Source organism: Pantoea sp. SJZ147 (assembly GCF_007828605.1).
In the GTDB taxonomy this organism is placed as follows: Bacteria; Pseudomonadota; Gammaproteobacteria; order Enterobacterales; family Enterobacteriaceae; genus Pantoea; species Pantoea allii.
The window spans coordinates 230,686-280,324 of record NZ_VIVB01000006.1 but is presented as its reverse complement, the minus strand read 5'-3'; the positions used below and the strand labels follow the sequence as shown (position 1 = coordinate 280,324).

The window sequence follows — 49,639 nt, the reverse complement described above, 5'->3', positions numbered from 1 at the left end:
TCAGAGTTTGCAGCACGGTGGCGGAATGGAAAATGTGAAGGTAAACAAACCGACATTACTAACTGATGGTTGTATCTAATACTGGGGGCAGGTCAGGCTGGCTTCAATGCGTATAGGACAACACCTGCGAAGCTCTTACCGCGTTTGATCTTCTGCATACCCTTCATCGGGTTTGCTCCATATGTCTGCATTGATTAGTTTCTGGCGAAGCTCTTTCAACTCCCGCTTAACTGCGAACAGTTCTGTCTTGGTCAGAGAGCTGCATGATTGCTTAGCATTCAAGTGATTAACAATCTCGTTTAGCCTATGGTTTATTTCGCCGAACGTTTTCCATGCTGCTCTGTTGATCTCAGGAACAACAACAGGTTGGTTTTTCATGAAGCACATGCGAAGCCATTCGCCTTTGGCGTGTTGCTTACGTTCATGTTCTAAAGTATTTAGCTCTGAGTTATTAAGTCTGACGCTGACGCAATGAATACGTAGATTCTCTGCGAGGGGAGGGGGATATATATTATTCATAGAAGCTCCTTTCCTGAATATAAGCATATTCCTTATGCCTAACTCATTTATATCCGATAGATGAATTATGTCAACGGCTTGGGGGTTGATTTACCTTTTGCAATCGAAGAGCAGAAAAAGCAAGGCTACTCAGCTTCGCTGAGTTAGCCCTTGCTCGAACAAAAAAACCTTCTATTGACATGTTGTGTCAAATTTGCTATGAGTTTATAATAAAAAATAAAAGGAGATTGGATGAGGAAGTGTATTTATTTAATGATCTTAAAAGTGTATATATTGATGAGTTTGTTTTCAGGTTATATATTTATCTATAGTTCTAACCCGATTATGTACAAAGCCTCAATAATATTTTTAGCATTAGGGGTGACGTTATCACCTGCGATTATTTGGCTTATATTCTCCATTAATTATGGTGTGAGTAGAAATTCATTTAAAAATTAGTAAAAATAAGGTCGCAACTACGATAAATAATTTATTTACCTCAGAATCTTTATTTTTTTGTTCAGCTTCTATCTTTTTTTTAGTTGACTCTTGCAAAAGTTTTGTAAACTCCTCATGTCGTGATTCAACGGCATCACAGTAAGAAATGCAACACTTCACTAAGGTAGTTATAGCCAAGCTATATGTGATGATGAATATTAACAGAGGATCAATTTCTATTTTCGATTGAATCTCATTTAAGTAACCATCCTTTATAACAATATAGCTCACAGCAGTAAGAGAAGCTGAAAAATAAAGTATAAAATCGACAGCGGACTTGATGGTTTTTTTGTATTTGGGATAAGCACAACGAGTAAAAGTTATTGCAATTAAAACTGGAAGAAAAAGCAATACTGATTTTGTTCCTAATTTAAATTTAACAGCGATTATCGTAAGAAAAAAGCAAAAAAAAGCAACTATAAGAAAAATTTTCTTTAAGTTATAAATCTTAGATTTTTTTTCATCTTCTTCACCTTGGATGTAAAAAACTATACGCAGTTCAAATTAAAATGGGGGTAAGTGCTTCCGTTCAGCATATATGCTTTTAAATTAATAGATTCGAGCGAGCTTAACGGGGGCTCTTTATTAAGTGAGACACGAGAATGATATTCTTGTGTCTCAGGTTTCAGCGCATTTAGCGGCCTTAGAGTGCAAGCCACAAAAATAGTATCACATGATATAGTACATTGGTTCTTTAAAAACGATTTTATTTTCACTTTCCATTTTTTGAATTATGGAAGTGATGATGCCTTTTAAAGTACCACTTGTAGCCTTGAAGCCCATAGCCCTTGATACAGAATTGACCAGCTCGTCTTGGGTAGCACCGAAGCTTTTATTGATAACATCGATAATCCCTACCTCCATTTCCTTATTAGATATGTTTTCCGACTTTCTCAATCCTGCTGATTTAATATTCGTTCTGTCTCTCAATGTAATGGAAAGACTATTGTTGTATATAAAGTCATCTTCCAGGGAAAATGAAGAATTTGAGGTTGTGATCTTTATTGCATCTTTAACAATGGCTTCAATACGAGCCCCTGCACGTTGCAGACCCCATGCTGACCTCACACGTGTAATCACTTCATTCACATGTATTGGGGCTTCCACAAGAACAATTTGCTCAACTATCTTGGCGAGCACGCCAACTGGGGTTTCATGAATCTGGAATCTTGTGTCAACGTCAGGAACCGCCTCAACATATGCCACAGCTTCATTAAAACTGCCTTCAATTGTCTCAAGACCAATCTCTGTTACAGTCTCTCTTTCTACTGTCACTATCTCGACAGGTACAGCTCTTGATCGAGACAGAGAAGTTTCAGAACGATTTTCGAGCTCTTTCTTAGCCGCCTGAATAGCAGAGAGAGTTTTCTGTAGTTGCTCTTCGGGGCGCTGGAACCAATCTGTGCTCCAAATCCTGTGAATGATCCAACCATGGTCCTCAAGCACTGCCTGACGTAGGCGATCTCTTTCTCTTGAAGAACGGGAAGAGTGATAGGTCATACCATCGCATTCAATCCCGATAAGGTATCGGCCCGGCATATCAGGGTCGGCAATGGCTAAATCAATAAAGAAGCCTGCTATACCAACTTGAGGGTGGACCTGGAAGCCTTCATTTTGGAGAGCATTTGCAACCTGTTCTTCGAACATACTGTCCATCGAACGGCCACTTTGTTCTGCAACCGACAAGCGTCCTGTTCTTGCATATTGCAGGAAAAGTTTAAAAGCGAACACACCTCTACCTTTTGCCCTTTCAAGATCGATATCTTCGTCACTGATTGAGGCATAAACTTCGCAACGCCTTTTGGCTCGGCTGATGAGAACGTTCAGGCGTCTCTCACCACCCTCTGCTCCAAGAGGACCAAATCTCATTGCCATGTAATTTTGTGGATTTCGGGCATACCCAACAGAAATGATAATGACGTCGCGTTCGTCACCCTGAATGTTTTCAAGGTTTTTTACAAAAAACGGTTCGCTTGGGTGCGCATAGAAAAAATCCTCGAACTCAGGGTTCAGCCTGCGAAGCACTTCAAGCTCGTCCTGAATACGCTTTCTCTGGGTAACGGAAAAGGTAGCCACACCTAAAGATAAATGAGGGTGGCTTCTTGCATGTTCGAGAATTGCTGTTGCTACGCGTTTTGCTTCATTTGCATTGCTTCCAGATTCGAATACGCCATCTTCAACTTTATGGAAACGTAGGCCCATACCTGCTTCTTGTGTATAGGGGCTGGGAACTATAAAAAGCTTGTTTTCATAAAACTGACTATTCGAAACAGCAATCAATGACTGGTGACGACTTCTGTAATGCCAGCGAAGCATTTTTTGAGGCAACCCTCTGGCAACAAAAAGTCCCAGTATGCTCTCAATGTCTGCGACTTGTGCTGAGTCTTCATCATCCTGATCATCTGCGGAACCTGTCATTTTGGCGAAGAAAGAAGTTGGAGGTAACTGACGTTCGTCTCCGACAACAACTATCTGCTTACTACGTGCAATAGCTCCTAATGCATCTACCGGTTGGATCTGACTGGCTTCATCCATTACCAGTAAATCAAACGACTGCTTACCCGGCACTAAAAACTGGGCAACTGACAGAGGACTCATCATCATAACTGGCTTTAATGCCTGAATAGCTGCACCAGCTTTTGTCATGAGTTGTCGAATCGCCATATGACCGCGTTTGCGTGCCATCTCACCCCGCAGTACACCCACAGGGCCTACGCCAATTTTAGAGGGAATTGCTCTGTGGTGAGCTCTTACGACTTCAAAACTCGAAGCTTTAATTCTTCGCAGATCCATCTCAGCGAAGCTTGCTACTCTTCTTGAATGCAAATCACCATCAAAACGAGCCAGTTCTGGCTCATCTTCGACCATTAAAGACAGAATTGAGTCGAAATAAGTTCTGTCAAAAGTACCTAGTAAACGTTCGGAGGAAAGAACTCCACTACTCAAATCGGAGATTAATGGATAAATACCAAATGTTTTCGCCAGCTCTACACGGTTTTGCCAGGCAACCCATTTTGAAAGTTGTTCAGAATTATCTATCCAAAGAGTAATCTTGTCATAGACTAGATTAAAGGGTACTTCATGAACATTTTCATTTTTGAAAATTGATCCATAGGAAGATTTAAGAGAAGTAATCACTGATGTGAGTTTGGCAAACTGCGCTTGAATAGACTCACTCAAACTTCTTGATTTATGAACTAAACCCTGTTTGTCATCTATTTTAGACGCTAATATCCTTAAGTCATTATTTGATTCAATCCAAGAATGAGATTGAAGTAACAGATCCCAGTCACTGTTTTCTTTCAACCATAATGGAGACATGGTTGACTGAGCTAAATTATCGAAATTATGAATGATATTCATTTTTTGCTGGGCGCTTGATAACAAACTCAACAATTCAATACGATCAGAAACAGAGGATTCATTTTTGACGAAAATATCTTTATACGCGGAGTCCATAGTGCTTAGCACATCAGACTTTACAAGGAGTGATTCCAGTGGAATGCTTTTAACGGAATAATAGTTATCAAAATACTCTTCTGGCGTGGCTCCCAATGAATCCCAAAAAATACGGCTTTCATCTAAAACTTCATGGGTGAGTTTTTTAAGCTGACTCACTTGATATGCTAATGCGTCTTTGTTGGAGAGGCGACTTGCAATTATTCGGGCTTCAGAGTTGATACCACGTAAGGTACGTATCCATTCGACAAGTGATTTCAGCAATTCACTATCGCTATTCTCACCTCGCCAGTCTGAACCAAATGCAGACTGTCCGAATTCATTCAAATCAATGATGGATTTTCTCAATTTCTGTGCTTTTATCAACAGATCGAGGTACTCAACCTGCTGAGGGATCGTCAAACCTTTATCATTTATCAATGAAAGGGTAAGCTTTTTCGACTTTCGCCATTCGCTATTAAGGAATTTAAAAGCGCCAGTGTTGTTTTCAAGGCTGTTTCGTGTGCTTTCTACATCTGTTTCCCACGCCTTATCAACAAAGATGAGATTGATTTTTTCTTTATAAATACTAAGTTGTTTAATATCTGCAACCAGACTTGCCGCTTTTTCAATACCACCTTCCCAGACAGTGGCAATGAATGCTTCTGGACTCACATTTGGAGCTTGAGTAATACTTTCACCCAACTCGATAAGACTTTCAATCTCACTTAAATTCGAGAATCCGATTTTAGAACCCAACTCCTGCTGCAATCTTGAAGACTCTTTTAAGATTCTAGGTGTAAGTGTCTTCAGTCTATGGGCAGTAGTAAAAGCATTAATATTAATATCTACAGGTAATTTACGATAATCTTCTGAAAGGCTGTCGACCTCAGTGTTGAATTTATCTGCATGTAATTCTTTTTCAAGCTTGCTGTAGAGCTCTTTGAATGAGAATCCAGTTTCAATTAACGTCTTTGTCTCATCTTTAGAAGTGGCCCATAATGGCGAACTTAATGATTCAGGTGATAAATTAGGCGCTGAGTTAATTAATTCAGCTATTAGAATGAATTCCTGTAACTCTTTTAATGAGCCGATATGATAGGCTTCATTGGTAAGTTTAGAAAGATTGATAGACTCTTCAATAGAATCTGAAAGTTCAGACTTCAGGTTCGTTAATGAGGCAGTGAGTCTTTCAACTTCACTAGGAAGTATCTCAGTTCTATCGATACCATTCCATGGGTGCGAATCAGGAATGCCAATATCACTTATCCTCTCAATTAATTCATCAATAAGTGCATGTCTTTTGGAGAAATCGTCGCTACTCCATGATTCATACCCGCTAAGCTTATAATCGTTAGGGTCAAAACCTGATTGTCTGAGACGTACCAGTTGCGCCATAACCTTATATGGCGTTAAGCCTGATGGCATGTACGTTTTATGAATCCTTGCGGGGTGATTGTTGAGGATATCTCGGCTTTCTGTGAGATTATTGACTAATGTATCTGGGAATTCTCCTCGAGGTGAACCAAGTTCCCAGACTCGCTTCAGTTCTTCAAGGAATGCTCTTTTGTTGGTTTTATTGCTATGTAGCTCTAAACAAGCATCTCCAACACCCGCCTGATCAAGTCTGCGCTTAACTACTTCAAGGGCCGCCATCTTTTCAGCTACAAACAATACTTTTTTACCGTCTGCGACTGCTGAAGCTATGATGTTAGCGATTGTTTGAGATTTACCAGTCCCTGGGGGACCCTGAATAACCAAGCTTTTACCATTACGTACTTCGTGAATGGCAAGAGTCTGTGAGCTATCACTGTCCAAAATATGAAGCATTTCTCGGGGGGGAATGACTGAGTCAATTACAATGTCGTCAGAGATTAACTCTCCACCAGAGAAGCCTGTTTCTAAAAGACATTTTATTGATTCCTGATCTGTAATTTTTGAATCCGAAGGCCAGTTATCAGGATCTAAATCTGTATACATCATAAATTTAGCATAGGAAAACAGACCTAGATTGACTTCATTTTCTAATACTTCCCAACCTTCTTTCAATGATATAGCTTGTTTTATATCTGCGAAATAATTCGTTAAAGAAAAATCCTCATCGATACTCAGGGGAGGTAGGGTTATTTGGTGAACACGGCTGAGGAATGTCTCCAGCGACAGGTTGCTAATGATGTCCTCATCCCTGACTTTAATTTTAAAGCGTTCTCCTGCTTTTGCTCGCATTAATTCAACTGGTAACAATAAAATAGGGGCATGGCGTATGTTTGCTTTATTATTAGGATCTATCCATTTAAGCGATCCTAGAGACAGAAACAGGATATTTACGCCTTGTTCTTCTTCAAGGGTTTTTGAGTCATAATATAAATCTAATAGCTTTTTTTGTAATGTCTTTGGCGTGAGCTTTGTCTGGAGTTTTGTATCATTGTGGTTGGTTTCGGAGTCATCTAAGAAAATAATGTCTTCGGACTCTGTGTCTGTCTCACTGTTCTCATTGCTTTCATTTGTTTTTTTATCTTCTCGACCATGAAGAAAAGTGAACGGCTTGCCTTCTTCAAAAAGCATCTTGAACAAAATGTCAGATCTTTCATTAACTACTTCCAAAAATTTTGTAGTCTTTGATTTTGGTATGTTAAGTAAACGATTTCTAGCTGTCAGATCGAGTAACTCTGCTCGCGACTTTTCAAGTTTTTGGCTGAGTGACAGATTGGAGTTTTTGTAAAGCGAGCCTTCAATTTCGTCCATTACGCATAACCTTGAATTGAAAATATATCAGTTAATCAGTGAGTTATGCTAATAGCTTTAAATCACTGCAATTTTTCTGTACATATTAGAATGTTTCAGCGAGAAAATTAAGAATTTTCTAATTAATCTTAATGTTATTTTATTTATCTATGTAATTCAGTTAGTTGCATGAAGGCGTAGATTTTTCTTTCTAATTTTCAAGATTAACTATAAGTTAACATGATATTTTTGTATAAAAAATAGACTATTTTGGTTTGGTGCGCCCTCAATTATTCTTTCCGTATGAAGTTGTCCGATAGTTTACGGTCGCGTGCAGTTGCGTTACTGAGATTTTGAAAAAATTGGCATGAGGAAACGAATTGAAGCTTTTTGATTATCTGATGATGACATTCCCAGATCTAACACCTGAATCTACGAAAGTCCATTTGGCACAAGTGAATGACTATAATGAGGATCCACTGATTAAATTTCGAGAAGAGACATTCGATGATTGGCAGTGCTGGCAGAAGAGACTTGAGTTCAATCGTAAATATGTTGTTTCACTAATCAGGATTGTAGGGTCTGAAACTTGGTTGTTTGCGGGCGCATTTCAACAAGTGGGCAATGCGGGAAAAAATGCCTATGCTAATCGTGAGGATATGTACTATCAGTACTATCTTAAAAAAATAGTTGAGACTGAAGAATATGCGGGACGTATGTATGTCACGTTTAAAAATCCTGCGAGAAGTTTTATCCGGGTTGGTGAAAGTATTCAAAACCAACTGTATGTAACTGCTATAACTCCAACGCGACTGAGTTTTGGAGAGTTTCCAGGTTACCGTAATATTATACTTAATTATAGCAGTATAGGTGCAATTCTTAGGCTTAATTTAAAATCTTGGCGAACCGCATTATCAATAGTTAAAGGGATTTATGTTTTAACTGATCAATTTGAAGGGAAGCTTTATGTTGGAAAGGCTGACGGCAGTGAAGGAATATGGGGACGATGGGAACATTATTTTGGTTCCGGGCATGGCGGCAATTTGGGGCTTAAGGAAGCTTTTGGTACATGCGACGAAAGCCGTTTGCAACATATAACTTTTGCGATACTTGAAGTGATTGACAATAATGCCGAGGTGAATGAAATTAACCGCCGTGAAAAGCACTGGAAAACTATACTTCTCTCTAGAAAGTTTGGGTATAACAGAAATTAATCAATTGTTAAAGTTTAAAGATATCGTTAGGGTATAATTAAGATGGCAGGTTCTGGTTTTAAAATTATTTAACAATAATTTTTTCTGAAAACTTTTTAAAAGTTAGACTGCTTAAGATTGTGAGTGTCATTTTTAATAAAAATAAGTATATTTGAAGGTTTTTTTGATCTATCTGAAAATTGCAGTAAGACCGCTATAGAAAATGCTTTAAGCGGTCTTTATTGATTATTTAAGGAGGTTGTTATTTCTCTAACCCCTTAATATTATGAATTAAACTGGCGACATCCCCATGTTTAGTATTTGCTGGTAGATTATCTTTGAGTAGTTTCCTGTTCACGGCTGTTTCTCTGTAGCCATGTTTACTGAGTAGGTCGTTGAGTTCGTATTCTTGAGAGGTATTAACATAGTCCCAATCTGACTTAGGCATTACTCTATCTCCATTTTTTTTTGTCTGCAAATGCACAGTAACTCTTGGCTAAAAAACAAACAAGAAGTGTTTTGTGTTTTGATTAATTTTTTTGATTCCGATCAAAAATTTTAAGATAAGCATCGGTTCAATATAAAAATATTTTTAAGGTTTTTAGCAAGATAAGTGGCGAGTTACAGTTTAACGGTGAAAATCTAAAATGTTGGACTCATATGCAGAATAATCGTTTTTTTTAGTTTATTATGATTTCTACGAATAGATAGATATATGAAGTACCGGGGAAGAAACTTGAATGATTTCATAAAGTATACTAAATCTTTGGATTTAGCTAAGTATTATGTTTATGCCTTTTATGACATAGATGATGGTTCAAAAAAGCCCTTTTACATTGGGAAAGGGAGGTCTGGTCGTTGTCTTGATCACATAAAACGTCCTGATAGCTCTCAAAAATCTGAACGCATTAAAGAGCTACTTGCAAAAAATAAATTGGGTATTGATATTCTTCGTCATGGCATGGATGAGCCAACAGCGAAACTTGTAGAGGCAACTTGTATTGATCTCTTAGGTGTTGGAGAGTTAACAAACAAAGTACGTGGTAGCAGTTCAATGATGGGGCGTATTACTCTTAATGAGCTTCAACATTTGCTCTTAAATGAAGAGACTGAGGTTTTACCTGAGCATGCGGGACTCGCTTTTCTTCTCAACAGTACATATAAATCTGGTATGACTTCACTGGAACTATATGAGGCTACACGTGGCATATGGGCTAACATTCCTAAAGATAAACAACTTAGATTTGCCTACGCAACATATGGCGGACTTATTATGGAAGTATACGAAATAGATTGTTGGGTCAAAGCTGGTTCGCAACAGTATTTTACTCGTGATCTGAATATTGCTGATAATTCCAATCGTTTCGAATTCGTTGGACGTATTGCTTCTAAAGAAGTAAGGGGTTTATATGTTGGGAAGTTAATAAAAAAGCCGAGAAGCCATGGAAGTCCATTTGTTAGAGTTGGGGTAATATGATTTTTTTCTGGGCTCTAACGATATTCGTGAATGATGCGACGAGTGTAAAATTAAAAAATATGAGTCAATAATTTATGCTATGTGCTTTTTTATTTCATTTAAAAGTTTTTTTTATACAATTTCCATTTGAAGATGTTTTTGTCAATGCTATCGGTGGCTTTTTAGGTTGGGCTGGGCTTTTCTGGTTGGCAATAAGTAAACGTGGAGTCAGATTATTAAGACAAAAGTTCAATCGTCCAAGCTTAAGGATTGAACTGCGAAAAACTCCAGAAAATATTTTTTCGGGAATAGAATTGGGTGCACCAGCACGATGGATTGAACAACAACTAGGGGCACCTACTAAGATAGGAAAAAAATGGTGGGGATATAGATTTTCTGACTCCATGGTATCGTTATGTTTTGATTCTAATGATTCAGTAGTTACTATCAGCGTAGCATTAATAGATAATAAAACAAATTTCAAATTTCCTGCTGAGCATTTTGATTGTCCTAATCTTGGTAAGTTAAGACTAAGCAATCTCTTAACCGTTCATGAGCTCTCCCTTGAGTATAAGAGTTCCTATCGACACAGTGAACTACTAATAACTGGAAGGGAAGGGCCAAAAGGAGCCTGGCACTACATTGCTTTTGGTGCCTTATCGCCTCAAATCCCTGGTCCTCTTTTAGAGGTGGAATTTACTTGGGATAGTGATCAAGATGTTCTCACCAGCCAACCTGTTAATACGAAAATTAATTGGGCTGCAATATCAAATACGTCTGAAATCGATACATTCCCTTGGGATTTCGGAATAATATCTAAGTCATAGATTGTGAAATTTTTGAGGATCTATTCAATCAATGCATTGTAAGCGATAGTGCAATGCCAAAAAAGCCAGTCACTATTGACTGGCTTTTAAAAAATGAAATTTATTGGCCTAAATCACGGAGCTTCTTACCAGACATCAGATTCTTTTCAATGTGCTCAAGAGTGACTCCTTTGGTTTAAGGGATCAGAAAAAAAGTTATCACGATAAAGATCAGGTTGAAGCCGGTATACAGCCAGAACGTTCCTGCAGGCCCAATACTACCCAGAAGTGACAGGAAGGTTGCTCCGATAATCATGTTGGCAACCCAGTTAGTCGTCGTTGAGCAGGTAATCCCGAAGTCCCGGCATTTCAGAGGTTGTATCTCAGAACACAGTATCCAGACCACCGGAGCGGCACTCATTGCATAGCCGCCTATACACAACATTGTCATACCCACTGACACCCATGACAGGCCGGTACTGATATCTCCCTCACCCGCTTTCATGAGGCAGTAGCCCAGAACCATATTACAGATGGTCACTTCACTTGTTTCCTAAATGATAGTCTTTATCTTGGATATGCTTCTAGATACTCTCCTACTATTAAATTTTAATTGAGGCTTAAAGATATAATAATTCATTATTCAGACCGATGTTTTTTTTAGGAGAACTCTTTTTTTCGCTGTTTTGCCAGTGCTAGAATGTTTTTTAAGTATTCAAAATGATTGATGATATTTTTCATTACAATGGCTCCAAGGGAAATGCCAAGAAGAAAAAACAAACCTAATATCGAAATTATATTGGCAACGTCAGTGTCGAATAATCCTTTAAATAAAATATTGCCTATTTTTTCAAGCCCCCCTAGAGCTTGTACAGCAGAGTATGATAATCCTAAAATAGATATAATGGCAGTTTTAGTACCAAAGAAATCTGATATACGTGCTTTAAATCGTTCAATTTTAAGATTTAACCAATATGTTGCATATTCCAACTCGGGAATAGAATAGTGATCGAGTTGTTCAACATTCTTCTCATCGTGATTGATTTCTATTTGAAAGTCGTTTAATACTTCCTTTCGCATATTAAAGAAGAATTTCATATCAGCGACTATAGGTGTTGATAAGCATATAATTCCAAAGATATGATTCATTATAAGTAGCAATAAAGCGTAAATTTCTACGCTCTTTTTATCAATATTAAAAGTTAAGCATAGAATAATTAGTGCCCCCAAGAGCAGAAGACATAGAAGGCATCCAAGCAAAGAGTAGTTTTGTATTTTTATTGAGGTTTTTTTCTTGGATTTAATCAACGCAAATGGAGTGTGTGATTCCATTTTACTAAGAATGCTAACTATTTGATTAACTCTATTCATTTTGTTCTCGCACGTCTAAATTTAAATGTTATTGTTCTAGTCAGTCTATCTTCGTGATTTAAATCAGAACACAATACATAATTAACAGTAACGATTTTTTAATGTTTGAAGATTTAAAATCATTTAAATTCTTCTATTATTTTTTGATTATAGTCTTCTAAGTATTTTTGTAATTCATTTCTGTCAATCAAGCGTACTTTTGCTGATTCAGCAAGTTCTTTCGCCGAATTAGTGAAATATGAATTTGTAATAACCATTGCTTCGTCACATGAGTAAAATGTTTTAGCGGAGATAGCTTGTTGTACAGCTGAATTACCAACTGAGCCAGAATAGTTTTTTGCCTGGATAACAATTTTTTTATCGAAACGAGTGACAAATAGATCTGCACCTTGATCCTGGGTTCTCTTTGTTTCTTTAACATCATACCCAAGAGTCTGGAAAATTTTGACTAAAAAGTCTTCAAATTCAAAACCATTCATTGAATCCACTGAGTACATATTAACATATTTATCGGGATTGAAGTGCTCAAGGCGTGTAGCCAATCTTTCGACTAAAATGTCAAAGTATATAGTTTCACAGATTGATATATATTTTCTAACATTATCAATCGATATTAATGGTGTGCCTGGAATGTTTTGAGCATTCTCATTGAAATCTAATGCAGGGAAGGTTATTTTATTGTTCCAGACAAAATATAGAAATAAAGATAGATCCGCTCTAAAGGTTGTTCCTGCTTCTTCAATCCATGATTTTAAAGATTCCGTTAATGTAGGTTTGATATGTCTTTTGATCTCTTTCGCAAACCCGTTATATACAGCGTTGAAAGATGTAGTAAGTAAAAGCTTGTCCAAAAGCATTGGCAGCTCTTCTAATTCATTAAAGCCCTTTCGAACAAGGACCTCACGGAATAATACAAAATCAGAATAAGTGCTTTTGTCTTCCGATAAATCACTTTCTGACCGCTTATCATGTGAAAATTTTGTCGTGTAGATGAAATTGGTGAAGTAAGGATCCTTAAATGTTGCATATTTATCTAGGACATTTTGCAGGAGACTATTGAGTTGGGATTGCTCTTTCTTTTTTCCGAATAAGTCTTTTATGATTCCTTTTGACTGATATTGAAACTCTGGATAAAAAGAGGGATTTAGAGGAATCATTTGTTCTGAGGTTACAGGGGGAGGCGTTTTTGTGCCCCATGAATTCGTTGCAGTTGGTACTCCGCCAGAACACCAGGGACAAATAATTTCGAAAGATGTCTTGCTGCATGAGTAACACTGATAAATCATTAGGCTATTTCCTTTTGAAATTATTAGGCTTAGTCACGGTCTTTGGATCTTAAGGTTTAGTTGCTACTCTTTTAGTTGAGTATAAAAGTAGATGCAAATACTTTTCATACTTTCACGTCATGGTAATGATTTACTGAATCATTTTCCAATCCTGATGAAAAGCTATAGTTGCCACTTGCTGATTGTTCAACATGCCTACCCCACCAAGCCATCATATCTCTTCGTTGTTCGAGATACTGAGAACGGTTATAAGCTCTCCTGACCTCATTGGTATCAATGTGAGCCAGTGCTGCTTCAATAACGTCAGGTTGAAATCCCTTCTCGTTGAGAACAGTTGAGGCTATGGATCTCATACCATGCGCAACAAGGATATCTTTGAAGCCCATACGTTTCAGCGCCATGTTTGCCGTCTGACTGTTCATTGGTTCCAGGGGATTACGGTAACCGGGAAAAACGTGTGGTCTATGCTGGCTGATTGGCTTCATAACTTCTAGCACAGCAAGTGCCTGTTCAGACAGCGGTACAATATGCATACGTTTCATTTTCATGCGACCAGCAGGAATGTGCCATTCCTTTTTCTCGAAGTTGATTTCATCCCAGCGTGTCATCGCCGCTTCTGCCGGTCGTGTCATTGTAAGGAGCTGCCATTCGATAAGACAGCGCGTCTGTCTGCCAATACTCGCAAATGCGAGATTCTTCATAAGCAGAGGTAGCTGTTCAGGTAAGAGGGCGGGGCGGTGTTTTACTTTTGGCTTATGGAACGTCTTACCGATTTTTGCCGCTGGGTTTGAACTGACTAAGCCAGAGTTCAAAGCATAATCCATAACCTCATTAATACGCTGACTCAACCTTTTAACAGTTTCGAGTCTGCCTGCCGCATGAGTTGGGCTAAGGGATCCAATGAACTGTTGGGCTGTAATGCTGGAAATAGGCATGGAGCCGATATGTGGGAACACATATTTACTCATTGAACGCCAGATATCGTTAAGAGTGTGAGTTGTTAATCCTGCTGCCTCTTTGGTCTTAAACCACTCAGCTGCAACTTTTTCAAACGTACTTTCACTCACACTCTTCTGACGAAGTTGCTCTGCTTTTTTGTGCTCTTGAGGGTCGACGTCTTTGCTGAGAAGAGCGCGGGCTGATTCACGATTTTGGCGGGCTTCAGAAAGCGAAACGGAAGGGTATGAACCAAAGCTGATCATGGCCCGTTTACGAGTAAAGGGTTTGTAATAACGAAACCGCCAGAGTTTTGAGCCTCCGGGAGTTACCTGCAGTTCCAGACCGTCCCCGTCATAAAGAACCAATGCTCGTTCAGCAGCTTTGGCGTTCTTCACTTCGGTATTGTTTAAGGGCTTGGTCTGTCTTGCCATGGGCAGTCTCCATTCTGTTCCTCGGAAGGCTTAGGCATATCAAAAGGCAGTCTTAAAAACGTATGCCCATGGGTATGCCTAAATCAGGTGGATTCCACTGTATCAATCAGGATTTCACTAGACAACAGAAAAACAGCAGGTTTCAACAACCTACTGTTTAAACTGTTTTTTATGGTTCTCTCTGGACTTCACCAGACAAAACGTTGGGATAATTTGGTCGGCACGAGAGGATTTGAACCTCCGACCCCTGACACCCCATGACAGTGCGCTACCAGGCTGCGCTACGTGCCGAACTTTGGAAAGCTAGTCTACTGATTCTTCGTACGAATGCAAGCTACCCGGCAACTAACTGCCGCATTATTAATCAGTTAGCGATAAAACGTTTCTCTTCTGTGAGCACCTGCAACAATAGCGCCAGCTCCGGTTTATGATCTTTCAGCACTTTTCCACTGGCGTCATAAGCGCGGTAGCTCCCGTTATTGTTCAGCACCAGCGTGATGTCACGCGTCGTGATCACCAGCTTGTTGTCTTCACTACTGGTGACCCAGTCATGGCGACGTTGAGCAGCAAACAGATCTTCGCCCTGGGCATAATTCACCGGATTCGTACTTACGTGTAGCAAGCGCTGCATCAGCGTCACCATCACATCCTGATGATCGGAAAGGCGCGTCACTGTCTGTGCTGGCGTATCCGGCCAGTGAATAACCAGTGGAACCTGCAGGATTTGGCGATTGCCTTCATTATCGGGATCGCCATCCAGCGGCACGCCATGCTGCGCCGTAATGACCACCACGGTGTTTTTCAGCAAGTCACGTTGCTGCAGCGTAGTGAGAATGGCCTGAATCTGTTCATTGAGCGCCGGTGCCTGGCGCATATAGCTGCGCTGCCGTGCTTTGGCGTTATCACCGCTCACTGTCGGGCCATGCAGTGCCACCCAGGAGAACCATGGCGTACCATCGCTCTTTTGAGCGCCCAGCCAGTTTTGCCATTGCGAGACGGTGCTGGCATTGGGTTGTTCTTCACTGGCAGGCAGCGTGTAGTCGGACAGCAGAGCCTGACGATAAAGTGGCTGACTAAATCCATCCGATGAGAACAGGCCAAACTGATAGCCCTGGGTGCTCAATGCGGTGAGAAGGGCGGACGGCGTTCGCTGTGCCAGCACACCGTTCATATAGCTGGCCGAGATACCGTAGAACAGACCAAACAGGCCTTTTTCTGCATTATCGCCCGCGCTGAAATGTTGGGTAAAGCGTACGTTCTGGCTGGCAAACTGGTTCAATGCTGGCAGGGCGCTGTCACTACTGGCGCTGTTCAGCCCATCCACCGTAATCACTAACAAATTATCGCGCGCGCCTTTATCCGCAAAGGTGATATCACTGAGCGGATACTGTACTGCTGCGGCTTCAGGATCGCCTTGTTGCACCAGACGGCGCTGATATTCCTGCGCATCCAGCAAACCGTGGCGCTCCAGAAAGCGACGTGCCGTCATAGGATAGGAAAGGGGCAAATTTGCGCGCTGCATGGTAATCGGGCGATAAAAATTGGCATCAGCCCAGATATACATTAAGTGGCTGGCAAAGAAGGCGCTGATAAAGAGTGCTGCCAGCGGCTTGCCAAAAGAGCGGCGGTTCAGGCTGCGCAGCTTCTGCCAGCTCCAGGTAGCAAACAGAATCTCCACCAGGAAAATCAGCGGCACACCGATAAACATCAGCTGCCAGTCGCGCGCCATTTCACTTTGATCGGGGTTAATCACCAGTTCCCATACCACCGGATTAAGGTGTAAATGGAAACGGTTGAACACGGCACTGTCGACCATCAGCAACGTTAAGCCGGCGGTGGCGACCACCGTCGAAAGCACCCGCATCAAACGTTGCGACATGACGACAAACGTCAGCGGGAAGATAATCAACAGATAAGCGGCAAACACAATAAAGCTGAAGTGACCCACCCAGCTTGTGTACGCATAGATACGTCCCGCCAATGAGGCAGGCCAGTCGGCAACCAACAGATAGCGGCTACCCAGAATCAGCGCGAAAAAGATATTGAACAGAGCAAACCAGTGTCCCCAGCTAATCATCTGGGAGACTTTCTCGCGGTAGCGCTGTCGGTTGGTTACCATAGTTTTACGTCAGATCAGCGAATTAATGGGTGCTGTCGTCTACCGATGCCTGCAGAGCATCAGCAAAAGAACGTGCCAGAGAGCGGCGTTGCGCAGGCGCAACATCGCTGTTAATCAGGTTGGTTACCATGTTCCCCAGTACCATCAGGGAGAGGTCGGTGGGTGCCTGGTCTTTTTGCAAAACCTGCGCCATTTCCGCGAGGAGTTGTTCAACGCGTTGGTCGCTGTAACGGGATGATTGTGGCATAGCGAAAAGTTATCTCGTCTCAAAAGGCGATATAGTACCGGAACAGCGCACTTTTTTCCGCAAATTTATCGAAAGCGCACTGTTCGCATGATGCATGGAGTTGAAAGCTGCTGCTGGCGGTGTTTGAATACGCGCCTGTGCTATTAGGAGAGTTTACCATGAGTCTGGATATCGACCAGATTGCCTTGCATCAGTTAATTAAACGTGATGAAAATCAGTTAGAGCTGGTGCTTCGTGATTCGTTACTGCCTGCCACCAACACCGTCGAAGCGATGGTGGAAGAGCTGCACCGTGTTTACAGTGCGAAAAGTAAAGCTTACGGGCTGTTTAATGCTGAAAGCGAACTGGCAGAAGCGCTGCGCAACTGCCGCAAAGGTAACGATGATTTTCTCGCTTTTAGCCGGGCTGCGACCGGACGTCTGCGTGATGAACTGGCAAAATATCCGTTCGCCGAAGGCGGCGTGGTGCTGTTTATTCAGTATCGCTACCTGGCGGTCGAATATTTACTGGTGGCGGTGTTGAACAGCCAGTCCAGTATGCGCGTCAACGAACAAATGGATATCAGTAGTACCCATTATCTGGATATTAATCATGCCGATATTGTGGCACGTATCGATCTGACCGAATGGGAAACGAATCCGGAATCAACCCGTTATCTGACCTTCCTGCGTGGACGCGTCGGGCGGAAAGTTTCTGATTTCTTTATGGACTTCCTGGGTGCGGAAGTCGGACTGGACACCAAGGCGCAAAACCGGGGACTGTTACAGGCAGTGGATGACTACTGTGACGAGTCGAACCTGGATAAAAACGAACGCCAAAATTACCGTCAGCAGGTTTACAGCTACTGTAATGAGCAGCTTCAGGCGGGCGAAGAGATTGCGCTAAAAGAATTATCAGGCGAGCTCCCTCCGCTGGGTGAAAAGACGTTTGAAGCCTTTACCCAGGAACAGGGCTATGAACTGGAAGAACATTTCCCGGCGGATCGCGGTACGTTACGCCAGTTAACCAAGTTTGCCGGCAGCGGCGGCGGTCTGACCCTGAACTTCGACGCACTGTTACTTGGTGAACGCATTTTCTGGGACCCGGCAACGGATACGCTGACCATCAAAGGAACGCCACCTAACCTGCGCGAACAGCTTCAACGCCGCACCAGCAGCAAGTAATGCCAGGCCGGGGCAATGCGTTCCGGCGGATAACAGACAAAATAAAAGGGCCGGTTTCGCAACCGGCCCTTCTACGTTCAACCCATTCGGCGATTAAGCGCGAACGAAGTCGATGTGGTGCAGTTTTGGCTTGAACGGGTGACGCTGAACAGCCTGCACTTTAACTTTGGTGTCTTTACCGTCAACCACCAGAGTCAGAACTTCATCGTAGAAGCCTGGCTTAGTTTGCAGGTTCATCACCTGGTCGTGGTCAAGGTCGATAGCAACCGCTGCTTCTGAACCACCGTAGATGATGGCCGGGAAACGGTTTGCTGTGCGCAGGCGGCGGCTCGCACCCTTACCCTGCTCTTTACGTTCTGCTGCTTCGATAGTGAACATTGATACGTCTCTTTATGATTCCTGCTACAGGCGACCCAGTAACAGAAGGGTTATTCAACACTGCTTATGCACATGCAAAAGCGGGCGGCATTATAGCCGTAATAGGCAGCAGGGGCAAACGCTAATCCGGCCTAACGGAGTTCGTTAGCGCGGCGAAAGCGTCCCTGGTAGTCAAAGAGCTTTTCACGGATCTGCCAGAAGTGGCCTTTGGCACGCGCCACAACAAAATCGGGATGGCGCAGCAGGGGTTGCAAAGCCAGCACATCGGCAGCGGTTTGCCAGCCTAATGGCACGCCAGGGGCGCGCTGATGAGGGCGCATAAACAGTTGCTCAAACGCTTTGCGCTGTGCAGGCGTTTGCAGGCGAAACCGTTCGCTGACGCTGGTGCCATCTTCATCAAAATAGGTGGCTTTCAACCATTCGCCTTTGTCGTCCTTACCCTGTTCCAGCGTCATGCCGCCGCAGCGCAGTACGCGTGCATCTTTCAGCTTCAGGGCGGCTTTGAGCATATCATCGGGATCGACCAGAATCTTGTCGCATTCCCGACAGTGGCGAGCGGCGATATCGTTTTCAGCATTACAGTCCGGGCAGTTTTTAAAGCGAAACCGATAGTCGCACTGTTCCCGCTCGCCTTCATCGTCTTCCAGAACGCCCTGACAACGCCGGCCAAAGTGCTCAATCACCATGCCGTCCTGGGTGGCCTTGCCCCAAAATGTATTCGCGAAACCACATGCAGGGCAAAATACCTGCACCGGCTGATTGTCGCTTTTGCCTTTTGGCGCGCCCACTTCAGGGGTAAAAAGATCGTGCGGATTTCCGGCGTAGTCCAGAATCAGGCAATCTTTTTTACCGGGCGACAAACGTAAACCGCGTCCCACAATTTGTTGATACAGGCTGACCGACTCGGTGGGGCGCAGGATTGCAATCAGATCCACATGCGGCGCATCAAAGCCGGTCGTTAACACCGCGACGTTAACCAGAAATTTAAGCTGCTGGGCTTTAAACGCCGCGATCACCGCATCGCGCTCCTGCGCATGGGTTTCCGCCGACACCAGTGCGCTGTTCTCGGGCAGCAGGCCCAGAATTTCGCGCGCGTGCTCCACGGTGGAGGCAAACAGCATGACGCCGTGGCGATCCTCGGCAAATTCTACAATTTGCCGGATGATATGCGGAGTAATCCGCTGCTGCTGTTTGAGCTCCCGATTCAGGTCGGCTTCGCTGAACAGACCATTAGCCTGAGCGGTGAGACGGCTGAAATCATATTGAACTACCGGCATATCCAGCCGTTCTGGCGGCACCAGAAACTGATGCTTGATCATGTAGCGCAGAGGCAGCTCGTAGATGCAGTCACGGAACAGGGCCTTCTCATCGCCACGGACCATGCCGTGGTAATGAAAGCGATAAATCCATCCCTTGCCCAGGCGAAACGGCGTGGCGGTCAGACCCAGCAATCGCAACTGGGGATTGTGCTGGCGCAGATGATGAAAAATCTGCTGGTACTGGCTCTCTTTATCGTCGCCAATACGGTGGCACTCATCCACAATGACCAGTGAGAAAGCACTGTCAAACAGGCTGAGATTACGTGCAACGGACTGGACGCTGCCGAACACCACCTTTCGCTGGCTCTCTTTACGCTGCAACCCTGCCGCAAAGATATCGGCCTCAAGTCCGTAAGCCTGATATTTGCTGTGATTTTGCGCCACCAACTCTTTGACGTGCGCCAGCACCAGCACCCGACCGCGTGCCAGGCGCGCCAGTTCGGCAATCACCAGGCTTTTTCCGGCCCCGGTGGGCAGGACGATCACGGCAGGTTCATGATGGCGACGGAAGTGGGCGATGGTGGCATCGACCGCGTCCTGTTGATAAGGGCGTAAGGTAAAAGACATGCTGCTCACTTTTGTAAAATCTGCCGCAATTATGCCACGAATCCACTGTAAACGCGCTGTCAGCGAGGCGCAGTTCAGGATATACTTCTCATACTTTTTCAACGGTTAAACAGGCCGTTTTAGTTTCCCTCCGCAGTAACAGGCAAAACGAATTCATGCGACTCGACAAATTCATCTCTCAGCAACTGGAAATCAGCCGTGCTATCGCTGCACGTGAAATCCGTGGTCAACGTGTCACCGTTAACGGTGACGTGGTGCGCGACACCGCTTTCAAACTCCAGCCCGATCACGAGGTTGAGTATGACGGCAACGTGTTGCAGATGCAGACCGGGCCGCGCTACTTTATGCTGAATAAACCGCAGGGTTATGTCTGTTCCACGGACGATCCCGATCATCCCACCATTATCTATTTCATTGAAGAACCGATGGCATTTAAGCTGCATGCCGCAGGCCGGTTGGATATTGATACCACCGGTTTAGTTCTGCTTACGGATGATGGTCAGTGGTCACACCGCATTACCTCACCGCGTCACCATTGCGAGAAAACCTACCGTGTGACGCTGGAAGCGCCGGTGAGCGAGGATACGGCCGCGCAATTCAGCGCAGGTGTGCAACTGCATAATGAAAAGCACCTGACAAAACCTGCTCAGCTTGAGGTCATCACGCCCACTGAGGTGCTGCTGACGCTTAGCGAAGGCCGTTACCATCAGGTGAAACGTATGTTCGCCGCCGTGGGTAACCGGGTCGTTGGCCTGCATCGCGAGCGCATTGGCGCGATTGCGCTGGACGACGCGTTAGAACCGGGGGAATACCGCCCGTTAACCGCAGAAGAGATAGCCAGCATTGGCTTGCCAGAAGAACTTAAACAGAAATAGCGAGAAACCCGGTGCGTAAGGAAAAGAATTCGCCGATGGGCCTGGTCGTTATTCTCGGCCTGTTAGCGATGTTGATGCCGTTATCGATAGACATGTATCTGCCAGCGATGCCACAAATTGCGCGCCAGTTTGCGGTGTCCGCCGGGAGCGTGCAGATGACGCTCAACCTTTACATCCTGGGGTTTGCCATCGGTCAGTTGATCTACGGTCCCCTGGCCGACAGCTATGGCCGCAAGCCGGTCATTACGCTGGGTACCCTGATCTTTGCCTGTGCGGCGGCGGCCTGCGCACTCTCGCAGTCGATTGAACAGCTTATTGCGATGCGGTTTTTGCACGGCCTGTCTGCGGCCGCCGCCAGCGTTGTGATCAATGCGCTGATGCGCGACAGTTACTCGAAAGAGGACTTTTCGCGCATGATGTCATTCGTGATGTTAATTACCACCATCGCACCGCTGCTGGCCCCGATTATCGGCGGCTGGCTGCTGTTAATCTGGAGCTGGCACGCCATTTTCTGGACGCTGTCGATAGCGGCCGTTATCACCACCGTGCTGGTGGCGACCCAGATTCGCGAAACCCTTAAACCTGAGCAGCGGCAGCGCTTTCACCTGCGCACTACGCTGGGGAATTTCGTTATCCTGTTTCGCCATAAGCGGGCGTTCAGCTATATGTTATCAAGCGGATTCTCGTTTGCGGGGCTGTTCACTTTTCTCAATGCCGGCCCTTTTGTTTACATCGAACTGAATCACATTTCGCCGCAGAGTTTTGGCTACTACTTCGGCCTGAATATTGTGTTTTTGTTCATCATGACGCTGATTAACAGCCGGGCAGTGCGCCATTTTGGCCCCGTCGCCCTGTTCCGTTTTGGGTTGTTGGTGCAGTTTGCGATGGGCATCTGGTTGTTGATGGTGAGCGCTTTCGATCTGGGGTTCCTGCCGCTGGTATTGGGCATTGCGATGTTTATCGGCTGTGTTTCCATGGTGTCGTCTAATGCGATGGCCGTCATCCTTGATGAGTTTCCGCATATGGCCGGTACCGCCTCCTCTCTGGCGGGTACGTTACGCTTTGGTGTCGGCGCACTGGCTGGCGCGCTGCTGTCTCTGTTCAGTTTTAACAGTGCCTGGCCTATGGTAGGAACCATTGCGCTGTGCGCGACCCTCTCTGTTTTGTTATTTCTCTACGCTTCACGTCCTCGTTCCGTCGCCCGCTAAGCGGGCGTCGCGCCTTGCTGCGATCCGCCTTTATCCGCTTATAAAATAATGTTTCTTATTTGTGAAAAAAAATAGCAAATAAAGTAATCACATTGGGTCTAAAATGATTGTTAGTTATCATTAAACGCGGTACATATAGCCCAAAGTGAGATTTAACTCTCAAATTTGCTTTTACAGGACGCCTTGCAGGATCTGCGCGTTAGCATGATTTAACGGCTCTCGATGCAGATACCGTTGGTTGTAAATTGAGCTTCATTCTCTGGAGATACTGATCACTATGTTGCAACTTTCGGTTGTGCATCGCTTGCCACAGCGGTTTCGCTGGATTAGCGATCGTCGTGGCGTGATTGAAACCGACGATGTCGGCTCAGAAGAGCATGATGTGATTGCGCTGCGGCTGATCAGCCATGATGGCGTCCCGGCATGGGAAATTCTGCACGAACTCAAAGACATGCTGGCAGCCATTCAGGTGGACGGAAAAATCGCCGAGTGCGAAGGGCAACCCTGCCTGTTTATCCGCCGGTGTGATGAGAGCGCCACAAACTGCTGCCTGAAAAATCAGGGCGTGGCTATTGCGGAAACCTTTATTGGTCACTGAGCGTGACGGAACCCAGCAACTCGCGGGTATAAGCCTGTGCAGGCGCGGCAAACAACGCTTCACAATCGCCTTGTTCAACGACCTCGCCCTGACGAAGTACGATCAGCTGATGGCAGAGCGAGCGTACCACTTCTAAATCATGACTGATAAACAGATAGCTCAGTTGACGCTGTTGCTGTAATCCGCGCAGCAGGGTCAGAATCTGTTTCTGCACTGAGCGATCGAGCGACGACGTCGGTTCATCCAGTACCAGTAGTTCCGGTTCAAGAATCAGGGCGCGCGCAATGGCAATGCGCTGACGCTGGCCGCCTGAAAATTCCGCCGGGTAGCGATGGCGGCTCTCTGTATCCAGACCCACCTCTGTCATTACCGCGTTAACCCGTTCATCCTGCTGGGCCGCACTCAGCTGTGGATAATGCACCGCCAGGCCTTCGGCGATGATCTGCTGCACCGTCATACGGGGATTCAGCGCAGAATTAGGGTCCTGAAACACCACCTGAATACGGCGACGTAACGGCAACAGTTGCTTTCGTGACAGCTGATGCAGTGGCCGATCGTCAAACCAGACCTCGCCCTGAGCCGCAATAAGACGCAGCAGGGCCAGGCCCGTAGTGCTTTTACCTGAGCCAGATTCGCCTACCAGCCCCAGACTTTCTCCCCGTTTCAGGCTAAAACTGAGGTTATTTACGGCGATTTTCTCGCCCGTTTTACGTTTAAATAACCCCTGGCGCAGGGGAAAACCGACGCGCAGATTATCCACTTTCAGGATAACCGGCGTCGCTGCAGGAAGGGGCACGGCACGCCCTTCCGGATCGGCCGCCAGCAGTTGCTGGGTATAAGCGTGCTGTGGCTGCGTGAGCAGCGGTTGGCTGCGGTTGTGCTCAACCACCCGTCCAGCGCGCATCACGCTCACGCTGTCCGCCAGTTGGCGAACAATTTTCAGGTTATGGGTAATAAACAGCATCCCCATATTCAGTTCCTGTTGCAGTTCGCGCAGCAGGTTAAGGATTTGCGCCTGAACCGTTACATCCAGCGCAGTCGTGGGTTCATCGGCAATCAACAGTTTCGGCTGGGTGAGCAGGGCCATGGCTATCATCACGCGCTGGCGTTCTCCCCCGGAGAGCTGGTGGGGAAAATCATTCAGGCGCGAGGCCGGCTGGCGAATACCGACGCGATCCAGACAGCGCAGTATTTCTGCCCGCGCGGCTTCACGTCGCATCCCACGGTGTAGCGAAAGCACTTCGTATAACTGTTTTTCAATACTGTGCAGAGGGTTCAGGGACACCATCGGTTCCTGAAAAATCATGGCCATCTGATTACCGCGCAGACCGCGAAGCCGTTGCTCCGATGCCTGTAGCAGGTCTTCCCCAGCCAGCAGGATTTCCCCCTGGGGATAGGTCACCGCAGCGTCATGAAGCAGGCGCATGATCGACAGGGCAGTAACGCTTTTCCCGGAACCGGATTCGCCTACCAGAGCCAGGGTTTCACCCGCTTCAACGCGCAGCGAAACATCCTCCACCACCTGATGTAGCTGTTTGCCCTGACGAAAGGCGACGGAAAGATGATTAACAGCAAGCAGCGGGGCGCTCATTCAGACTCCTTTACTGGGATCAAAAGCGTCGCGCACGGCTTCGCCAATGAAAATAAGCAGCGACAGCAGAATCGCCAGCGTGAAAAAGCCAGATAAACCCAGCCACGGTGCCTGCAGGTTATTTTTACCCTGTAGCAACAGTTCACCGAGAGAAGGCGAACCAATGGGCAGGCCAAAACCGAGAAAATCGAGCGAGGTCAAAGTGGTGATGGAACCGCACAGGATAAAAGGCAGAAAAGTCAGTGTGGCCACCATTGCATTGGGTAATATATGGCGCAGCATGATCCGTCCGTCACTGACGCCCAGCGCCTGCGCGGCGCGAATATAGTCAAAGTTACGCGTACGCAGGAACTCAGCGCGTACCACGCTGACTAAACTCATCCAGCCAAACAGCACGGTGACCAGCAGCAGCCACCAGAAGCTGGGCTGGATGACGCTGGACAGTAAGATCAGTAAAAACAGCGACGGCATTCCGGACCAGACCTCAATCAGGCGTTGACCAATCAGATCCACTCTGCCACCAAAATAGCCTTGTATCGCGCCGATCACGATGCCAATCACGCTGGAAAACAGGGTTAGCAGTAAGCCGAACAGCAACGAAATACGCAGGCCGTACAACAGGCGCGCCAAAACGTCGCCACCGTTCGCGTCTGTGCCCAGCCAGTTTTGCCATGATGGCGGAGAAGGGAAGGGCACCTGTGACGCAAAATTAATGCTGTTGGCACCAAAGCGAATCGGCGCCCACAGCGCCCATCCCTGCTTTTCAATACGCTGTTGCAACCAGGGGTCCTGATAATCTGCCGCGGTAGCAAACTCGCCACCGAAATCGCTTTCGCTGTAGTTGAAAAATAGCGGGGCGTACCAGCGTTGCTGATAATGCACCAGCAGCGGTTTATCATTGGCGACTAACTCGGCACACAGGGAAAGGACGAAGATAAGCAGAAAAACCCACAGCGACCAGTAGCCACGGCGGTTATGACGAAAGCGCTGCCAGCGCTGCTGATTCATCGGGGAAATGTGCATTACCGCCCCTCGAAATTAATGCGTGGATCAACCAGGGTATAGGTTAAATCGCTCAGGATATTCATCAGCAAACCAATCAAGGTGAAAATATACAAGGTGCCAAACATCACCGGATAATCGCGCTGGACGGTAGCGTCAAAGCCCAGTAAGCCCAGGCCATTCAGCGAGAACATCACCTCAATCAGTACCGAACTGGTAAAAAACATGCTGATAAAAGTGGCAGGGAAACTGGCAATCACCAGCAGCATCGCATTGCGAAACACATGGTGATAAAGAATGCGCCGTTCCGAAACGCCTTTGGCCCGGGCAGTGACCACATACTGTTTTCGAATTTCATCAAGAAATGCGTTTTTAGTCAGCATGGTTAAGGTGGCAAAACCGCCAATCACCGTAGCCAGTACCGGCAGCGCGATATGCCACAGATAATCGGTTACTTTGCCGTACCAGGGGAGCGTATCAAACTGTGGAGAGGTCAGTCCGCGCAAGGGGAACCAGTCGAAATAGCTGCCGCCCGCAAACAGAACAATCAAGACAATGCCAAACAGAAACGCCGGGATGGAGTAGCCAATGATAATGAAGGTGCTGCTCCAGATATCGAACGTGCTGCCATTACGCACGGCCTTTTTAATGCCCAGTGGAATCGACACCAGGTAGATGATCAACGTACTCCACAGACCAAGGCTGACAGAAACGGGCAGGCTCTCTTTGATTAACTGTAATACGGAGGCACTGCGGAACAGGCTGTCGCCAAAGTCGAAGCGCACATAATTCCACAGCATCGTAAGATAGCGTTCCCCGATAGGTTTATCGAAGCCGTAACGTCGCTCAATTTCTGCGATAACTTCGGGGTCGAGACCGCGCGCGCCGCGATACTGATTATCCCCGGGCGTGAGGCGATGCAGACTGGCCTGCGTACCGCCGCTGTCACCGCCGCCCGCACCGGGCCGCCCGCTGGTTTGTCCAAACTGAATATTTGCCAGCGCCTGATCGACCGGGCCACCTGGTGCTATCTGTACAATAAAAAAGTTGAGCGTAATGATCGCCCATAAGGTAGGAATAATCAGTAACAGTCTGCGTAAAAAATAACGTGCCAACCGGGCTCTCCTCAGCGTCTGTCGGCCGGCAGTCGCCCGGCTTTATTCACGTCATACCACCAGTTATCCACACCTGTGCTGTAGGCAGGTTTAACGGCAGGATGGGAAAATTTATCCCAAAAGGCAAGCCGCTGCTCGGCGCTATACCACATCGGGATCATATAAGCATTCCACAGCAAGATGCGGTCCAGCGCCTGTCCCAACGGCAGCAACGCGTCGGCATCGTCCTGATGAGCGATGATCTGTTTGACAACATTATCGACCATGGGATCTTTTACCCTCGCCGTGTTCCACGAAGACTGAATATAGTCTGACTGCCAGTTGGCCTGCAGATTGCGTGAGGGCGTCGGCATAGCATGATAAATATTACTGACCATATCATAGTCGCCGCTACGCAGGCGGCGCAGGTACTGCGAGCTGTCAATCTGGCGCAGGGTTAACGTGATACCCAGCCGCGACAGACTATGCTGATAGGGAAGCGCCCACTCGCTATTCGCACCGGCAGGCAGCAACAACTCTGCGGTAAAGGGCTGCCCGGTTTTATCGTTCACCAGGCGCTGGTTATGGATATGCCAGCCAGCCTGATTCAGCAGTGACATGGCCTTAAGCAGGTTAGCGCGATCGTAGCCGCTGCCGTCAGTTTTCGCGGGCGCATAGGCTTCAGTAAAGATTTCAGGAGGTAACTGTGATTTGAACGGTGCCAGTATTTTCCGTTGTGCAGCATCAGGCACGCCTTGCGCCGCGTACTGCGTATTCTGAAAATAACTGCTGGCTCGCTTAAAAGCATTATAAAACAGTGCTTTATTCATCCATTCGAAATCAAAAGCCAGCGCCATTGCCTGCCGTACCCGGCGATCGTGAAACAAGGGTTTTTCATTATTCAGCGCCAGCCAGCGCGTATCAATTGAGGCCGTATTCGGCGTGGTCTCTTTAACGATCTGCTGATTATCGAAGTTACGACCCAGATACTGAGTGGCCCATTTCTTCCCCGACGTTTCTTCGCGGAGATCAAAGGCACCGGCTTTGAATGCCTCAAACGCAACGTTGTCATCCAGATAATAGTCATAACGCATGACATCAAAATTGAAACGGCCACGATTGACCGGCAAATCCGCCGCCCAGTAGTTTTTGACCCGACTGAATTCAATAAACTGGCCCAGTTTCCACTTACTCACGCGATAAGGCCCGCTCGACAACGGAGGCTGGCTCAGCGGCTCATTGAATTTTTTATTCTGCCAAAACGTTTGAGATATCACTGGGAGCGTCAGCAACCCCAGCATCAGGTCTTTATCCGGGGCCGGTAAGGTGATTCGTACCGTCTGGGGGTTAAGGGCTTTAATTGTTACACCACGATAAAATATTCGGAACTGTGGAACGCCCTCGGTCATAAATTTTTGGAAAGTAAAGGCCACATCGTCAGCCGTGATGGGAGAACCATCGTGAAACTGTGCGCGAGGGTTAAGCGTAATTTCCATCCAACTGAAGTCATCAGGATGCCGGGCTGATTCAGCAATCAGCGGATAGTAGCTGCTGGTTTCGTCATCCGAGGTAGTGAATAAGCTGTCATACAGTGGCCCGGTGCCGACGCCAGGGTTGCCTCGTGAGGCATAACGGTTGAAGTTATCGTAAGTGCCGATGACCGACAGGACAATTTTGCCGCCCTTTGGTGCCGCAGGATTCACATAGTCATAGTGACGGAAGTCTCTGGGGTACTTCGGCGATCCCAGTTGAGCAAAGGTGTAACTTGTCTGAACGGAAGAAGCATGCAGCGGGGTGATGAGCAAGCTACACAGCAGCAAAATGACAAAGCGGAGCGGCATAAGGGATGTTCTCTCCTGTGAGTGTCTTGCACCGCAGCGATAATCGACGGTGATTAACGCGTGGGTTGACTGTTTTGACGTTGAAAATAGTCTCTTACCTGCTCTGGACGTAACGGCCGACTGAAGAAATACCCCTGTAAATGGGTGACGCCGCGGTTGATCAGCCAACTGGCTTGTTCATCGGTTTCCACACCTTCAGCCACGCTCATCAGGTTGAGCCTTTTAGCCAGTTGTAACACCGTATCCAGCACGGGTGAAGTGATCGTTTCGGTGCCAATACTTTGCACAAATCCACGATCGATTTTCAGATAATCAAAAGGGTACTTTTCAAGATAGATTAGCGCACTGTGCCCGGTGCCAAAATCATCCACTGCGATTTTAATTCCCCGCTGATGTAGCCAGTGAAACAGTTCAGTCGCATTGCCGTTTTCAACTACGGCCCGTTCAGTGATTTCGAAGACGTACTGAAAATGATCGTGAGGCATATTGTCCTGCCAGTACAGAACATCGTCACGGAAGCTGCAGGCGCTCAGATGCAGGGGGGAAATATTTAAGCTGAGGCAGGTTCCTTTGGGCAGGCTATGACGTAGCTGGTGTGCATCGCGGGCGACCAGTTCAAACAGGTGGCGGGTCAGGGGGATAATTTGGTTTTGTGCTTCAGCGTAACTGATAAAAATATCGGGTGAGACCGTTTCACCGGACGGATGCGTCCAGCGTAGCAGCGCCTCCATACCGTAAGATTTGCCATCCTGAGCCGTAATTAAAGGCTGATACTCGACGCGAAATTCACCACGCCGGATGCCCAGAGTAATTTCTTTACCGGGTCGCTGAACCCGGGTCAGTAAAAACCAACACGTACAGCCAGCGAGTAATGACATCAACAGGCTACTCAACATAATGGTCTGAAAATCGCCTGCGGATAAGGTTGAGCCGTAGAGCGCAAACTGGAACGGCAGCCCGTCCATAGTGGTCTGCATTAACGGCGCGGGGAGTTGACGATTTCTTACGAGGGTGGTTTGCCAACTGGTCATCGCGGTATTATGCGCGAGTATCGCAATCCCGGTAATTTCGGGATGCGAGGACGCTTTTATTTGGTAATCGGCCAGGCTCAGATTCAAGGTGGTAAAGATGCCGGATTGTAGGGTGCCGGGTTGCTTGATCCATATCGCCAGTACCGGTTTCGTCGGCTGCATAGGGGTACCCGGCAATAAACGGATATCCCGGTCGCGTGTGGTATCGGTACGGGCCGAAATCGCGCTCAGTGGCTGAAAAAAGCTGCCGGTGGCTGAAGAGCAAAAGGCGTTACCGTCTTTCACTAAAATGATGGCGCGTATGTCGCCGGCAAACGCGGCACGTGCAGTTAACTCATGATTGCCGATATAGCATTCTGACTGTACGAACGGAAGCAGGGGAGAAAGGGTATCTGTAATCAGCGTCGCCACGTGACGCTGGAAGTCGTTGCTGCTGTCGATGAGCAACTGCTTATGTTGATTTTCCCGTTGATGTTGGGTCTCGGTAAGTAAAACAGAGGTTAACAACAAAAAAAACAGACTGCCAACAATCGCGCTATTCCACGCGATTCGACGAGGATAAGTTGCCTGGCGTATCAGCGCCCGCGACAATGGCATGAAGTGCTTCCCCTGATCAAAATACAAAACTTAATGGTGCGCAATCGCCCGAATATTTGCGTCTGAGAATATAACGAGTCTGTTAATAATGTCTCGTTATTATTTTGATAAACAAGTATTTTTACGCGGATTCGAGGGATTCAAAAAAAAACGCTGCAAAGGCAGCGTTCTGTTTTTCTCTGGCTGAGAGGACGTTCGAGAGTAGCACTAGCTCGGGTTTTTACTTAAGACCCGGCGAGCTTCGCTATAACGCTTTTTCCAGTAGTCTTCATTAAGGCTGGAGATCATGACACCGCTACTGGTTGAGGCGTGAACAAAATTGTCATTGCCGAGGTAGATACCCACATGGCGACCAGTGGAGCCTGCACGAAACAGAACTAAATCACCTGGACGCAGTCTGGTGCGAGAAATTTCTTTACCCGTTCCCTGCTGCTCGGAGGTGGAGCGGGGAAGGTCTAAGCCAAACTGTTCGCGGAAAGTGCGCTGAACGAAAGCGGAACAATCAATACCACGCTTGGTATCACCGCCAAGACGGTAACGTACACCTTTCCAGCTTGCGTATTGCTCCATGATGCGCGACTTAACGTCGACGTTACGCACCATCTCTTCGAACTCATCCTGAGACGCTTGAAGTAAAAAACCATTCTGGTTGTTAACTTCATGATTCTCGTTTTTTACGGTGTTATGGGTACTGCTACAAGCTGAGAGAAGTGTTGCCAGCGCCAGAGCGGGCACTATCCGCCAGATATATCTCAGTATTGGTTGAGACTTGACCATTATACGGGTTTTCCTTCGAAGTCCTTACGACAAGATTGTCGCCAGCCAGATGACAAAACGGAATGAGATTAATAAGCCAGTCAGAACAAGACAATGCTTTAATTATAAAATTGTGTAAATCACCACATTTTACCGATGAAAGCGTGCTTAATACTGCTACTTCTTTCTCACTGCGACCGAGATTAACCGATTACAGAGGCCGTGGCGAGAGCTTTTAATCAAATTCTGATAGGTTTTTTTGATACTTATCAAACTTAAATAACTTGTTCACTTTATCAACAGTTATTCAGGGCTGATAACCTGAGGAAAGGGATGATCTGGCGCTAATTCCAGGCATAGTGCGGGTTAACAGAAGCACGGCAGCGCCGCGAGCGTCGCGGGCTGACGCTAAATGCTGGATTATCATAGGGTTCAGAAAAGGGATTTCTAGTTAGCTTGCTAATTATTTCATTCGGTTTTTTATAAATAAGGGCGGTTTATAATGTAAACATTATTCCTCCCGGGCTAATGAATTACTGTTGGGGTTTATTTTTACCCGGTAATTTGTGATAAAACCAATTAACCAGGTAATCACTTGCCGGGGTTAATAACCACCAACTCAATCCCACCAGCGTAACCGAAAGTGATCCAACGGCAATATCGGTAAACCAGTGTGCACCAGCCATTATGCGTGGAAGAGAAAACACCACCACAATGACCACGCTGACTAAAAATGTGCGAAAGCCAAAATAGCGCCACATAAATGCCGCGAAGATCATCAGCATCATGCCATGATCGCCTGGAAAACTGTCTTTAGACGCGTCTTTGGCTGGAATGCCGGTCAACTCACTGACGCGATGAACCCCTTCAAAAAACAGCGTTGGACTGGCGTGCTTCACCGGTAGCAAATGACCGGCCTGATTCAGGATGACGGCTGTCAGCAACATCGTAATGCCAATGGCCAGCATACGACGTCGGCCTGTCGGTGTTTCCCGTTGCCATAGCCACAGATAGAGCAAGCCCATTACCAGTAATGACACGGCGTCAAAACCGCGGAAGTTGGTAATCGCGACCAGCAGGGCAAAGCCCGGGTAATTAACCATCTCATTATTGAAAGCGAAGAAAATCCCTTTATCGATATCAAACCAAAACCCATGACCAGGTGGTAAATACCAGGAAAAAAACAGCATCATTCCCAGTGCATTCAGCAGCAGGATGGTGACAAGGCGTGTTGCGTGCATAATTCTGCCCTAATAAAAAATAACCGCCGACCTTAACCATGTCAGCTTAAACGAATCTTCAACAAAGCGGATTGTAGACTATTCCAGTCGGCAGATGAGGAATGAATCATCTCAACGCGGCTGTCTGGCGGGGTTGAACCCAGTATTTCAATATGAACGTCTTCTCCCTGACGGTTAATGCTGACGGCACCCTCCGCAATGCGCAGCACGCCTTTAACCCGATCGACAGGGGCAAGCCGCGCCCACTCCAGCAACGGCAGAGTATCAAACACCGTTTCATCATCAAAAATCCAGCCACAGGCAACATAACCCTGACCCTGATTGACCGCCCGACGCCAGGTTGCGTGCCCGTCGAGTCGCATTGCGGCAATACCACTGGCCGGGGCTGAGTGATGATGATGGTGGGCCGGATGCGGAATGGCGCGCGCTTTCCCTTGCGGCCTGTCGAGCAAAGCGAGGGGAATCTGACCAAACTCGGCAGTAACAAACTGACGATCGTCCTGGTGTGCGGCAAGCCACTGCTCAAGGCGCTGCCGATCGGCTTCGCTCCAGCGATCGCGTTTATTGCCGACAATAATGTCGGCGGCGGCCAGTTGATCGCGAAAGTTTTCATTTTTCGCCACGCGCTCATCTGCAAGTTGCCGTGCATCCAGCAGGGTAAGCGTTGCCTGCAGTTCGAGCCAGGGCTGATAAACCGGCGAGGTCAGCATCTGTAATAACTGGCGCGGATGGCCCAGTCCAGTGGGCTCAATCAGCAGGCGATCGGGTTTATTCTGCTTTAACAGTCGGTTTAACCCGACCTGCATGGGCAGTCCGTTGACGCAGCACATGCAACCGCCGGGTATCTCTTTCAGGATGGCACCGCTGTTGGCGAGTAACGCACCATCAATACCAACTTCACCGAATTCATTCACCAGCACAGCCCAGTTTTCCTCTTCGGGCTTATGCGCTAACAGATGAAGCAGCGTGGTGGTTTTACCACTGCCCAGAAATCCGGTAAGAAGGTTAACGCGCGTCATGCCAGCGGCTCCTGCAAATAAAGAAGATGATATTGTTATATTATAACATTATTCAGCCGCCAGCCTGTAACGCAGGCAATTAGTCTGCGCGCCCCATATAGCGACGTTCTGCCACATGGATTCGGATGCGATCACCGTTGCTGAGGTACTCCGGTACCTGAACAACTAAACCGGTACTCATCCCGGCAGGTTTGGTGCGGGCACTGGCTGACGCGCCTTTAATACCGGGCGAGGTATCCACAATATCCATGTCCACGGTTTGTGGTAATTCCAGCGCCAGAACCTGTCCGTCCATGGTGAGAACCTGAATGCCGGGAATGCCACCTTCCGGAATGAACAGCAGCTCTTCTTCTATTTGCTCTTTTTTGAAGGCGTAAGGCGTGTAATCCTCATCGTCCATAAAGACGTATTCATCACCGTCAATATAAGAGAAAGTGACGCTGCGACGGCTCAGAGAGATAGCCTCGATAATCTCGTCGCCTTTAAAGCGTTCTTCGACCTTCATCCCGGTACGGACATCGGTAAAGCGCATTTTATAAAGCGTTGCCGCGCCGCGCGCGCTGGGGCTCTGGACGTCAATATCCTTGACCAGCAGCAGTTTTCCATTGTGGGTAACGGCCATTCCTTTTTTAATTTCATTCGCTTTTGGCATTGCTGTTCTCACTTGCAAAGTAATAGTGCGCGCAACGTTACTCGCGCGCCTCTTAACAGGCAAGATAGCGCGAAAAATTTTGTTGTCGATAGTGAGTGGCAGGGCAGAAAAGGCCGGTTTTATGAGTAGATAAGCCAGGTTTTACGAGGTCTTCCCCTTGCAACGGCGATTTCAGCACAAACCGCAATGCCGTAGGCTAAGGCGTTAACCTCTTTTTCTGTAAAGGTGATGTCGGGGTAATCCTCATTCTGTTATCGTCCGCGGTTTACCCTATTCCGGATGTGAAAGATGGAATGTCGTACAGATTGCGGTGCCTGTTGTATTGCCCCCAGCATTTCCTCGCCCATTCCTGGCATGCCTCAGGGTAAACCCGCTAATACGCGCTGCATTCAGCTCGCGGATAATAACCTCTGCAAAATTTTTGCATCTCCCCTGCGGCCAGACGTGTGCGCGGGACTTCAGCCATCGGTTGAGATGTGCGGCAGCAATCGTCATTACGCCATGGAATATCTGATTCACCTTGAGCAGAGTACCGCGCCATAACCTTTTTCGGCCTCCCTGTTGTTGAGCTATCACCGCGCGTTTGGTTTTTCCTTCTGTCCGTCCCAAAATCAGGCTGTTAACGATGCGCTGACCAGGCTCTCGGTGGCGGATGGCCAAACCCGGATGCGTCAGATAAAGGCCAGGCCGGATGATGGCGATGTAACTGACTTCCTTATCGGCGTGATGTTGCCTGATTAAGGGGATAACTCTTCAAGCGACTTTTCTTTGGTTTCAATCGCGAACAGCAGGGTGATCACGCCACCGATCAGGGCAATGACGGCGAACGTAATGAAAACAAATCTGATCCCAAAACCAGACACAATAAACCCCACCATTAATGGCCCAACAGATGACCCGGCGCGTAGCCAGGCGCTGGAAAAGGCAGTACCTGTCGCCCGAAGCCGGGTCGGATAGAGTTCGGCAGAATAGAGATAAAGTGAGAAGGCGATAGTTTGCAAAATGGCATAGGCGATGCTGCCAAAGATCAGTATCTGCCAGGGCGCATTAGCCCCTAATACACACAGCACGATGAGCGGAATAATGGCCAGCATAAATGCCCAGCTGTACCAGCGCTTACGCCCCACGTGATCGATTTTAAAGGCACAAATTACAGAGGCAATGACGCCGCAGGCCGAGGTGATCCACCCATAGGCCAGGCTGGTTTCTAACGGCAGGTGGAACAGGGTTTTATACATGGTTGGAAACCAGGTAACCATACCGTTATTGATGGTATAAACCGTCAACCACAAACCCCACAGCATAAACGTCCGGGATTTGTAGATACCTGAGAACAGGGCTTTCACCCCGCTGGATGTTGCGGGTACCACCGTTACAGGTTTAATGACGGGCTCGGGTAATGGCATACAACGACGTACAGCTTCTGCCTCGAAGGACTGGACCACTTTTTCAGCCTGTTGATGGCGGCCTTTAGAGACTAACCAGCGTGGAGATTCCGGCATTAACCAGCGCAAAGGTGCCGCCAGGGCTGAGGGGATCAGGCCAATGAGAAACATGATTTTCCAGCCATAAACCGGCACCAGAAAGAACCCGATAAGGCCGGCACACATCATGCCAACCGGAAAGATAACTTCATACAGCAGAAAAAAACGACCGCGTTTCTTTGCACCGACAAACTCGTTGATATAGGCACTGGCGACCGGGACCTCAGCACCAATTCCCAGCCCCTGCAAAAAACGGATAACCAGAATCGACCAGCCGTTCCAGGCGAACAGGCAGGCGGCATCCATGATGACAAACATAATGATGGTGATACGCAAAACACCAATCCTGCCAATTTTCTCTGCCAGCGTACCAAAAAAGAGTGCACCTACCAGTTGCCCGATATAGCTTGCTGCAATGATCAGACCGACAAATGTCGGCGTGAGTCCCCATTCCTGCGTCAGCTGTGGCAGGGCAAACGCGATAGCAATAATGGTATAGGCATCAAAAAAAGTGGACAGCCCCACCACAACACGAATAGCCATTAACCGGCGTGTGATGGGCAATCGCTCAAGCCGCGCCAGTAATACAGTTGAATCGGCGGGACTGGCGTGGGAAGCGATAACCTGAGTTGACATAGTGACACCCTGTTTAGTGATGGATAGGGGGCAAACGTGCAAGACAACGACCGTGCCGGAGCCATGCGTTTGCCGCCCACTCACTGATGGTTATTGCATAAAAAAATATGCAAACTGATAATATGAAAACGTTAATGCAATCGTTTTCACATTGGTTATCGTTGGTTTAATATTCTGCTGCGTCAATCAAGCGGCATAGTTAATTGTTAACGAGTTCACATTCCGCTCTCAGGCAATCAAAAAAGCGTGAATCAGGTCATACTCTTTCTCATCGAGTTTGCGGACAGGCTACGGCGGAGGAGAACTATAAGAGCGTAATGGCTGAAAATGGCACCTTGTGAGCATTAAGAGAAGGATAAGTGCGGCACCCAACAGTGCGTGTTAACCGCGTATCCCGTTGTTATCGCGTCTGTTGTATATTGTTGCCGTCTGCAGATGGATCTTTGCCACCCACATTAATCCCCGGAGTGATATATGGATCAGGAAAGCCAGGAAAAGGAACAGTCAGATAAAAGGCTGATAACGATGCGTGATGTTGCCAATGCCGCAGGCGTAAGCATTTCAACCGTATCGCGAATTCTGGATGAAAGGCTTCCACAGTCAAAAAGTGCGTCAGCTGAAAAAGTTCGCCAGGTTGCTAGTGAACTTGGCTATCGGCGCGATTATGTTGCCTCCAGCCTGCGAAGGGGCGATACCGGTACGCTTGGTGTACTGGTTCCCCGCATGACGGATGCGGTGACGGCGATGTTGTTTGAGGCTATCGCCACTGCTGCCTCACGACGCGGCTACTTTGCCATCGTGGCGACCTGTGGTGACGACCCGCAACAGGAAAAAGCGTCCGCTGAATCCTTACTGGACAGACGCGTCGACGGACTGATTCTATCAACCTGCCGTCTGGGCGATCCGCTTCCGCAGACGCTGCGGGAACGCGAAATACCGCACGTACTGGTATTGCGCACCGACGGTGTGAGCCCCTCTTCCGTGGGTGATGACGAAATGGGCGGCTACCTTGCCGCGCGCCATCTGATCGATTTAGGCCATAAAAAAATCGGTATGATTGGTGGGCCGGATTTTGCCTCTAATGCATTGAATCGTCGTAAAGGTTTTGAACGGGCAATGAAGGAAGCCGGTTTGTCTGTTCGACCAGAGTGGTGTCGTTCCTCTGACTTTAATATCCAGTCGGGCGAAGAGGTGGGTTCGTCGATGTTAAACCATTCCTCGCGGCCTACAGCGATTTTTGCCGTCAATGACGAGATTGCGATTGGCGTGATGGCGGCGGCGCATCATGCAGGGATCACCATTGGCAAAGAGCTGTCACTGGTAGGATACAACGATATTCCCCTCGTCAGCCGGTTGCCTGTCGCCTTAACCTCAGTGCGTACGCCACTGGAACATATTGCAGGTAATGCCGTGGATATGCTCATCAATGGCAGGAATGAACCGCATTTATCGACCATTATTCCCACGTTAATCCCGCGAAAATCCACCGCTTCCCCTCATCAGTAACCGCCTGACCAATGACTGCATTGCGAGTGTAATGCGGTCATGAACCCTCTGCGATCTGGATCGCAGACAATGATTTTCTCCCTGGATGTTTTGTGATGGCTGCCGCACTTATTAACAGTTGCCGGTTGACGCGATGAGATTACATTGCGAATTTAACTTATGTGAAAACGATTGCATTAACGTTTGCATTTATTTTTCATCCTGACTGTACTTATGAGTAAACGTCTATTACATCAAGGAGTTAATTATGATTAATATCGACCTCAGAGGCTTAACCCCAGCACCCGTTACCCCATTCACTCGTGAAGGAAAAGTCGATTTTGACGCTATTCAACGTCTGGGCAGCTGGCTGGGAAGTATTGACGGCGTAAAAGGGCTGGTGGTCCTGGGGCACGCAGGTGAGGGCACGTTTCTGACCCAGGATGAGCAGGCCGACGTCATTCGGGCATTTGTAAAATCCGTTGAAGGCAAGATCCCCGTCATTGCCGGTATTACTGGGGAAGGAACTGAAGTGGCGGCACGTGAGGCAAAACGCGCTGTTGAGGCGGGGGCGGCTGCCGGTTTACTTTATCCTTCACACGGCTGGTTGCGTTTTGGTTATCAGGACGGCGCGCCACAGGATCGCTATCGCGTCGTTTATGAAGAGAGTGGCTTACCGCTTATTTTATTCCAGTATCCCGACGTCACTAAAGCCACCTATAACCTGAAAACACTGCTGGATATTTCCGCTCAGCCGGGCGTGTTTGCGATGAAAAATGGTGTACGCAACATGCGTCGTTGGGATACTGAAATTCCTGTCATCCGCCGTGAACGTCCCGATCTTCAGATTCTGACCTGCCATGATGAATATCTGCTGCATACCATTTTTGATGTTGATGGCTTTTTGGTGGGCTACGGCAATATTGCACCTGAGCCACTGATTGAAATGATCAATGCCGGTAAAGCGCAGGATTATAAGACAGCCCGTGCATTACATGACCGACTGATGCCTGTGACTAAAGCGGTGTACCATCGTGGTTCACATATGGAAGGCACCGTCGCACTTAAACATGCGCTGGTTGCGCGTGGCATTCTGGAACATGCCACTGTCCGTTCACCGCTGTTACCGCTGGGTGAAGGTGCGGCAGAAGAGATTCACGCGGCAATGCGTGCTGCTGAGCTGGGTCGGGTGAAATAAAACGGGCGAGTCTGGCAGGCAGGACGCCTCAATGTGGGAACTGCCTGTCGTAACGACGTAGCGCGATTCAACGTATTTCTCTGAGATGTCCCGGTCTGCTTACCGGCAGGCATCCAGAGAAATAATAGATCAATGCAAAAAGAATTTACGCCCCTAAGTGCACCCGATGCGCAGAAAACGGTTATTAAGCCGTGTTCCATTTCTCTGTAGGACATATCGACAAATAGCCTGATACAGCCTTGCGCGGGGAAATGAAGCCTGTACCGGTATTGAGTGTGGGCGGTAGCTGTGTCAACCGCAGTCAGAAGGAATGGAATCATGCTAATACTACAGTTTATGACCGTGCTTTTTTTCCTGTTTTTAGGCATGCGTATTGGCGGTATCGGTGTGGGGTTTGCAGGCGGAGCGGGAGTATTAATGTTGTGCGCGCTGGGTGCCACACCTGGCGACCTGCCGATGCTGGTAATGATATTTATCATGGTGGTGATTGTCGCCATCTCGGCCATGCAGCAGGCAGGAGGCATTGATTATCTGGTGCAACTGACCGAGCGTGCCTTGCGCCGTTATCCACGGCTGTTGGTGATTACGGCGCCGCTCTCAACCTGGTTATTGACCATGATGGCCAGTACTGGGCAGGTATCTTTTGCCTGTATGCCCGTGATTGTGGCAGTGGCTAAAGATAATCATCTTCGTCCAACCCGCGCATTAGCGCTTTCCGTCGCCGCATCGTTACTGGGCATTGTGGCATCACCCATTTCGGCAGCCGTGATTTTTTTCTCTGGTATTCTGGAACAGGGGCCGCACGGCTGGGGCTATATAGAACTGATTGCCGTGACCATTCCAGCCACCTTCATGGCGCTCTTATGTTCCGCATTGTTTTACCTGTGGTGGGATCGCTTACGTCACACTGACCAGCTTGAACATCAGGATAATGCGGTGAAAACCGTGCAGCTAACGCATTCCGCTATTCACGGCAGACGTTCGGTTCTGATTTTTATTATTGGCCTGGTGACGGTGCTGATTTATGCCATTATCAGCAGCCCCAAACTGGAAATCATTACTCGCCCTGTGCTCAATAGCGGACAGGCGCGCATTGCCGTGATGTTAGCGGTGGCAATGGCTATCGTCATGTTCTGTCGGGTGAATGTGCATACGATTCCGGGGTCATCGGTGTTTAAAACCGGTATGACGTCTTGTATCTGTATACTTGGCGTGGCCTGGCTGGGTTCCACGTTTATGGAGAGCAATCGCCTGTGGTTAGAGGATATGGCCGCGCGCTATTTTCTGGATTCCACAGTGTTACTGGCACTGATTATCGTACTGGCATCATGTTTTCTCTATTCTCAGGCGGCATCGACCAAAATTCTGTTTCCGATGGCCTTGAGTATGGGCATTGCGCCCGCCACACTTGTCATCTGTTTTCCGGCAACCGCGTCCCTGTTTATCTTGCCTAACTATCCCACGTTGCTGGCCGCCGTTGCGCTGGATGATACCGGCTCCACTCGTCTGGGCCGACGAGTAATCGATCACCCGTTTATTTTGCCAGGTTTACTGGCCACCGGCTTGTCGATGCTTTTTGCCGCCGGTTTAGCCATGCTGTTCTAACCTTTAGCCTCATCCTGAGGATTAACGTGCGGTCCATGCTGTTGTGCACGTGCGGATGGCCTATCACTGTCGGGCAAGGTGCCTTCCTGAGCTTTAGGTGACTGTGTTTGCGGCGTCAGCTGACGCTGCTGAAATCCTCCTGAAAAGACTGACCTTGTGTCGTCCAGACTTCAGCACTATTTTTAAGATAATTTCCCAACCTCTCTGAATTGTGCGTAACGTCAAAGATCTGTTATGTCGTTTACGCATTTTCTTGCCTGTAAAGCGAAGCTGAATAACAATCCCTGAAACGTTTCAGCGTTGCTGTGACAACCTTCACGGGTTCAAACAGCAAGTTCCAACACCAATGAGCTGAAACGATTCAATCAGCAAGCGAGGAGAATTATGTTCCAGCTCGAATTGCAGGCCATCCATACCGGAGCCAGCGCCCAAAACAAAGAAGATGCGATTCGTCAGGTTGCGGCGGCACTTACCGCTGCAGGTAACGTGGCGGAAGGTTACGTCAATGGCATGCTGGCGCGTGAGCAGCAAACCTCAACCTTTTTGGGTAATGGTATCGCCATTCCTCATGGCACCACCGACACGCGCGATCTGGTGCTGAAAACCGGCGTTCAGGTCTTCCAGTTTCCACAGGGAATTGCCTGGGGTGACGATCAAACTGCCTATGTCGCGATTGGCATTGCCGCGAAATCGGATGAACACCTGGCGTTGCTGCGCCAGCTGACCCATGTACTCAGCGACGACAGCATTGCTGAACAGCTCAAAACCGCCTCCGCCGAGGATCTTCGTGCGCTGCTGATGGGTGAGAAGCAATCAGCAGAATTCAGCTTCGATACATCTTTAATTACGCTGGACGTTAACGCACGCGACCTGATGACATTGCAGGCACTCAATGCCGGACGCTTACAGGCCGCTGGCGTGGTCGATGCCAGCTATGTTGCCGACGTGGTGTCAGGCAATCCCTTAAGCCTGGGTCAGGGTATTTGGTTAAGTGACAGCGGCAAGGGCAATCTGCAAAGCGGAGTGGCCGTCAGCCGTGCGGCGAATGCCTTCGAGCACCAGGGTGAATCCGTGGCGATGTTAGTAAGCGTGGCCGCTGTTGATGAACGACCATTAGAGGTCTTGGGCTATCTGAGCGCACTGTTACAGAACAACAAAGCCGACCGTTTGCTGAAAGCGGATGCAGCAGGCGTTTATGCCCTGCTGACCAGCGAAGTTGACGAGCAGGCAGATCAGCTGACGGCTGAGTTTACTATCCGCAATGAGCATGGCCTGCATGCGCGCCCGGGCACGGCGCTGGTGAGCGTGATCAAACAGTTTAATAGCGACATCACGATTACCAACCTTGATGGCAGCGGTAAACCGGCAAACGGACGCAGCCTGATGAAGGTCGTCGCGCTGGGCGTGAAAAAAGGCCACCGCCTGCGTTTCACTGCCAGTGGTGAAGATGCACAGCAGGCGCTTAATGCCATTGAAGAAGCCATTAACAGTGGTTTAGGTGAGGGGGCGGCATGACCAGACGTGTTGCAACCATCACGTTGAATCCTGCGTATGATTTAGTTGGTTTTACGCCCGAAATTGAACGTGGCGAAGTCAATCTGGTGAAAACCACCGGTTTGCATGCTGCCGGTAAAGGCATCAACGTTGCCAAGGTCCTGAAAGATCTGGGCATCGACGTGACCGTTGGCGGTTTTCTCGGCAAAGACAATCAGGATGGCTTTCAGCAACTCTTCAGTGAGTTGGGTATCGCCAACCGTTTTCAGGTCGTCAATGGACGTACGCGCATCAACGTCAAGCTTACCGAGCAAACCGGTGATGTGACCGATCTTAACTTTTCTGGCTTCCAGGTCACGGCGCAGGACTGGGATCGCTTCACCAGCGATTCATTAACCTGGCTGGGTCAGTTTGACATGGTCTGCGTGAGCGGCAGTCTGCCTGAAGGCGTCGATCCCGATGCCTTTACTCGCTGGATGACTGAACTGCGTACGCATTGTCCTTGCATCATCTTTGACAGCAGTCGCGAAGCGCTGGTAGCGGGCCTGAAGGCAGCGCCCTGGCTGGTTAAACCTAATCGTCGCGAGCTGGAAATCTGGGCAGGGCGCAAACTCCCTGCGCTCCAGGACGTGATTGACGCAGCGCATGAGTTGCGTGAGCAGGGCATTGCACATGTGGTGATTTCTCTGGGCGCAGAAGGCGCACTTTGGGTCAATGCCTCAGGTGAATGGATTGCTAAACCGCCGGTGTGCGAGGTTGTCAGCACCGTTGGCGCAGGTGACTCCATGGTAGGCGGCCTGATTTATGGCCTGTTAATGCGTGAATCCAGTGAACATACGTTACGTCTGGCTACTGCGGTAGCCGCGATGGCTGTCAGCCAGAGCAACGTCGGCGTTACTGATCGTACCCAGTTGGCCGCAATGATGGCGCGCGTCGACTTACAACCCGTTAACTGACAGCAGGAGAGCGATAGTGAAAACGCTGCTGATAAAAGATCCTTCAACAGGACTGGCTTCTGCCTACATGGCAAAACAACGCCTGGCTGCTGCGGCTGCGCAGGCTGGTTTAACACTAACCGAAAACCCGGCAGAGGCCGAGCTGGTGATCGTCACCGGTAAAACTGTGCCGGATGATGCCGCGCTGAACGGAAAGTCCGTTTGGCTGGGTGATGTACAACAGGCGGTCAGCGAACCTGAACAGTTCCTGAATCGTGCTAAGGCTGAAGCCAAACCCTGGCAAGCCAAACCCTGGCAAGCCAGCGCGGCAGCACCTGCCGCGGCGGTTGCCTCTACCGCTGCGCCAGCGAATGGACCAAAACGTGTCGTTGCCGTGACCGCTTGCCCAACGGGCGTCGCGCATACCTTTATGGCGGCCGAGGCTATTCAGACCGAAGCCACCAAACGTGGCTGGTGGGTAAAAGTGGAAACCCGCGGCTCTGTTGGCGCGGGTAACGCGATTACGCCTGAAGAAGTTGCCGCAGCCGATCTGGTGATTGTGGCAGCGGATATCGAAGTGGATCTGGCAAAATTTGCGGGTAAACCGATGTATCGCACCTCAACCGGTCTGGCGCTGAAAAAGACCGCACAGGAGCTGGATAAAGCGGTTGCAGAAGCGAAGCCTTACCAACCTTCTGGCTCGCAAAACAGTCAGCAGGAAGAGAAGAAAGAGGGCGGCGCGGGCGCTTACCGTCACCTGTTGACCGGCGTATCTTACATGCTGCCAATGGTAGTGGCGGGTGGTTTGAGTATCGCACTGTCGTTTGCTTTTGGTATCACGGCCTTTAAAGAGCCAGGTACTCTGGCGGCGGCGCTGATGCAAATCGGTGGCGGCAGTGCGTTTGCGCTGATGGTTCCGGTTCTGGCGGGCTTTATTGCTTTCTCTATCGCGGATCGTCCGGGTCTGACGCCTGGACTGATTGGCGGTATGATCGCCACCAGTATTAACGCGGGCTTCCTTGGCGGTATTATCGCAGGCTTTATCGCAGGTTACGCTGCCAGGCTGATTAGCGGCAAAGTGAAGCTGCCACAAAGTATGGAGGCGTTGAAGCCCATCCTGATTATTCCGCTGTTTGCCAGCCTGATCACCGGTTTACTGATGATCTATGTGGTGGGTAAACCGGTCGCGGGCATCATGAGTGCTTTGACCAGCTGGCTGGCTAATATGGGTACCGCCAATGCGATCCTGTTAGGTGCTATCCTGGGTGGCATGATGTGTACCGACATGGGCGGTCCGGTTAACAAAGTGGCTTATGCGTTTGGCGTTGGGCTGCTGAGTTCACAAACCTACGCACCGATGGCAGCGATTATGGCGGCCGGTATGGTGCCACCGCTGGCCATGGGTCTGGCTACGCTGGTTGCGCGTCGTAAATTTAATAAAGGTCAGCAGGAAGGCGGTAAAGCCGCGCTGGTTCTGGGGCTGTGCTTTATTTCAGAAGGTGCGATTCCTTTTGCGGCTCGTGATCCGATGCGCGTTCTGCCATGCTGTATCGTCGGTGGTGCTGTGACGGGTGCAGTTTCGATGGCGATTGGTGCCAAACTGATGGCACCGCACGGCGGCCTGTTTGTGCTGCTCATCCCTGGTGCGATTACCCCAGTGCTCGGTTATCTGATGGCGATTTTGATTGGTACAGCGATTGCCGGATTAGGCTATGCGGTACTGAAGCGTCCTGAAGAAGAGCTGGCAAAAGCCTGATAGTTAAGTTAAAAACGAAAAAGGAGCCGCAAGGCTCCTTTTTTTTAACGTTGCTCTGACTTGAGCCAGGCGATTTCATCTTTCCAGATATCCGGATTAATGGTTTCCAGAATCAGCGGGATGCCATCAAAACGCGCATCTTTCATGATCCAGCTAAACACGGTTTTACCGATATTCCCCTCACCCAGGCTGTGATGACGGTCAACCCGGCTGCCCAGCGTGCTCTTGGCATCGTTCAGGTGCATCCCGCGAAGATAGTTAAAACCCACAATGCGATCGAATTCAGCAAAGGTTTCGGTGCAGGCGGCTTCGCTGCACAGATCGTAACCGCCCGCAAAAGCATGGCAGGTATCAATGCAAACCCCTACGCGGGATTTGTCTTCAACATGTTCAATAATGGTTGCCAGGTGCTCAAAGCGGAAGCCGAGATTACTGCCCTGACCGGCGGTATTTTCGATAACGGCGGTGACGCTGTGGGTTTGATCCAGGGCGATATTGATTGACTCAGCGATGCGTTTTAAACAGCTCAGCTCATCGATCTGCTGTAGATGGCTGCCCGGATGAAAATTCAACAGTGTCAGACCCAGCTGTTCCGCGCGTTGCATCTCATCAAGAAACGCATCGCGGGATTTTTGTAACGCTTCCATGACGGGGTGACCCAGATTGATCAAATAGCTGTCATGCGGCAGAATCTGGCCCGGCGCAAACTGGTATTTCTCGCAGGCAGCGCGGAAGGCCGCAATCGTTTCATCTGACAGCGGGGCAGCTTTCCACTGACGCTGATTTTTAGTGAACAGCGCAAAAGCCGTGGCTTCCAGTTCATGGGCGCGGATCACCGCCTGATCCACGCCACCCGATGCGCTGACGTGCGCGCCAATATACTTCATGCCGTTCTCCTGAAGGATTTAACTCAGATTTAACGGCATGATACACGATGGCGCGATGGCAAAGCGCGGTGCGCAGGAAATTTTTAGCCAGGTCAGGAGCGGTTTAGACCGGGAGAACAGCTGGGCTGGGAAGCGCGCGTTCCTGACAGCCATTAACGCGAGAACGCGCTCAGAGAGGGGATTGGGCAAGGGGAAATCAGCCGTTGCCCCACCGCGCATGTGTGTCAGAAGTCAGAAGAAGGCAGAGGATGAGTGACGGAGTTTCGCTAACTCCTCTTCGGTCAGGCCGGTCATTTTGATCACGGTAGGGCGGTCAAGACCGTTATTTAACATGGTCTGGGCAATCTTCAGCGCTTCTTCCTTCCTGCCTTTTACAATGCCTTTTTCGATGCCTTTTTGTTCCAGCTGTTCTGCAATGGTCATCAGAGCCTCTCCGTGTTGCGGCACCCGCTGTGCCAGCTTATGAACAAAGGCGTGCGCATCCGACGCTTCGCCCACCTGTATCATGTAGTTTACCAGCGATATTACCTGCGATGAAGAGAGATATTCGTTCAGGAGAAGGGTGACCAGCCTGTCCATCAGCGCCGTCAGGTTACGCTGGTGGATATGCTTTTGCAGTAATGTTAAAGCGGCCATGCTGCGATGGCCTGCAATCTCGTCGTCCGGGATAATTGTTACGTCAACCAACGGGAAAGCCGTTGTATACAGCGCCTGCGCGATGTCTGGGTTGGCAAATTCGTCCAGCCAGCAGAGGGAATACGGATAGGGGCTGCGTTTACCGGTGTAGAACAACATTGGGATAACCAACGGCAGTGTTTTATGCCCGGCCTGCAGGTGACGGTGCATAGCGGCAACCGCATAGCGCATCAATCTAAAGGCCATGTGTTTATCCGGACCTGACTGATGCTCGATAAGCACATGGATATAGCCTTTGCCGGATGAGGTTTTGAGGCTGTACAGCACATCGCTGAAGTACTGCCGCAGGTCATCTTCGACAAACGAACCTGATTCCAGTTGCAGAGTAGAAAGATCGCAGAGCACGCGTAACGATGGCGGCAGATGGATCGCCATAAAATCCCGGGCAATGTCTGGCTGTGTCAGAAACTGCCGAAACAGAGCATCGTGAGGCGTAGGCGTGGTATTTTTTATCTTCATGAGTCCCGGCTCGTAAACATCCATCGGCGTAAAATAAAGCAACCAGCAATGTTCACCTAACAGCAGCAGGGTAATGTTCGGCACGTCTCGCAAAACCGTCGCCATTGTGTCAAGCCCGCGCCGAAGCACCGGGATAACCGGCTCGGCGTCGAGCCGGTCAGAGACTTCCATGTTCGCGCGCTCACGCCATAAAATGTTGAACCAGCAGATTAATACTGCCGCCGCCAACAATCAGCCAGCCGAATACCAGCGCCCCCAACAGCACGGGCTTAAATCCGGCTGCGCGCAGGGCAGTAAAGCGAGTGGTTAAACCCAGAGCCGCCATGGCCATGGTCAACAGTATTCCACCGATGGTATTGAGTGCGTTAACCCAGACGGCAGGCAACCAGTGCAGAGAATTGAACAGGGCGACAGCGACGAATAGCAACGCAAACCACGGAAAGGTGATGGGCTGCGCCCTGTGCTGTGTTGCCTGTTCACGTCGAAGCACACCACTCAGCAACAGTAAAAAGGGGGCCAGCATCATCACCCGTAGCATTTTCGCAATGACCGCACTGCTTTCGGTTTCTGGCGCAATACTGTGCCCGGCGGCAACCACCTGAGCCACTTCGTGGATCGTTGAACCGGTAAACACACCAAACTGGGTAAGACTCACCGTGGGGAAAAGATGATGAACCAGTGGCCACAGTAGGGGATAAATAAAGATTGCCAGGGTGCCAAACAGCACCACGGTTGCCACGGCGACCGCCACCTTTGACGGGGCCGCTTTTAAGACCGGCTCCGTGGCCAGCACGGCCGCTGCGCCACAAATACTGCTGCCTGCACCGATTAACCATACGGTTTCACGATCCAGCTTCAGCAGGCGTCTTCCCAGCAGACAGGTCATAAAAAATGTGCTGCTCAGCGTCAACACATCAATGAGTACGCCGCTCAGGCCGACATCCGTAATTTGCTGTAAGGTGATGCGAAATCCGAACAGAATGACGCCCAACCTGAGCAATTTTTGTTTTGCCAGTAGCACCCCTGCATCACATTGACCGGCCACGGGTGAATACACCGTGTTACCGATAATGATGCCGAGCATAATGGCCAGGGTTAATGAACCCAGCCCCAGATGCGAGACGGCCGGCACCTGAGCCAGCAGGGCGGTGACGGCGGCAATCGTACCGCATAACAACAGGCCCGGCAGCCATTGCTGCACGGGATGAGATTTAGAAATGCTGATGTCGGCCATGATTACGCTCCTGGTTGAGTACGCATCATCACGCCAGGTTTGTTAAAAGTGAAATTGATTATATATTTATAATCTACCGCTATAAGTGATAAGGCAGGGTTTATGCTGTTCGCACGACTGGGGCGTTTCATTACGCTTATCAAAAGAGATGTTTTAACGCTCGTCTATGCCTGTCGCGATCCGCGAACGCCGCTGTGGTGTAAAGGCCTGGCGGTAGGACTTATGGCATACGGTATCAGCCCCATTGATTTGATTCCTGATGTAATCCCGGTGGTGGGACTACTGGATGATGCGGTGATCATTCCCACGGGTGTCATGGTGTTGCTGAAAATGCTGCCGAAGGCGGTGCGTGACAGCAGCGCGGAGCGTGCCCGGCAACAACGCGTACGCGGTAAAAAAGTGTTCAGCGTGCTGGCGGTGGTGTTCCTGCTGTGGATAGCCTTGATCATTTACCTTGTACAGCGTTAAGTCATTCAGGAGTTCCCATGCACATTACACTGCGGCAAATTGAAGTCTTCACCGAAGTGCTGAAAAGCGGTTCCACCACCCAGGCTTCCCAGGTGCTGGCTTTGTCTCAGTCAGCCGTCAGCGCGGCCCTCGCCGATCTGGAAAACCAGCTTGGCGTTCAGCTTTTCGATCGCGTCGGCAAGCGGCTGGTACTGAACGAGCATGGCCGGTTACTCTATCCCCGCGCCGTGGGGCTGCTTGAACAGGCCACAGAAATCGAACAGTTATTTAAAGAAGATAACGGTGCGATTCGTATTTATGCCAGCAGTACGATAGGGAATTACCTGCTACCCGGGATGATTGCCGGCTACCGCCGTGATTTCCCGACCTTGCCTTTAGAGCTGAGTGTCGGAAACAGTCAGGACGTGATCACGGCCGTCTCTGATTTTCGAGTAGACGTGGGGTTAATAGAAGGCCCGTGTCATATGACGGAACTGGTGAGTGAGCCCTGGCTTGAAGATGAGCTGGTGGTATTTGCCGCGCCCGATGCTCCGATTTTGCAGCAGCCGGTCACACTGACAACCCTGGCCGATGCCACCTGGATTCTCCGCGAACGCGGTTCAGGCACCCGTGAAATCGTTGATTATCTCTTATTGTCCCATTTACCGACGTTCCAGCTCGGTATGGAACTGGGGAATTCTGAAGCGATCAAACATGCCGTCCGGCACGGTATGGGCATTAGCTGTTTGTCCCGCCGCGTCATCGCCGATCAACTGAGCGCCGGAACGCTTATCGAACTGAATACGCCGTTGCCCAATCTGACGCGTACGCTTTATCGCATTCATCATCGGCAAAAACACATCTCAAAGGCCCTGACGCGGTTTTTGTCTTACTGCCGTGAATAAACGCAGAGAGCCAATCTGGTGGTGAAATCAGCGGTTCAACCCCTTGAAATTCAGGGAAACAGGCATCGCCGCTAATAATTTCCCGTGAATCATGAAGGTAACTTATAACTGTATAGCATTCGCTATACAGCACGGCCTTTGCTGCTACAATCGCGCCTTATTTTTACCCAGCGTAATGTTTACACATGCATAATGACTCAAATACAACACAACAACCTGCGTTACGACGCGATCTAAAAGCACGTCACCTCACCATGATCGCCATCGGCGGTTCAATTGGTACAGGTCTCTTTGTCGCATCGGGTGCCACCATCTCTCAAGCTGGCCCCGGCGGCGCGTTACTCTCCTATGCCTTAATTGGCCTGATGGTCTACTTCCTGATGACCAGCCTGGGTGAACTGGCGGCGTTTATGCCGGTATCGGGCTCTTTTGCTACCTATGGTGCAAAATATGTCGAAGAAGGCTTCGGTTTCGCGCTGG

Annotated in this window: 40 protein-coding genes, 1 tRNA gene and 1 pseudogene (1 of these 42 cut by a window edge); 17 read left to right on the top strand and 25 right to left on the bottom strand. The window is 48.5% G+C overall.

Going from position 1 to position 49,639, the window contains the following annotated elements:
- Nucleotides 1–135: 135 nt before the first annotated feature.
- The 3 genes from FBY13_RS11360 to FBY13_RS11350 all read right to left on the bottom strand — a co-directional run bounded on the left by FBY13_RS11360 (nucleotide 136) and on the right by FBY13_RS11350 (nucleotide 7,179).
- Complete coding sequence (locus tag FBY13_RS11360) at nucleotides 136–519, bottom strand: hypothetical protein (RefSeq protein WP_145394187.1); 384 nt, start codon at nucleotides 517–519, stop codon at nucleotides 136–138.
- Nucleotides 520–942: 423 nt separating this feature from the next.
- Entirely contained in the window at nucleotides 943–1,347 is a 405-nt protein-coding gene (locus FBY13_RS11355; RefSeq protein ID WP_145394186.1) for a hypothetical protein, read from the bottom strand.
- A gap of 318 nt (nucleotides 1,348–1,665) precedes the next feature.
- Nucleotides 1,666–7,179 carry a DUF3320 domain-containing protein gene (locus FBY13_RS11350; RefSeq protein ID WP_145394185.1) on the bottom strand — a complete coding sequence of 1,838 codons (5,514 nt, stop codon included), beginning with the start codon at nucleotides 7,177–7,179 and terminating at the stop codon, nucleotides 1,666–1,668.
- Nucleotides 7,180–7,538: 359 nt separating this feature from the next.
- Between FBY13_RS11350 and FBY13_RS11345 the strand changes: the two genes are divergently transcribed.
- The 3 genes from FBY13_RS11345 to FBY13_RS11330 all read left to right on the top strand — a co-directional run bounded on the left by FBY13_RS11345 (nucleotide 7,539) and on the right by FBY13_RS11330 (nucleotide 10,634).
- The gene (locus tag FBY13_RS11345) at nucleotides 7,539–8,372 is read left to right on the top strand and encodes a GIY-YIG nuclease family protein (RefSeq protein WP_145394184.1); all 834 of its coding nucleotides are present in this window, start codon (nucleotides 7,539–7,541) and stop codon (nucleotides 8,370–8,372) included.
- Nucleotides 8,373–9,087: 715 nt separating this feature from the next.
- Nucleotides 9,088–9,828: a hypothetical protein gene (locus FBY13_RS11335; RefSeq protein WP_145394182.1), complete on the top strand. Its 741-nt coding sequence runs from the start codon at nucleotides 9,088–9,090 to the stop codon at nucleotides 9,826–9,828.
- A 74-nt stretch (nucleotides 9,829–9,902) separates the two neighbouring features.
- A complete protein-coding gene (locus FBY13_RS11330; RefSeq protein ID WP_145394181.1) occupies nucleotides 9,903–10,634 on the top strand; it encodes a hypothetical protein in 732 nt (243 codons plus the stop codon).
- 100 nt (nucleotides 10,635–10,734) lie between these two features.
- On the opposite strand, the pseudogene FBY13_RS11325 reads toward FBY13_RS11330, so the two are convergent.
- The 7 genes and pseudogenes from FBY13_RS11325 to FBY13_RS11295 all read right to left on the bottom strand — a co-directional run.
- Nucleotides 10,735–11,142 (bottom strand): annotated as a pseudogene (locus FBY13_RS11325) (MFS transporter); the annotation flags it as partial.
- Between the two features lie 131 nt (nucleotides 11,143–11,273).
- Complete coding sequence (locus tag FBY13_RS11320) at nucleotides 11,274–11,984, bottom strand: hypothetical protein (RefSeq protein WP_145394180.1); 711 nt, start codon at nucleotides 11,982–11,984, stop codon at nucleotides 11,274–11,276.
- A 119-nt stretch (nucleotides 11,985–12,103) separates the two neighbouring features.
- Nucleotides 12,104–13,270 (bottom strand): restriction endonuclease, encoded by a 1,167-nt coding sequence (locus FBY13_RS11315; protein WP_145394179.1) that lies wholly within the window; start codon nucleotides 13,268–13,270, stop codon nucleotides 12,104–12,106.
- Between the two features lie 104 nt (nucleotides 13,271–13,374).
- Nucleotides 13,375–14,640: an integrase domain-containing protein gene (locus FBY13_RS11310; RefSeq protein ID WP_255474485.1), complete on the bottom strand. Its 1,266-nt coding sequence runs from the start codon at nucleotides 14,638–14,640 to the stop codon at nucleotides 13,375–13,377.
- A gap of 214 nt (nucleotides 14,641–14,854) precedes the next feature.
- A tRNA-Pro gene (locus tag FBY13_RS11305) sits at nucleotides 14,855–14,931 on the bottom strand.
- Nucleotides 14,932–15,004: 73 nt separating this feature from the next.
- The gene (gene yejM / locus FBY13_RS11300) at nucleotides 15,005–16,759 is read right to left on the bottom strand and encodes an LPS biosynthesis-modulating metalloenzyme YejM (protein WP_145394178.1); all 1,755 of its coding nucleotides are present in this window, start codon (nucleotides 16,757–16,759) and stop codon (nucleotides 15,005–15,007) included.
- 22 nt (nucleotides 16,760–16,781) lie between these two features.
- Nucleotides 16,782–17,006 carry a YejL family protein gene (locus tag FBY13_RS11295; RefSeq protein ID WP_063880245.1) on the bottom strand — a complete coding sequence of 75 codons (225 nt, stop codon included), beginning with the start codon at nucleotides 17,004–17,006 and terminating at the stop codon, nucleotides 16,782–16,784.
- A gap of 158 nt (nucleotides 17,007–17,164) precedes the next feature.
- Here FBY13_RS11295 and yejK point away from each other — a divergent pair, with 158 nt between their 5' ends.
- A complete protein-coding gene (gene yejK / locus FBY13_RS11290) occupies nucleotides 17,165–18,169 on the top strand; it encodes a nucleoid-associated protein YejK (protein WP_063880244.1) in 1,005 nt (334 codons plus the stop codon).
- A gap of 93 nt (nucleotides 18,170–18,262) precedes the next feature.
- Here the strand turns inward: yejK and rplY are convergent, their stop codons facing one another.
- Both rplY and FBY13_RS11280 read right to left on the bottom strand, forming a co-directional pair.
- Complete coding sequence (rplY, locus tag FBY13_RS11285) at nucleotides 18,263–18,547, bottom strand: 50S ribosomal protein L25 (protein WP_063880243.1); 285 nt, start codon at nucleotides 18,545–18,547, stop codon at nucleotides 18,263–18,265.
- 131 nt (nucleotides 18,548–18,678) lie between these two features.
- The gene (locus FBY13_RS11280) at nucleotides 18,679–20,433 is read right to left on the bottom strand and encodes a DEAD/DEAH box helicase (RefSeq protein ID WP_145394177.1); all 1,755 of its coding nucleotides are present in this window, start codon (nucleotides 20,431–20,433) and stop codon (nucleotides 18,679–18,681) included.
- A 155-nt stretch (nucleotides 20,434–20,588) separates the two neighbouring features.
- On the opposite strand from FBY13_RS11280, the gene rsuA reads away from it, so the two are divergent.
- The 3 genes from rsuA (at nucleotide 20,589) to FBY13_RS11265 (ending at nucleotide 23,114) form a co-directional block, all read left to right on the top strand.
- A complete protein-coding gene (gene rsuA / locus FBY13_RS11275) occupies nucleotides 20,589–21,308 on the top strand; it encodes a 16S rRNA pseudouridine(516) synthase RsuA (RefSeq protein ID WP_145394176.1) in 720 nt (239 codons plus the stop codon).
- An 11-nt stretch (nucleotides 21,309–21,319) separates the two neighbouring features.
- A complete protein-coding gene (locus FBY13_RS11270) occupies nucleotides 21,320–22,516 on the top strand; it encodes a Bcr/CflA family multidrug efflux MFS transporter (protein ID WP_063880241.1) in 1,197 nt (398 codons plus the stop codon).
- A 277-nt stretch (nucleotides 22,517–22,793) separates the two neighbouring features.
- Entirely contained in the window at nucleotides 22,794–23,114 is a 321-nt protein-coding gene (locus tag FBY13_RS11265) for a hypothetical protein (RefSeq protein WP_063880240.1), read from the top strand.
- Here the strand turns inward: FBY13_RS11265 and yejF are convergent.
- The 9 genes from yejF to yeiP form a co-directional block, all read right to left on the bottom strand.
- Entirely contained in the window at nucleotides 23,101–24,705 is a 1,605-nt protein-coding gene (yejF, locus tag FBY13_RS11260) for a microcin C ABC transporter ATP-binding protein YejF (protein ID WP_109717391.1), read from the bottom strand. The genes FBY13_RS11265 and yejF overlap by 14 nt on opposite strands.
- Nucleotides 24,706–25,728, bottom strand: coding sequence for an ABC transporter permease (locus FBY13_RS11255; protein WP_063880238.1), 1,023 nt, complete (start codon nucleotides 25,726–25,728; stop codon nucleotides 24,706–24,708).
- On the bottom strand, nucleotides 25,728–26,822 hold the full coding sequence (locus tag FBY13_RS11250) for a microcin C ABC transporter permease YejB (protein ID WP_145394175.1): 1,095 nt from the start codon (nucleotides 26,820–26,822) through the stop codon (nucleotides 25,728–25,730). The genes FBY13_RS11255 and FBY13_RS11250 overlap by 1 nt, the downstream gene beginning before the upstream one ends.
- A gap of 11 nt (nucleotides 26,823–26,833) precedes the next feature.
- Complete coding sequence (locus FBY13_RS11245) at nucleotides 26,834–28,642, bottom strand: extracellular solute-binding protein (RefSeq protein ID WP_145394174.1); 1,809 nt, start codon at nucleotides 28,640–28,642, stop codon at nucleotides 26,834–26,836.
- A 53-nt stretch (nucleotides 28,643–28,695) separates the two neighbouring features.
- Nucleotides 28,696–30,270 (bottom strand): cyclic di-GMP phosphodiesterase, encoded by a 1,575-nt coding sequence (locus FBY13_RS11240; protein ID WP_145394173.1) that lies wholly within the window; start codon nucleotides 30,268–30,270, stop codon nucleotides 28,696–28,698.
- A gap of 207 nt (nucleotides 30,271–30,477) precedes the next feature.
- Entirely contained in the window at nucleotides 30,478–31,047 is a 570-nt protein-coding gene (gene mepS, locus FBY13_RS11235) for a bifunctional murein DD-endopeptidase/murein LD-carboxypeptidase (protein ID WP_063880235.1), read from the bottom strand.
- Between the two features lie 512 nt (nucleotides 31,048–31,559).
- Nucleotides 31,560–32,267, bottom strand: coding sequence for a phosphatase PAP2 family protein (locus FBY13_RS11230; protein WP_063880234.1), 708 nt, complete (start codon nucleotides 32,265–32,267; stop codon nucleotides 31,560–31,562).
- 41 nt (nucleotides 32,268–32,308) lie between these two features.
- Nucleotides 32,309–33,286, bottom strand: a complete 978-nt coding sequence (locus tag FBY13_RS11225; protein ID WP_145394172.1) for a GTP-binding protein — start codon at nucleotides 33,284–33,286, stop codon at nucleotides 32,309–32,311.
- 79 nt (nucleotides 33,287–33,365) lie between these two features.
- Nucleotides 33,366–33,938: an elongation factor P-like protein YeiP gene (gene yeiP / locus FBY13_RS11220; protein WP_063880232.1), complete on the bottom strand. Its 573-nt coding sequence runs from the start codon at nucleotides 33,936–33,938 to the stop codon at nucleotides 33,366–33,368.
- 288 nt (nucleotides 33,939–34,226) lie between these two features.
- Between yeiP and FBY13_RS11215 the strand changes: the two genes are divergently transcribed.
- Entirely contained in the window at nucleotides 34,227–34,481 is a 255-nt protein-coding gene (locus FBY13_RS11215) for a YkgJ family cysteine cluster protein (RefSeq protein WP_096010852.1), read from the top strand.
- Between the two features lie 194 nt (nucleotides 34,482–34,675).
- Here the strand turns inward: FBY13_RS11215 and FBY13_RS11210 are convergent, their stop codons facing one another.
- Entirely contained in the window at nucleotides 34,676–36,058 is a 1,383-nt protein-coding gene (locus FBY13_RS11210) for an MFS transporter (protein ID WP_145394171.1), read from the bottom strand.
- A gap of 474 nt (nucleotides 36,059–36,532) precedes the next feature.
- Here FBY13_RS11210 and FBY13_RS11205 point away from each other — a divergent pair, with 474 nt between their 5' ends.
- The 6 genes from FBY13_RS11205 to fruA all read left to right on the top strand — a co-directional run bounded on the left by FBY13_RS11205 (nucleotide 36,533) and on the right by fruA (nucleotide 44,531).
- On the top strand, nucleotides 36,533–37,564 hold the full coding sequence (locus FBY13_RS11205) for a LacI family DNA-binding transcriptional regulator (RefSeq protein ID WP_145394170.1): 1,032 nt from the start codon (nucleotides 36,533–36,535) through the stop codon (nucleotides 37,562–37,564).
- 247 nt (nucleotides 37,565–37,811) lie between these two features.
- Entirely contained in the window at nucleotides 37,812–38,741 is a 930-nt protein-coding gene (locus FBY13_RS11200) for a dihydrodipicolinate synthase family protein (protein ID WP_208625005.1), read from the top strand.
- A 318-nt stretch (nucleotides 38,742–39,059) separates the two neighbouring features.
- The gene (locus FBY13_RS11195; protein WP_145394168.1) at nucleotides 39,060–40,346 is read left to right on the top strand and encodes an anaerobic C4-dicarboxylate transporter family protein; all 1,287 of its coding nucleotides are present in this window, start codon (nucleotides 39,060–39,062) and stop codon (nucleotides 40,344–40,346) included.
- Between the two features lie 384 nt (nucleotides 40,347–40,730).
- Nucleotides 40,731–41,861, top strand: a complete 1,131-nt coding sequence (gene fruB, locus FBY13_RS11190; protein WP_063880226.1) for a fused PTS fructose transporter subunit IIA/HPr protein — start codon at nucleotides 40,731–40,733, stop codon at nucleotides 41,859–41,861.
- Nucleotides 41,858–42,796 carry a 1-phosphofructokinase gene (fruK, locus tag FBY13_RS11185; RefSeq protein WP_063880225.1) on the top strand — a complete coding sequence of 313 codons (939 nt, stop codon included), beginning with the start codon at nucleotides 41,858–41,860 and terminating at the stop codon, nucleotides 42,794–42,796. Before fruB ends, fruK begins: the two co-directional genes overlap by 4 nt.
- Before the next feature lie 16 nt (nucleotides 42,797–42,812).
- Nucleotides 42,813–44,531, top strand: a complete 1,719-nt coding sequence (gene fruA, locus FBY13_RS11180) for a PTS fructose transporter subunit IIBC (protein WP_145394166.1) — start codon at nucleotides 42,813–42,815, stop codon at nucleotides 44,529–44,531.
- A gap of 44 nt (nucleotides 44,532–44,575) precedes the next feature.
- Here fruA and nfo read toward each other — a convergent pair whose 3' ends face one another.
- The 3 genes from nfo to FBY13_RS11165 form a co-directional block, all read right to left on the bottom strand.
- On the bottom strand, nucleotides 44,576–45,418 hold the full coding sequence (gene nfo / locus FBY13_RS11175) for a deoxyribonuclease IV (RefSeq protein WP_145394164.1): 843 nt from the start codon (nucleotides 45,416–45,418) through the stop codon (nucleotides 44,576–44,578).
- Nucleotides 45,419–45,649: 231 nt separating this feature from the next.
- On the bottom strand, nucleotides 45,650–46,573 hold the full coding sequence (locus FBY13_RS11170) for an Rpn family recombination-promoting nuclease/putative transposase (protein ID WP_145394193.1): 924 nt from the start codon (nucleotides 46,571–46,573) through the stop codon (nucleotides 45,650–45,652).
- Between the two features lie 181 nt (nucleotides 46,574–46,754).
- Nucleotides 46,755–47,807 carry a YeiH family protein gene (locus FBY13_RS11165; RefSeq protein ID WP_145394162.1) on the bottom strand — a complete coding sequence of 351 codons (1,053 nt, stop codon included), beginning with the start codon at nucleotides 47,805–47,807 and terminating at the stop codon, nucleotides 46,755–46,757.
- 102 nt (nucleotides 47,808–47,909) lie between these two features.
- Between FBY13_RS11165 and FBY13_RS11160 the strand changes: the two genes are divergently transcribed.
- The 3 genes from FBY13_RS11160 to FBY13_RS11150 form a co-directional block, all read left to right on the top strand.
- Nucleotides 47,910–48,275 carry a YkvA family protein gene (locus FBY13_RS11160; protein ID WP_063880220.1) on the top strand — a complete coding sequence of 122 codons (366 nt, stop codon included), beginning with the start codon at nucleotides 47,910–47,912 and terminating at the stop codon, nucleotides 48,273–48,275.
- Nucleotides 48,276–48,292: 17 nt separating this feature from the next.
- Nucleotides 48,293–49,159, top strand: a complete 867-nt coding sequence (yieE, locus tag FBY13_RS11155; RefSeq protein ID WP_063880219.1) for a DNA-binding transcriptional regulator YeiE — start codon at nucleotides 48,293–48,295, stop codon at nucleotides 49,157–49,159.
- 185 nt (nucleotides 49,160–49,344) lie between these two features.
- Nucleotides 49,345–49,639 carry the 5' portion of an amino acid permease gene (locus FBY13_RS11150; RefSeq protein ID WP_109717375.1) on the top strand. Its footprint extends 1,178 nt past the window's final position, so only the first 295 of its 1,473 coding nucleotides appear in the window; its start codon is at nucleotides 49,345–49,347; its stop codon lies off the right edge, out of view.

Coding starts and splice junctions, on each gene's coding strand:
- FBY13_RS11360 (WP_145394187.1), bottom strand. CDS start 519: ATGAATAATATATATCCCCCTCCCCTCGCAGAGAATCTACGTATTCAT.
- FBY13_RS11350 (WP_145394185.1), bottom strand. CDS start 7,179: ATGGACGAAATTGAAGGCTCGCTTTACAAAAACTCCAATCTGTCACTC.
- FBY13_RS11330 (WP_145394181.1), top strand. CDS start 9,903: ATGCTATGTGCTTTTTTATTTCATTTAAAAGTTTTTTTTATACAATTT.
- FBY13_RS11320 (WP_145394180.1), bottom strand. CDS start 11,984: ATGAATAGAGTTAATCAAATAGTTAGCATTCTTAGTAAAATGGAATCA.
- FBY13_RS11315 (WP_145394179.1), bottom strand. CDS start 13,270: ATGATTTATCAGTGTTACTCATGCAGCAAGACATCTTTCGAAATTATT.
- FBY13_RS11310 (WP_255474485.1), bottom strand. CDS start 14,640: ATGGCAAGACAGACCAAGCCCTTAAACAATACCGAAGTGAAGAACGCC.
- yejM (WP_145394178.1), bottom strand. CDS start 16,759: ATGGTAACCAACCGACAGCGCTACCGCGAGAAAGTCTCCCAGATGATT.
- FBY13_RS11295 (WP_063880245.1), bottom strand. CDS start 17,006: ATGCCACAATCATCCCGTTACAGCGACCAACGCGTTGAACAACTCCTC.
- yejK (WP_063880244.1), top strand. CDS start 17,165: ATGAGTCTGGATATCGACCAGATTGCCTTGCATCAGTTAATTAAACGT.
- rplY (WP_063880243.1), bottom strand. CDS start 18,547: ATGTTCACTATCGAAGCAGCAGAACGTAAAGAGCAGGGTAAGGGTGCG.
- FBY13_RS11280 (WP_145394177.1), bottom strand. CDS start 20,433: ATGTCTTTTACCTTACGCCCTTATCAACAGGACGCGGTCGATGCCACC.
- rsuA (WP_145394176.1), top strand. CDS start 20,589: ATGCGACTCGACAAATTCATCTCTCAGCAACTGGAAATCAGCCGTGCT.
- FBY13_RS11265 (WP_063880240.1), top strand. CDS start 22,794: ATGTTGCAACTTTCGGTTGTGCATCGCTTGCCACAGCGGTTTCGCTGG.
- yejF (WP_109717391.1), bottom strand. CDS start 24,705: ATGAGCGCCCCGCTGCTTGCTGTTAATCATCTTTCCGTCGCCTTTCGT.
- FBY13_RS11255 (WP_063880238.1), bottom strand. CDS start 25,728: ATGCACATTTCCCCGATGAATCAGCAGCGCTGGCAGCGCTTTCGTCAT.
- FBY13_RS11245 (WP_145394174.1), bottom strand. CDS start 28,642: ATGCCGCTCCGCTTTGTCATTTTGCTGCTGTGTAGCTTGCTCATCACC.
- FBY13_RS11240 (WP_145394173.1), bottom strand. CDS start 30,270: ATGCCATTGTCGCGGGCGCTGATACGCCAGGCAACTTATCCTCGTCGA.
- mepS (WP_063880235.1), bottom strand. CDS start 31,047: ATGGTCAAGTCTCAACCAATACTGAGATATATCTGGCGGATAGTGCCC.
- FBY13_RS11230 (WP_063880234.1), bottom strand. CDS start 32,267: ATGCACGCAACACGCCTTGTCACCATCCTGCTGCTGAATGCACTGGGA.
- FBY13_RS11225 (WP_145394172.1), bottom strand. CDS start 33,286: ATGACGCGCGTTAACCTTCTTACCGGATTTCTGGGCAGTGGTAAAACC.
- yeiP (WP_063880232.1), bottom strand. CDS start 33,938: ATGCCAAAAGCGAATGAAATTAAAAAAGGAATGGCCGTTACCCACAAT.
- FBY13_RS11215 (WP_096010852.1), top strand. CDS start 34,227: ATGGAATGTCGTACAGATTGCGGTGCCTGTTGTATTGCCCCCAGCATT.
- FBY13_RS11210 (WP_145394171.1), bottom strand. CDS start 36,058: ATGTCAACTCAGGTTATCGCTTCCCACGCCAGTCCCGCCGATTCAACT.
- FBY13_RS11205 (WP_145394170.1), top strand. CDS start 36,533: ATGGATCAGGAAAGCCAGGAAAAGGAACAGTCAGATAAAAGGCTGATA.
- FBY13_RS11200 (WP_208625005.1), top strand. CDS start 37,812: ATGATTAATATCGACCTCAGAGGCTTAACCCCAGCACCCGTTACCCCA.
- FBY13_RS11195 (WP_145394168.1), top strand. CDS start 39,060: ATGCTAATACTACAGTTTATGACCGTGCTTTTTTTCCTGTTTTTAGGC.
- fruB (WP_063880226.1), top strand. CDS start 40,731: ATGTTCCAGCTCGAATTGCAGGCCATCCATACCGGAGCCAGCGCCCAA.
- fruK (WP_063880225.1), top strand. CDS start 41,858: ATGACCAGACGTGTTGCAACCATCACGTTGAATCCTGCGTATGATTTA.
- nfo (WP_145394164.1), bottom strand. CDS start 45,418: ATGAAGTATATTGGCGCGCACGTCAGCGCATCGGGTGGCGTGGATCAG.
- FBY13_RS11170 (WP_145394193.1), bottom strand. CDS start 46,573: ATGAAGATAAAAAATACCACGCCTACGCCTCACGATGCTCTGTTTCGG.
- FBY13_RS11165 (WP_145394162.1), bottom strand. CDS start 47,807: ATGGCCGACATCAGCATTTCTAAATCTCATCCCGTGCAGCAATGGCTG.
- FBY13_RS11160 (WP_063880220.1), top strand. CDS start 47,910: ATGCTGTTCGCACGACTGGGGCGTTTCATTACGCTTATCAAAAGAGAT.
- yieE (WP_063880219.1), top strand. CDS start 48,293: ATGCACATTACACTGCGGCAAATTGAAGTCTTCACCGAAGTGCTGAAA.